This window comes from Streptomyces pinistramenti (assembly GCF_020564935.1).
Taxonomy (GTDB): Bacteria; Actinomycetota; Actinomycetes; order Streptomycetales; family Streptomycetaceae; genus Streptomyces; species Streptomyces pinistramenti.
Genome location: NZ_JAJCXB010000002.1, coordinates 286,267 through 343,662 on the forward strand (window position 1 = coordinate 286,267; position 57,396 = coordinate 343,662).

Annotated in this window: 48 protein-coding genes (2 of these 48 cut by a window edge); 20 read left to right on the forward strand and 28 right to left on the reverse strand. The window is 71.6% G+C overall.

Annotated features, from left to right (window positions below):
- Positions 1–1,960: the 3' portion of an ABC transporter transmembrane domain-containing protein gene (locus tag LIU39_RS02770; protein ID WP_227044123.1), read on the forward strand. Its footprint begins 179 nt before the window's first position; only the last 1,960 of its 2,139 coding nucleotides appear in the window; the start codon falls outside the window, past its left edge; it ends in the stop codon at positions 1,958–1,960.
- Positions 1,957–3,738, forward strand: a complete 1,782-nt coding sequence (locus tag LIU39_RS02775; RefSeq protein ID WP_227044126.1) for an ABC transporter ATP-binding protein — start codon at positions 1,957–1,959, stop codon at positions 3,736–3,738. Before LIU39_RS02770 ends, LIU39_RS02775 begins: the two co-directional genes overlap by 4 nt.
- A 428-nt stretch (positions 3,739–4,166) precedes the next feature.
- Here LIU39_RS02775 and LIU39_RS02780 read toward each other — a convergent pair whose 3' ends face one another.
- Entirely contained in the window at positions 4,167–4,958 is a 792-nt protein-coding gene (locus LIU39_RS02780; RefSeq protein ID WP_227044128.1) for a metal-dependent hydrolase, read from the reverse strand.
- A 133-nt stretch (positions 4,959–5,091) separates the two neighbouring features.
- Between LIU39_RS02780 and LIU39_RS02785 the strand changes: the two genes are divergently transcribed.
- Positions 5,092–7,605, forward strand: coding sequence for a DEAD/DEAH box helicase (locus tag LIU39_RS02785; RefSeq protein WP_227044130.1), 2,514 nt, complete (start codon positions 5,092–5,094; stop codon positions 7,603–7,605).
- 49 nt (positions 7,606–7,654) lie between these two features.
- Positions 7,655–8,521 carry an acyl-CoA thioesterase gene (locus tag LIU39_RS02790; RefSeq protein ID WP_227044132.1) on the forward strand — a complete coding sequence of 289 codons (867 nt, stop codon included), beginning with the start codon at positions 7,655–7,657 and terminating at the stop codon, positions 8,519–8,521.
- Here LIU39_RS02790 and LIU39_RS02795 read toward each other — a convergent pair.
- Positions 8,452–9,345 (reverse strand): DUF6397 family protein, encoded by an 894-nt coding sequence (locus tag LIU39_RS02795; RefSeq protein WP_227044133.1) that lies wholly within the window; start codon positions 9,343–9,345, stop codon positions 8,452–8,454. The genes LIU39_RS02790 and LIU39_RS02795 overlap by 70 nt on opposite strands.
- Before the next feature lie 79 nt (positions 9,346–9,424).
- Positions 9,425–9,832 carry a roadblock/LC7 domain-containing protein gene (locus tag LIU39_RS02800; RefSeq protein WP_227044135.1) on the reverse strand — a complete coding sequence of 136 codons (408 nt, stop codon included), beginning with the start codon at positions 9,830–9,832 and terminating at the stop codon, positions 9,425–9,427.
- Positions 9,833–10,005: 173 nt separating this feature from the next.
- On the opposite strand from LIU39_RS02800, the gene LIU39_RS02805 reads away from it, so the two are divergent.
- Entirely contained in the window at positions 10,006–10,434 is a 429-nt protein-coding gene (locus LIU39_RS02805) for a PPOX class F420-dependent oxidoreductase (protein ID WP_227044138.1), read from the forward strand.
- 125 nt (positions 10,435–10,559) lie between these two features.
- Here the strand turns inward: LIU39_RS02805 and LIU39_RS02810 are convergent, their stop codons facing one another.
- Positions 10,560–11,174 (reverse strand): GTP-binding protein, encoded by a 615-nt coding sequence (locus LIU39_RS02810; protein ID WP_227044139.1) that lies wholly within the window; start codon positions 11,172–11,174, stop codon positions 10,560–10,562.
- 429 nt (positions 11,175–11,603) lie between these two features.
- Here LIU39_RS02810 and LIU39_RS02815 point away from each other — a divergent pair, with 429 nt between their 5' ends.
- Entirely contained in the window at positions 11,604–12,950 is a 1,347-nt protein-coding gene (locus LIU39_RS02815; protein ID WP_227044141.1) for a cytosine permease, read from the forward strand.
- On the forward strand, positions 12,947–13,558 hold the full coding sequence (locus LIU39_RS02820; protein WP_227044142.1) for a class I SAM-dependent methyltransferase: 612 nt from the start codon (positions 12,947–12,949) through the stop codon (positions 13,556–13,558). The genes LIU39_RS02815 and LIU39_RS02820 overlap by 4 nt, the downstream gene beginning before the upstream one ends.
- 4 nt (positions 13,559–13,562) lie before the next feature.
- Here the strand turns inward: LIU39_RS02820 and LIU39_RS02825 are convergent, their stop codons facing one another.
- Complete coding sequence (locus LIU39_RS02825) at positions 13,563–14,480, reverse strand: oxygenase MpaB family protein (protein WP_227044146.1); 918 nt, start codon at positions 14,478–14,480, stop codon at positions 13,563–13,565.
- A 284-nt stretch (positions 14,481–14,764) separates the two neighbouring features.
- On the opposite strand from LIU39_RS02825, the gene LIU39_RS02830 reads away from it, so the two are divergent.
- Complete coding sequence (locus LIU39_RS02830) at positions 14,765–15,547, forward strand: hypothetical protein (RefSeq protein WP_227044147.1); 783 nt, start codon at positions 14,765–14,767, stop codon at positions 15,545–15,547.
- Between the two features lie 1,600 nt (positions 15,548–17,147).
- Here LIU39_RS02830 and LIU39_RS02835 read toward each other — a convergent pair.
- On the reverse strand, positions 17,148–17,330 hold the full coding sequence (locus LIU39_RS02835; protein WP_227044149.1) for a tail-anchor membrane protein: 183 nt from the start codon (positions 17,328–17,330) through the stop codon (positions 17,148–17,150).
- A 148-nt stretch (positions 17,331–17,478) separates the two neighbouring features.
- Between LIU39_RS02835 and LIU39_RS02840 the strand changes: the two genes are divergently transcribed.
- Both LIU39_RS02840 and LIU39_RS02845 read left to right on the forward strand, forming a co-directional pair.
- A complete protein-coding gene (locus tag LIU39_RS02840) occupies positions 17,479–20,949 on the forward strand; it encodes an SCO1167/SCO6262 family helicase (RefSeq protein WP_227044151.1) in 3,471 nt (1,156 codons plus the stop codon).
- Entirely contained in the window at positions 20,946–22,277 is a 1,332-nt protein-coding gene (locus LIU39_RS02845; protein WP_227044152.1) for an SWF or SNF family helicase, read from the forward strand. Before LIU39_RS02840 ends, LIU39_RS02845 begins: the two co-directional genes overlap by 4 nt.
- A gap of 55 nt (positions 22,278–22,332) precedes the next feature.
- On the opposite strand, the gene LIU39_RS02850 is transcribed toward LIU39_RS02845, so the two are convergent.
- The gene (locus tag LIU39_RS02850; RefSeq protein WP_227044154.1) at positions 22,333–23,244 is read right to left on the reverse strand and encodes a LysR family transcriptional regulator; all 912 of its coding nucleotides are present in this window, start codon (positions 23,242–23,244) and stop codon (positions 22,333–22,335) included.
- 492 nt (positions 23,245–23,736) lie between these two features.
- Here LIU39_RS02850 and mmuM point away from each other — a divergent pair, with 492 nt between their 5' ends.
- The gene (gene mmuM, locus LIU39_RS02855; protein WP_227044156.1) at positions 23,737–24,657 is read left to right on the forward strand and encodes a homocysteine S-methyltransferase; all 921 of its coding nucleotides are present in this window, start codon (positions 23,737–23,739) and stop codon (positions 24,655–24,657) included.
- Between the two features lie 79 nt (positions 24,658–24,736).
- Here mmuM and LIU39_RS02860 read toward each other — a convergent pair whose 3' ends face one another.
- Complete coding sequence (locus LIU39_RS02860) at positions 24,737–25,570, reverse strand: hypothetical protein (protein ID WP_227044158.1); 834 nt, start codon at positions 25,568–25,570, stop codon at positions 24,737–24,739.
- 137 nt (positions 25,571–25,707) lie between these two features.
- On the opposite strand from LIU39_RS02860, the gene LIU39_RS02865 reads away from it, so the two are divergent.
- The 4 genes from LIU39_RS02865 to LIU39_RS02880 all read left to right on the forward strand — a co-directional run bounded on the left by LIU39_RS02865 (position 25,708) and on the right by LIU39_RS02880 (position 30,625).
- Entirely contained in the window at positions 25,708–26,703 is a 996-nt protein-coding gene (locus tag LIU39_RS02865) for an acetylxylan esterase (protein WP_227044160.1), read from the forward strand.
- A 187-nt stretch (positions 26,704–26,890) separates the two neighbouring features.
- Positions 26,891–28,321: a xylulokinase gene (gene xylB / locus LIU39_RS02870; protein ID WP_227044162.1), complete on the forward strand. Its 1,431-nt coding sequence runs from the start codon at positions 26,891–26,893 to the stop codon at positions 28,319–28,321.
- Between the two features lie 288 nt (positions 28,322–28,609).
- Complete coding sequence (locus LIU39_RS02875; protein WP_227044165.1) at positions 28,610–29,233, forward strand: N-acetylmuramoyl-L-alanine amidase; 624 nt, start codon at positions 28,610–28,612, stop codon at positions 29,231–29,233.
- A gap of 132 nt (positions 29,234–29,365) precedes the next feature.
- Positions 29,366–30,625: a phosphodiester glycosidase family protein gene (locus LIU39_RS02880; protein ID WP_372463785.1), complete on the forward strand. Its 1,260-nt coding sequence runs from the start codon at positions 29,366–29,368 to the stop codon at positions 30,623–30,625.
- A 55-nt stretch (positions 30,626–30,680) separates the two neighbouring features.
- Here the strand turns inward: LIU39_RS02880 and LIU39_RS02885 are convergent, their stop codons facing one another.
- Positions 30,681–30,875 (reverse strand): hypothetical protein, encoded by a 195-nt coding sequence (locus LIU39_RS02885; RefSeq protein WP_227044168.1) that lies wholly within the window; start codon positions 30,873–30,875, stop codon positions 30,681–30,683.
- 276 nt (positions 30,876–31,151) lie between these two features.
- On the opposite strand from LIU39_RS02885, the gene LIU39_RS02890 reads away from it, so the two are divergent.
- Positions 31,152–32,354, forward strand: a complete 1,203-nt coding sequence (locus LIU39_RS02890) for a L,D-transpeptidase family protein (protein WP_227044170.1) — start codon at positions 31,152–31,154, stop codon at positions 32,352–32,354.
- Positions 32,355–32,379: 25 nt separating this feature from the next.
- Positions 32,380–35,694 carry a bifunctional lysylphosphatidylglycerol synthetase/lysine--tRNA ligase LysX gene (gene lysX / locus LIU39_RS02895; RefSeq protein ID WP_227044172.1) on the forward strand — a complete coding sequence of 1,105 codons (3,315 nt, stop codon included), beginning with the start codon at positions 32,380–32,382 and terminating at the stop codon, positions 35,692–35,694.
- Positions 35,695–35,752: 58 nt separating this feature from the next.
- Here the strand turns inward: lysX and LIU39_RS02900 are convergent, their stop codons facing one another.
- The 6 genes from LIU39_RS02900 to LIU39_RS02925 form a co-directional block, all read right to left on the reverse strand.
- Positions 35,753–36,202, reverse strand: a complete 450-nt coding sequence (locus LIU39_RS02900; RefSeq protein ID WP_372463792.1) for an acyl-CoA thioesterase — start codon at positions 36,200–36,202, stop codon at positions 35,753–35,755.
- An 86-nt stretch (positions 36,203–36,288) separates the two neighbouring features.
- Positions 36,289–36,981, reverse strand: coding sequence for an ABC transporter ATP-binding protein (locus LIU39_RS02905; RefSeq protein WP_227044176.1), 693 nt, complete (start codon positions 36,979–36,981; stop codon positions 36,289–36,291).
- On the reverse strand, positions 36,965–37,933 hold the full coding sequence (locus tag LIU39_RS02910) for an ABC transporter ATP-binding protein (RefSeq protein ID WP_227044240.1): 969 nt from the start codon (positions 37,931–37,933) through the stop codon (positions 36,965–36,967). The genes LIU39_RS02905 and LIU39_RS02910 overlap by 17 nt, the downstream gene beginning before the upstream one ends.
- A gap of 59 nt (positions 37,934–37,992) precedes the next feature.
- Positions 37,993–38,892, reverse strand: a complete 900-nt coding sequence (locus LIU39_RS02915) for an ABC transporter permease (protein WP_227044177.1) — start codon at positions 38,890–38,892, stop codon at positions 37,993–37,995.
- Positions 38,885–39,841, reverse strand: coding sequence for an ABC transporter permease (locus LIU39_RS02920; RefSeq protein ID WP_227044242.1), 957 nt, complete (start codon positions 39,839–39,841; stop codon positions 38,885–38,887). Before LIU39_RS02920 ends, LIU39_RS02915 begins: the two co-directional genes overlap by 8 nt.
- A 35-nt stretch (positions 39,842–39,876) precedes the next feature.
- Entirely contained in the window at positions 39,877–41,475 is a 1,599-nt protein-coding gene (locus LIU39_RS02925; RefSeq protein ID WP_227044179.1) for an ABC transporter substrate-binding protein, read from the reverse strand.
- 792 nt (positions 41,476–42,267) lie between these two features.
- Here LIU39_RS02925 and LIU39_RS02930 point away from each other — a divergent pair.
- The 3 genes from LIU39_RS02930 to LIU39_RS02940 all read left to right on the forward strand — a co-directional run bounded on the left by LIU39_RS02930 (position 42,268) and on the right by LIU39_RS02940 (position 43,718).
- Positions 42,268–42,675, forward strand: a complete 408-nt coding sequence (locus LIU39_RS02930) for a hypothetical protein (RefSeq protein WP_227044181.1) — start codon at positions 42,268–42,270, stop codon at positions 42,673–42,675.
- A 273-nt stretch (positions 42,676–42,948) separates the two neighbouring features.
- Positions 42,949–43,149 carry a hypothetical protein gene (locus LIU39_RS02935; protein ID WP_227044184.1) on the forward strand — a complete coding sequence of 67 codons (201 nt, stop codon included), beginning with the start codon at positions 42,949–42,951 and terminating at the stop codon, positions 43,147–43,149.
- The gene (locus LIU39_RS02940) at positions 43,146–43,718 is read left to right on the forward strand and encodes a phosphatase PAP2 family protein (RefSeq protein WP_227044186.1); all 573 of its coding nucleotides are present in this window, start codon (positions 43,146–43,148) and stop codon (positions 43,716–43,718) included. The genes LIU39_RS02935 and LIU39_RS02940 overlap by 4 nt, the downstream gene beginning before the upstream one ends.
- A gap of 79 nt (positions 43,719–43,797) precedes the next feature.
- On the opposite strand, the gene LIU39_RS02945 is transcribed toward LIU39_RS02940, so the two are convergent.
- The 13 genes from LIU39_RS02945 to LIU39_RS03005 form a co-directional block, all read right to left on the reverse strand.
- Complete coding sequence (locus tag LIU39_RS02945) at positions 43,798–44,421, reverse strand: group II intron maturase-specific domain-containing protein (protein WP_227044188.1); 624 nt, start codon at positions 44,419–44,421, stop codon at positions 43,798–43,800.
- A gap of 251 nt (positions 44,422–44,672) precedes the next feature.
- On the reverse strand, positions 44,673–45,446 hold the full coding sequence (locus LIU39_RS02950; RefSeq protein ID WP_227044190.1) for a TetR/AcrR family transcriptional regulator: 774 nt from the start codon (positions 45,444–45,446) through the stop codon (positions 44,673–44,675).
- Positions 45,447–45,591: 145 nt separating this feature from the next.
- Positions 45,592–46,779: a cytochrome P450 gene (locus LIU39_RS02955; protein ID WP_227044192.1), complete on the reverse strand. Its 1,188-nt coding sequence runs from the start codon at positions 46,777–46,779 to the stop codon at positions 45,592–45,594.
- A 17-nt stretch (positions 46,780–46,796) separates the two neighbouring features.
- Positions 46,797–48,077 carry an NAD(P)-binding domain-containing protein gene (locus LIU39_RS02960; protein ID WP_227044193.1) on the reverse strand — a complete coding sequence of 427 codons (1,281 nt, stop codon included), beginning with the start codon at positions 48,075–48,077 and terminating at the stop codon, positions 46,797–46,799.
- Positions 48,078–48,198: 121 nt separating this feature from the next.
- Positions 48,199–48,393: a ferredoxin gene (locus LIU39_RS02965; protein WP_227044195.1), complete on the reverse strand. Its 195-nt coding sequence runs from the start codon at positions 48,391–48,393 to the stop codon at positions 48,199–48,201.
- 1,133 nt (positions 48,394–49,526) lie between these two features.
- A complete protein-coding gene (locus tag LIU39_RS02970; protein ID WP_227044197.1) occupies positions 49,527–49,760 on the reverse strand; it encodes a hypothetical protein in 234 nt (77 codons plus the stop codon).
- Positions 49,761–49,875: 115 nt separating this feature from the next.
- On the reverse strand, positions 49,876–50,082 hold the full coding sequence (locus LIU39_RS02975; protein ID WP_227044199.1) for a DUF2180 family protein: 207 nt from the start codon (positions 50,080–50,082) through the stop codon (positions 49,876–49,878).
- A gap of 277 nt (positions 50,083–50,359) precedes the next feature.
- Positions 50,360–50,665, reverse strand: a complete 306-nt coding sequence (locus tag LIU39_RS02980) for a heme-binding protein (RefSeq protein WP_227044201.1) — start codon at positions 50,663–50,665, stop codon at positions 50,360–50,362.
- A gap of 186 nt (positions 50,666–50,851) precedes the next feature.
- The gene (locus LIU39_RS02985) at positions 50,852–51,706 is read right to left on the reverse strand and encodes a helix-turn-helix transcriptional regulator (protein ID WP_227044203.1); all 855 of its coding nucleotides are present in this window, start codon (positions 51,704–51,706) and stop codon (positions 50,852–50,854) included.
- A 647-nt stretch (positions 51,707–52,353) separates the two neighbouring features.
- The gene (locus LIU39_RS02990) at positions 52,354–53,580 is read right to left on the reverse strand and encodes a S1 family peptidase (protein WP_227044204.1); all 1,227 of its coding nucleotides are present in this window, start codon (positions 53,578–53,580) and stop codon (positions 52,354–52,356) included.
- 444 nt (positions 53,581–54,024) lie between these two features.
- Complete coding sequence (locus LIU39_RS02995) at positions 54,025–55,398, reverse strand: hypothetical protein (protein ID WP_227044205.1); 1,374 nt, start codon at positions 55,396–55,398, stop codon at positions 54,025–54,027.
- Between the two features lie 77 nt (positions 55,399–55,475).
- Positions 55,476–56,615 (reverse strand): acyl-CoA dehydrogenase family protein, encoded by a 1,140-nt coding sequence (locus LIU39_RS03000; protein ID WP_227044206.1) that lies wholly within the window; start codon positions 56,613–56,615, stop codon positions 55,476–55,478.
- A protein-coding gene (locus LIU39_RS03005; protein ID WP_227044209.1) for an acyl-CoA dehydrogenase family protein crosses the window boundary here: on the reverse strand, positions 56,612–57,396 show its 3' portion. Its footprint extends 418 nt past the window's final position; 785 of the gene's 1,203 nt are visible here — the last part of the coding sequence; its start codon lies off the right edge, out of view; the stop codon is at positions 56,612–56,614. The genes LIU39_RS03000 and LIU39_RS03005 overlap by 4 nt, the downstream gene beginning before the upstream one ends.

Consider the following 57,396-nt stretch of genomic DNA (forward strand, 5'->3'; position numbering starts at 1 on the left):
AGCCGTCGTGGACCGCTCCGGTGGCCAACTGGCCCTGGCAGGCGGCATCCTCGCCCTCCTCGGCGCACTGGTCGCACTCGGCGACACCATGCTGCACCGCTCTTCCGTGAGCAACTGGATCATCTCCGTCGCCCGCATACAGCAACTGCTCGCCCGCAAGACGACCGAACTGGGTTCCGCCATGACCAGGCGGGTGGCCGCCGGAGAAATCGTGGCCGTCAGCACCGGCGACCTGGAGAAAATTGGATGGTTCGTCGAGGCGATCTCCCGCTTCGGCGCGGCCGCCGTGACGTCGGTCGGCGTCTGCGTCTGGCTGGTGCTCTACCAGCCGGCCCTCGGGATCGTGGTGGCGATCGGCACGCCGGTTCTGGCACTCGCCGTGCTCCCGCTGCTGCCGCACGCCACCCGTCGCGCCGACGCCCAGCGCGAAATGGCCGGCCGGGCGACCGAACTGGCCTCCGACACCGTCGCCGGACTGCGCGTACTGCGCGGCATCGGCGGCGAAGAGCTGTTCCTCGGCCGCTACCGCAGCGCCTCCCAGGAAGTCCGCAAGGCCGCCGTCCACAGCGCCCGGATGTGGTCCCTGATCTCGGCCGTCCAGGTAGTCCTGCCAGGGCTGTTGCTGATCGCGGTGGTCTGGTACGGAGCCCGGCTGGCGCTGGACGGCCGCATCGCGGTCGGCGAGCTCGTCACGATCTACAGCGCGGTCACCTTCCTGCTCTTCCCGCTCCGGCACTTCGAGGAGATCGCCATGGCGTACTCCTTCTCCCGCCCGTCAGCGAACCGCGCCGCCCGGGTACTGGCCCTGACTCGCCCGGCCGGCGGCCGGACCACCGAGCACGGGCGGCTGACCGGAGACCTCCACGACCCGGTCACCGGCCTCACGGCCGCATCAGGCCGGCTCACCGCAATCGTCTGCGGCGACCCCGACGCCGCAGGCCACCTCGCCGACCGCCTGGGCGGGCACCCACCGGACCCCAACCCCGACGCCGAGGACCAACACGCCACCGACACCGATGGTGTTGACAACGGACCTCCGAAAAGGCCCGAGTCCGAGATCCTGGGCACTGGCGTTGGCTCCGGTTCTGGCACTGACGTTGGCTCCGGTTCTGGCGTCGAGGCCGATATCGCTGTCGCTGTCGACGCCGACCTTCACATGGCCGCAGTCGTAGCGAAGGACGCGGGCCCAGGCACAGCCGAAACCGGTCCCGGTCCCGGTCCCGGTCCCGGTACAACTACCGGGCAGGTCACCACCGTTACACCTGCCACCACCGTCACAAAGACCCTCCCCACCCCCACCTACCGAACATCCACCTCCGTACTCCTCGGAGGCACCGCACTCGACGACGTACCGCGCTCCGCCGCCCGCGCCGCCGCCCTCGTCCAGGACAAGGACCCCACGCTCCTCTCCGGCACCCTCGGCGAACTTCTCGACGTGCCCTCGTCGGGAAACATCGGCACCGACGAAGCACTGTCGGCCGCGCAATGCGGCGATGTCCTGACGGCGTTGGCCCAGGCATCCGTCGACGACTCCGGCGACCCGATGCTCACCCGCATCACGGAACGCGGCCGGTCGCTCTCGGGTGGCCAGCGCCAGCGGCTGGCCCTGGCCAGGTCCCTGGTCACCGACCCCGAGGTGCTGGTGCTCGACGAACCGACCAGCGCCGTCGACTCACATACCGAGGCCCGCATCGCCGACGGCCTCCGCGACATCCGAACCGGGCGCACGACGATCATCCTCACCTCCAGCCCCCTCCTCCTGGACAGGGCGGACCACGTGGTCTTCCTCCATGAGGGCAAGGTCCTGGCCGAGGCCACCCACCGCGAATTGCTGCACACCACTCCCGCCTACCGCGCCGTCGTCACACGCGAGGCCAACCCCCGCCACCCTGCCGGACCCACCGCCCCCACCGAGCCGGCCGATGAGGCTGGGGCCACCCACACCGAGGAGACCGCATGATCGGCCTGGCGCCGCCGGAGCACGATCCGGATGCCCCGCAGACCGCCACGACCCTGCCCGTCGGCTCCCCCGCGACCGTACGGGCCTACGTGGGCGGCCTCATCCGCCGCCATCGCCGCGCCTTCACCGTGCTGATCAGCGTGAACGCGGCAGCCGTGGCGGCATCCATGGTCGGCCCGTATCTGCTCGGCGGGCTGGTCGAGGACCTGTCCACCGGAGCACGGCAGCTCGAACTCGCCCCGACCATCACGGTGTTCGCCGTCGCACTGACCCTGCAGACCGTCTTCGTCCGCCTCGTGCGCCTGCGCGGGGCGATGCTCGGCGAACGGATGCTGGCAGACCTGCGCGAGGACTTCCTCGTACGGTCGGTGGCGCTCCCACCGAGCGTCCTCGAACGCGCCGGCACCGGCGACCTGTTGTCGCGGATCACCACCGACATCGACCGGCTCGCCAACGCGATGCGCGAGGCCGTGCCGGAGCTGGCGATCGGAGTGGTGTGGATCATCCTTCTGCTCGGTGGGCTCACCCTGACCGCGCCACCGCTCGCCCTTTCCGTCCTTGTCGCCCTCCCTCTGCTCATCGTCGGCTGCCGCTGGTACTTCAAACGCGCCCCGAGCGCCTACCGTTCCGAAGCCGCCGGCTATGCCGCGGTCTCCGCCGCACTCACCGAGACCGTGGACGCCGGGCGCACCATCGAGGCGCATCGGCTGGGCGCCCGGCGGGTGGCGCTCTCCGAACGCCGAGTACGCGAGTGGACACAGTGGGAGCGGTACACGCTGTTCCTCCGCTCGGTGCTGTTTCCCGTCATCAACGTGACGCACGTACTGCTCCACGGGTCGGTGCTGATGCTCGGCGGGGTGTTCGTTCTGCAGGGCTGGATCACCCCCGGCCAGCTGACGACAGGTGCGCTGCTCGCCCAGATGATGGCCGAGCCCGTCGCCATCATCCTGCGCTGGTACGACGAGTTGCAGGTGGCGCAGGTATCCATCGCCCGGCTCGTCGGTGTACGGGAAATCGAACCGGAGGCTGCCGACGGGACGACGGCCCCCGACGGCCGGGACGTGCACGCAGACGAGGTGCACTTCGGCTATCGGGCGGGAGTGGACGTGCTGCACGAGGTGTCGCTGCGGGTCCGCCCCGGGACCAGGCTGGCGCTGGTAGGGCCGTCCGGCGCGGGGAAGTCGACGCTGGGGCGGCTGCTGGCGGGAATCTACGGGCCACGCGCCGGCACGGTCACCCTGGGCGGCGCCGCGCTCTCCGAGATGCCGGCGGAACGGGTCCGTGAGCATGTGGCGTTGGTCAATCAGGAGCATCACGTGTTCGTGGGATCGCTCCGTGACAATCTGCTGCTGGCCCGCACACGGGCGACCGAGGGCGAACTGTGGGCAGCGCTCGCTGCGGTGGACGCCGACGCTTGGGCCAAGGCGCTCGACAAGGGACTGGACACCGAGGTCGGTTCGGGCGGCCACGCGCTGACCCCGGCCCAGGCTCAGCAGGTCGCGCTGGCCCGCCTCGTGCTGGCCGATCCGCACACGCTGGTGCTGGACGAGGCGACCTCCTTGCTGGATCCGCGGGCGGCCCGGCATCTTGAACGGTCCCTGGCCAAGGTCCTGGACGGGCGGACGGTCGTGGCCATCGCCCATCGCCTGCACACCGCACACGACGCGGATGTGATCGCCGTCGTCGAGCAGGGACGGATCAGCGAACTGGGCAGCCATCAGGAACTGGTGTCCGCGGACGGCGCCTACGCGGCCCTCTGGCGCTCCTGGCACAGCTGACGGCGACGGACCGCTCCGGTCCCGAGCCGCCCTCCGGCTCGGGACCGTGGCGCCGTGGTGCTTCCGGCGCGCGCCGGTCGGCGGTCCTCCGGCCATCGGGCGGGTACGGGCTTCGGCCTTACGGACTCCCCGTCGCCGGGAGACTTCCCGGAGCACCGTCTCCGCCGCACCGGACGGGCCGAGGCGGCTGTGCGGGCCTCCCTGCTCCCGAGTGCCTCGGGGTGGCGCACCCCGGCCGGCGCCGTTACGCACCCGCCGGACTTCTCGCGCAAGCACGCTCCGGCCGTCGCGCGGACGCATCCGCCGGCCGCCCCGGCTGAGCCATCGCAGACCGCCCCCGTCCCGGCCTGGAGCGGATGTCGGGCAGGGCACGGCGAACCGGAGCCGTCCCAGGACGGCCGCGCGGCCCGTCGGACGGTGCGGAGCGGTCAGAGATAGCCGAGGGCTCCCAGGGCTCCTATGCCGCCGAGCAGCATGAAGGCGGGCATCAGGACCTTCAGCTCGATCCAGCTGCCGGCCCGGAAGCGCATGGCGTGCGGCGGACCCACCGGGTACCAGCGCTTGCGGCCTATCGGGATGGGCCACAGCACGGGGCAGCCCGAGACGGTCAGGGCGTCGCCGATGTCGTGGACCAGCGCGCCCAGGACGATCGGCAGGCCCAGCCAGAGGTACTCCTGGCCCGGTTCGGTGAACAGCCAGCCCGCGCCGTTGCCCGGCTGGTCGAGGATGCCGGCCAGGATCCAGGCCGTGGCCGCGCCCAGCAGCCACACCAGGACATCGCTGGAGACACGTGCCGCGCGCCACAGCAGACCTTCGATGGCGAGCACCATGTGGACGAAAAGGATGCCGAGGACCGCCCAGCGGCCGCCCTGGGTGGCGAGAACGGACATTCCGCCACCGACCAGGACCGCCCACAGCCAGGTGTGGGTCAGCGTGCGGTGCCCTCCGGCGCGGTGTGAGTCGCCGCGCATCTTGGTGGCCTTGTACACGGCGTGCGAGAGAGTGTCGACGACGTCGCAGAGCATCCGTGAGAGCGGTCCGAAGGCTCGCGAGATGGTGGCTGACTTGTGGTCGAGGTCGGGGGCGAGCGCCGCCCCGGCGCAGATCAGAGCGCCGCAGACGAGCACGGGCCAGGGCATCGGATGCCCGGCGGTCGCGGCCGCCGCTCCCACCCCCAGCCAGGCCGCGGCCCCGGACAGCGAGTGCGCCGGTCCCATCATGGTCGTTCCCCACCCCTTGATTTCTTGGATCTCGTGTTTCTGACGCCTGGTCGGCGACACAGCGTAACGTCAGATGATCTCCATATGAGCGGCCGGTTCCCGGATACGGGCCGAAGGCAGGCAGTATGGGGGCGTGACCCTTATCGATCATTTGCCGAAAGACGCCGGCCCCGATGCCCTCTTCGAAGCTTTTTCGACCTGGGCCGAGCAGCAGGGCATCACGCTCTACCCTGCCCAGGAGGAGGCGCTGATCGAGGTGGTCTCCGGGGCGAATCTCATCCTGTCCACGCCCACAGGCTCCGGCAAGAGCCTGGTGGCGGCGGGTGCCCATTTCACCGCGCTCGCCCATGACCAGGTCACCTTCTACACGGCGCCGATCAAGGCGCTGGTGTCGGAGAAGTTCTTCGACCTGTGCAAGCTGTTCGGCACCGAGAACGTCGGCATGCTGACCGGTGACGCCTCCGTCAACGCGGACGCTCCGGTGATCTGCTGCACAGCTGAGGTGCTGGCCTCGATCGCGCTGCGGGACGGCAAGGACGCCGACATCGGCCAGGTCGTGATGGACGAGTTCCATTTCTACGCGGAGCAGGACCGCGGCTGGGCGTGGCAGATTCCGCTGCTGGAACTGCCGCAGGCACAGTTCATCCTGATGTCGGCGACGCTCGGCGACATGTCGCGGTTCGAAGAGGATCTGACCCGGCGTACCGGGAAGCCCACGTCGGTCGTGCGGTCGGCCACGCGGCCGGTTCCGCTGTCGTACGAGTACCGTGCGACGCCGATGACGGAGACGCTCACGGAGCTGTTGGAGACGCATCAGTCGCCGGTCTACATCGTGCATTTCACGCAGGCCGCAGCGGTCGAGCGGGCGCAGGCGTTGATGAGCATCAATATGTGTACGCGTGCGGAGAAAGATGAGATCGCACAGCTCATCGGGAATTTCCGGTTCACGACCAAGTTCGGTCGGAATCTGTCGCGTTACGTCCGGCATGGCATCGGTGTGCATCACGCCGGCATGCTGCCCAAGTACCGTCGGCTGGTCGAGAAACTGGCGCAGGCGGGCCTGCTGAAGGTGATCTGCGGTACGGACACGCTGGGCGTCGGCGTCAACGTGCCCATCCGTACGGTGCTGTTCACGGCGCTGACGAAGTACGACGGCACCCGGGTGCGGACGCTGCGGGCGCGGGAGTTCCACCAGATCGCAGGGCGTGCGGGGCGGGCCGGTTTCGACACGGCGGGGTTTGTCGTGGCGCAGGCCCCCGATCATGTCGTCGAGAACGAGAAGGCGCTGGCGAAGGCCGGCGACGATCCGAAGAAGCGCCGCAAGGTGGTGCGGAAGAAGGCGCCGGAGGGCTTCGTCAACTGGGGCGAGAACACCTTCGAGAAGCTGATCGCTTCCGATCCCGAGCAGCTGACCTCGCGCTTCCGGGTGACGCACACGATGCTGTTGTCCGTGATCGCCCGGCCGGGCAATGCCTTCAAAGCGATGCGTCATCTGCTGGAGGACAATCACGAGCCGCGCCGGAACCAGCTCAAGCACATTCGGCGGGCCATCGCGATCTACCGGTCGCTGCTGGACGGCGGCATCGTGGAGCAGCTGGACGAGCCGGACGCGGAGGGCCGGATCGTGCGGCTGACCGTGGACCTGCAGCAGGACTTCGCGTTGAACCAGCCGTTGTCGACGTTCGCGCTCGCGGCGTTCGACCTGCTGGATCCGGAGTCGCCGTCGTACGCCCTGGACATGGTCTCGGTCGTGGAGTCCACGCTGGACGATCCGCGGCAGATCCTGGCGGCGCAGCAGAACAAGGCGCGCGGCGAAGCGGTCGCCCAGATGAAGGCCGATGGGGTCGAGTACGAGGACCGCATGGAACGCCTCATGGACGTCGAATACCCCAAGCCGCTGGAGGAGTTGCTGTTCCACGCCTACGGGCTGTACCGCAAGAGCCACCCGTGGGTCGGTGACCATCCGCTGTCGCCGAAGTCGGTGATCCGCGACATGTACGAACGCGCGATGACCTTCACGGAGTTCACGTCGTTCTACGAACTGGCGCGCACCGAGGGGATCGTGCTGCGTTACCTCGCGAGCGCGTTCAAGGCGCTGGATCACACCGTGCCGGACGATCTGAAGTCCGAGGATTTCCAGGACATCATCGCCTGGCTGGGCGAGATGGTGCGCCAGGTGGACTCCAGCCTGCTGGACGAGTGGGAACAGCTGGCCAATCCGGAGGTGGAGACGGCGGAGCAGGCCGCGGAGCGGGCCGATCAGGTCCGGCCGGTCACGTCGAATGCGCGGGCGTTCCGGGTTCTGGTCCGCAATGCGATGTTCCGCAGGGTGGAGCTGGCTGCGCTGGACAAGGTGGAGGAACTCGGCGAGATGGACGCCGACTCCGGCTGGGACGTCGATGCCTGGGGCGATGCGATGGACGCCTACTGGGACGAGTACGAGGAGCTGGGCACCGGTCCGGATGCGCGCGGCCCGAAGTTGCTGCAGATCGAGGAGGACGCCGAGCACGGGCTGTGGAAGGTGCGGCAGACTTTCGCCGACCCGAACGGCGACCACGACTGGGGCATCTCCGCGGAGGTGGATCTGTCCGCATCGGACGAGGAGGGGCGCGCGGTGGTGCGGGTCACGGATGTGGGTCAGCTGTGAACGGGAGTCGGCGGAGGCCGGCGTCGGAGGCGATGGAGGGGCACCGGGCATGACGGGTTCGGACGAGAAGCTGGTCGACCTGCTGGATCTGGAGCAGATCGAGGTCAACATTTTCCGCGGCCGCAGCCCGCAGGAGTCTCTGCAGCGGGTGTTCGGCGGGCAGGTCGCGGGACAGGCGCTGGTGGCGGCAGGTCGGACCACGGAAGGGGACCGGCCGGTCCATTCGCTGCACGCGTATTTTCTGCGGCCGGGCCGCCCCGGGGTGCCGATCGTGTACCAGGTGGAGCGGGTACGCGACGGGCGGTCCTTCACCACTCGCCGGGTCGTCGCCGTCCAGCAGGGACGCACGATCTTCAATTTGACCGCCTCCTTTCACAAGCCGGAACCCGGCTTCGATCATCAGTTGCCGATGCGCCGGGTGCCCGGACCTGAGGGCTTGCCGACGATCTCGGAAGAGGTTCGCGAGCGTCTGGGCGCGCTGCCCGAGGCGCTGCAGCGGATGGCCCGCCGGCAACCGTTCGACGTGCGGTATGTCGACCGGCTGCGGTGGACCGCGGATGAGGTCGAGGGTGCCGAGCCGCGCAGCACGGTGTGGATGCGCGCCGTGGATCCGTTGGGTGACGATCCGCTGGTGCACACCTGCGCGCTGACCTACGCCAGCGACATGACCCTGCTTGACGCGGTGCGTGTCCCGATCGAGCCGCTGTGGGGCCCGCGCGGATTCGACATGGCCTCCCTCGACCACGCGATGTGGTTCCACCGGCCGTTCCGTGCGGACGAGTGGTTTCTCTACGACCAGGAGTCGCCGATCGCCACCGGCGGCCGTGGGCTGGCCCGGGGCGCGATCTACGACCGGGAGGGCAGGCTGCTGGTGTCCGTCGTCCAGGAAGGGCTGTTCAGGAAGCTGGGCGGCTGACGTCGGCGTGCTGGGGACGGTCCGGAGGCGGCCCGGAGGCGATCGGGGGCTTCCCTGCGGGCCTCCTCCAGGGCCCGGGAGAGGTTGACGCGGTACCACAGCACTTCGTCGAACTCCTCGGCCGTCAGGACGCGTTCGAAGGATTCCCGTGCGGCGGCGGTGGCCGTGATCACGGAGGCGAAGTGTGGCTTGAGGCGGCGGAGCAGGGACCGCTCCAGCGGGTCGCCGACGACGGAGGCGCATTCCTCCGGGGGCAGTACGGCGGCGATGACCGCGGCTGATTCCCAGGGGTCCGCCGTCTGTCCCATGAGCTGGGCGACGCGGCGGCCGCGCCATTGGCGTGCCCGCCAGTCCTGTCCGTCGTCGAGCATGACGCGCATCGCCGCGGGGGTGTTGCCCCGCAGGAGTTCGGGTTCGCGGTCGGCGAAGTCGGCCACCTCCGCGGCGAGATAGAGCCAGACGAGGGCGCCGTAGCGGTTGACGTAGAACCTGACGGGGCCGAAGCAGCCGGCCCTCGTCAGGCGCAGGAAGCGGCTGGGCGCGATGCCCATCAGTTCGGCAGCCTCCGTCGTCCCGACAGTGCGGATCCGTTCCCGGAGAGTGTCCGGGAAGCCCGGCTCGGCCTGCAGCCTGGCGATCTCTTCCGCCGGGACGCGGCGGCGGTTCAGCGGGGCACCACCCCCGGGCCGGTTATCGGTCCCGGCGGGTACGGTGCGCACTTCTCCCAGCTGGGTGGCGAGTTCGAACTCACCGGTCCTCAGCTCCAGTTCGCGGGCGGCTCGCCCCGTGGCGAGCGTCTGCTGCCCGTCGCACATCACAGTCATGTCTGTTCCCCCACAGCTCGGTCGATCACTGACAGTCACGACTGTAGCGAGGGGGGATGACAGTGGGTCAACCCACGTCTCAAGCCTGTGGATAACTTTGCGGCTGCCGTGCCGCGACGGCGAGGTGTTCGCCGACGCGGTTGACGAGCAGGGTCATTTCGTAGGCGATCTGTCCCATGTCGGCGTCCGAGCCCGCCAGTACGCCCAGGCAACTGCCGTCGCCGGCCGCGGTCACGAACAGCACGGCCTCATCGAATTCGACCATCGTCTGCCGGACCCGTCCGGCCCGGAAATGGAGCCCCGTCCCTTTCGCGAGACTGTGCAGCCCCGAAGCGACCGCGGCCAGATGTTCCGCGTCCTCCTGCGTCAACTCCTGGCTGGTGCCCGTGACCAGCCCGTCGTTGGAAAGCACCAGTGCGTGCCGCACGTTCTCCACGCGGTTGGTCAGATCGTCCAGCAGCCAGTCGAGTCCGCTGGTCAGTGCCATGCCGGTTCCTCCCCGTGTCCCCGTCCACGCCCGCGACGCGGTCGGCAGCCCGTCCACAACTGCCGTGCCAGCCTGGCTCACCTCCGGCATCTCGGCAAGCGGCCCTGCAGCGCAGTTCTGCCGCCCGGCGTGCCCTGCCCCGCGCCGTCGTTCCGGGTGGGGAGTATGTGCGCATGGCACGAAAAATGACCAAGGATGAGTGGCAGAAGTTCCTTTCCGAGGGAACCCGTACCGGCAAGCTGTCGACCGTACGGGCCGACGGCAGCCCGCACGTCGCCCCGGTGTGGTTCCTCGTGGACGGCGACGAGGTGGTGTTCAACACGGGAAAGGACACGGTCAAGGGCCGCAATCTGCTGCGCGACGGCAGGGTGGCGCTGTGCGTCGACGACGAACGGCCGCCTTTCGCGTTCGTCGTCCTCCAGGGGACGGCGGAGATCAATGACGAGGTGGCGGAAGTGCGCCACTGGGCCACGCGTATCGCGGCGCGCTACATGGGTGAGGAGCGTGCAGAGGAGTACGGCGCACGGAACGGGGTGCCCGGAGAACTGGTGGTGCGGGTCACGATCGACAACGCCGTAGCCGTGGCGGAACTCGCCTCCTGACGGGCGGGACGGGCCGCATACGGGGCGGCGCACTCACGATGCGCCGCAGGCGGCCCGTCCACCCGAGCGGGACGCCGGCCCGTGAGCCCCGTCGGCCGTGATGGGGGCCGGTCCCGGCCCCCGGCTCATCCGACCGAATCGAGTACGGGAGAGGTGTACCGCCGCCCGGCATGCTCGACCAGCCGGATGAGCACCTCCTTGCCCGAGTCGCGGTCGCGTGCGTCGCAGAGCACCACCGGGGTGCCGCGGTCCAGATCGAGTGCGTGGGCCACCTCGTCAGCGGCATAAGAGCGGGAATCCGCAAAGCAGTTGACGGCCACCAGGAACGGGACGGCGCGCCGTTCGAAGTAGTCGACCGCCGGGAAACAGTCCTCCAGGCGCCGGGTGTCCGCCAGTACCACGGCGCCCAGGGCGCCGTCCGAGAGGTCGTCCCACAGGAACCAGAAGCGGTCCTGACCCGGCGTCCCGAAGAGGTAGAGCGACAGGCCCGACCTGATGGTGATGCGGCCGAAGTCCATGGCCACCGTGGTGGTGGTCTTGCGGTGCACCTTCCCGGTGTCGTCCACCGATTCGCTCGCGGAGGTGAGCTCTTCCTCCGTGCGCAGCGGGCGGATCTCGCTGACGGACCCCACCAGCGTCGTCTTGCCCACCCCGAAGCCGCCGGCCACCAGGATCTTCAGCGCCAGGTCGGGGCCGGGGTCCAGGGCAGTGCCGTTCGGATCCCCTTGTGCGGCTGTCATCGGCCGTTTCCTCCAGGATGCAGGTCCCCGTGCGGCACGGGGCGATCGGATGCACGGCTCGGTGACAGGAGCCGCGGGCGGCTGAGCGCCGTCCGAAACCATGGCGAGGACCGTACCCCCGCGCCATCAGGAATTCCTTGATTTTCGGGAAAGCTTTCCAGGTGCATACGTTCAGATCCCCTACTGGACCGCGTAGTTGAGCTGTAACGGCACCGACTGCCCCCTCACTGACCGGAATTGAACGGTCTGGGAACGTTCCCTTTCGCCAGGGATCACGGGGGATCGTGGGCGCATGACGCAGCAGGAGTCGCCGGAACGCCTGGAATGTGATGCCGCAGCGAACACGTCGGCCGGCGTGGTCGAACGCCACGGCATCAACCCCGTGCCGGAGTCCGAACGCCACGGCACGCCCCGGGCCCCGTTCTGGCCGTGGGCCGCCTCGGGCTGTCCCTCCTGTCCATCGTCTACGGCGTGCACATGGTGGCACTCGGGCTGAGCCCTTGGCAGGCCCTCGTCACCGGGACCGCCGGGTACGTGCTGTCGTTCCTCCTGGTCAGCCTGGTGTCGGTCGCCGGCGCCCGGACCGGCGCGCCCACCATGGCCATCGGCCGGGCCTCCTTCGGCCGGCAGGGCAACAAGCTGCCCACGCTGTTCAGTTACCTCTCCACCATCGGCTGGGAAACGGTGCTGGTCGCCCTGTCCTCCCTCGGCGGGTCCGCCATCCTGGCGCGGCTGTCGCCGACGGTGTTCGCGCAAGCGGACGGGACGACTCCGACGACCGCTGCGCAGGCGCTGTGCTTCGCCACGACTGCCGTATCGGTCGTGGTGGTGGGGATCTTCGGGCACGCGCTGATCATGAAGGTGCAGAAGTATCTGACCGCGGCCATCACCGCCATGACGGCGGCCTCCGTGGTGCTGTTGGCCGACCGCATCGATCCGGCGGCCCTCCGGCACGGCACACCGGGAGACGCGGGAACCTTCATCGGCGGCATCGTGTTCGCGATGACGCTGCTCGGCCCGGGCTGGGTGAACTGCGGCGCCGACTACAGCCGGTACCTGCCGCGCGGACAGCAGCGGCCGGGCGATCACCGGCTGGACGACCCTGGGCGGCGTCCTGTCGCCACTGGTACTCCTGGTCTTCGGCGTCCTGCTCGACGCGAACGACCCGAAGCTCGCCGCGGCCGCGGCCGCCGACCCCGTGGGCGCGCTCGCCGCCGAGCTGCGCACCTGGTTCCTGGTGCCGTATCTGCCGGCCGCCATCGGGGGCTTCACCTCCGGGGCGATCATGGACATCTACAGCTCCGGCATGTCGCTGCTGACCCTGGGCATCCCCGTCCGCCGCCATCTGGCGGTGCTGGTGGACGGCGCCCTGATGGCGGTGGCGGCTGGTACGTCCTGTTCGTCTCCCCCAGCTTCTTCGCCACCTTCCAGGCGTTCCTGTCCGTCATCGGTGTGGCGATGGCAGCGTGGACGGCCGTCTTCCTGGTGGAGCAGTGGCATCGGCGCCACACCGGGTTCGACCTGGCGGCGACGCGCACCCTGGGGTGGCCCGCCGTGCTGTCGCTTGCCGCCGCCACGGCCGTCGGCCTCGGTCTGATCACCTCCGCCGATCCCAACATCGCCCGTGCGGTGGGCTTCCTGCTCACCGAATCCGCTGCTCACGGCAGACTGGGCGCCATGAACCTCGGCGTCGTGGTGGCTCTGGTCGCCGCGGCCGTCCTCTACGCCGCCACCGCCCCTCTGGCAGACCGTGCCGCCACCGAAGGAGTCCGATGACCGACGACCACACCGACCGGACGGAGCACGTCCGGGCGTTCTTCGCACCGCGCGCAGCCGGCTGGGACAGCCGCTTCCCCGACGACGGCCCCGCCTACGCCGCAGGCGTCGCCGAGCTGGGCCTGCGGGAAGGCGACCGGGTCCTGGACGCCGGCTGCGGCACGGGACGCGCCCTGCCCGCGCTACGCGCCGCCGTGGGCCCGCGCGGAACCGTCCTGGGCGCGGACCTCACCCCCGAGATGCTGCACGCCGCCGTACGAGCCGGACGGGACACCGCCGCCTGCCTGCTGCTGGCGGATGCGGGACGACTGCCGCTCGGCGGCGGAACGCTGGACGCCGTCTTCGCCGCCGGGCTCATCTCCCACCTGCCGGACCCGGCAGGCAATCTCACCGAACTCGCCAGAACCGTGCGCCCCGGAGGCCGGCTGGCACTGTTCCACCCCATCGGGCGGGCCGCCCTCGCCGCGCGCAAGGGCCGCCCGCTCACCCCCGACGACCTACGGGCCAAGCCGAACCTGCGGCCCCTCCTTGCCGGCAGCGGCTGGGACCTCATCCGTTATGCCGACGCGGACACCCACTTTCTGGCACTGGCGGTCCGCAGGGGCTGAGCGGTCACGCCGGGCGGCCGGACTCCGGCTGCGCATCGGGGCGTTCGGTGTGCGGCACCGGGCAGGCGCCGGCCCGCCGCGGGGCGGGGAACGTGCCGAGGTCGGCGACCCGGAAGCCGTCGGGGTAGCCCTTGATCTCGGGATTCTGCCGGGCGTAGTGGGGCGTGCGGCGCGGCGGGAGCAGGCGGACGGTCCTGGCGCGCAGCCGCAGGGCGGAGCGGACGGCCGTACGGACCGCGGGCCTGGGCCGCTCGTACCGGAAGGCCGCCAGCAGGGAGTCGTCCAGGAGGGCCATGCTGGCTCCGCGCACCACCGGGGCGAGCGGGCCGTACCAGCCCGCCATCAGGTCCAAGGTGGCGTCCGAGACCTTGCGGGCGCCCTCGTCCCAACCGAAGTGCGCCTCTTCGTAGTCGTCCAGGCAGCGTTCGAAGTCCTGGTAGGTGTGCGGGAGTTCGGTGATGCCCATGTGGCGGCCGAGGGTGCGGTAGTACGCGGCAATCGCCTGCTTCTCGTGCGTGCTCAGGCGCCGCCATCCGTACGCGTCGATCCAGCGCTTGGGCACCACCACGAAGGTGCAGAGGACGTACCGCATGTCGTCGTTGCTGATGTCGTAACCGCGGTGCATCTGGTTGATGCGCCGGATCGCCGCGCGGCCGTCCTCGCCGTCGAAACCGTGCTCGACAACGGCGTCCAGGAGGAGCGCCGTGTCGTCGTAGCGCTTCTGAGTGCGGTCCGTCAGCTCCGCGGTACGGGCAAGGAGCCGGCCGATGCTCGGCACCGCGTACGTCCGGTAGAGGGCGAGTTCCAGGGCCCGGGTCATGTCCCAGGGGAATTCGTATGTCGCGGTGATGCGGTAGATCCGCAGGAAATCGCGCTCCGGGTCGAGCCTCCGGATCTCCTTCAGCCAGTCATAGCGCCGCACGTGATACCCCGCTCCTTCGATCGCCGAAACCTCAATTCTAGGCGTTTCGGGGGCGCTTCACGGGTGGCGGAGGGAAGTACGGCGGGTCCGGAGAGCGACGTGGCCGGATCCGCCCGCGGCACAGGGCAGGCGGGGCTTCTCGTAGGAGACCCGGCATTACCGGCGCACACGGTGCAGGCAACGGCTGGGGAAACCCAACGGGGAGACCGCGGCTGGTGACAAGGCCGTACCAAGCCAATTAGGGTGCGCCGAAAAACATCGGACGGAACGGATGGGAGGCTCGCGTGTCCACGACCGAGAGCGCCGACAACGACCAGTTGTTCGTGCTGACGGCGGTACTGCTGACACCCGCCCAGTTCCCGAGCGTCCTCGGCGACGACTACCCCGAAGTGTGCGCCGGGCTCGGCCTCGAACCGTACGCGGAAGGCTACGGGCTGGTCCTCGGGCAGGACGGGCAGGGGGCCCGCTGGACGGTGGCCACCGAGGACGTGTCTCTGGTCGCCTGCGCGGTCGCCGCCTGGGACTGCGGGATGGAATACGACCTCTCACCCGGGGAGGACAGCATCGTCGCCGCCCTGCCCGGCTGGCCGCTGGCGCTGGCCGTGTCGGCTCCCGGCATCCCCGAGCCGCACGATCCCGAACCCGAAGACGGAGCCCCGGCACCGCTGGCCCCTCCGGACGCCGCGGAATGGGGACCTGCCCAACGGCGCCTGGGGGCGGACGAGATCGCGCTCCAGTGGGCGGCGTGGCGTGAGCAGGTGGACGGTGACGTCACTTTCGTGGGCGCCGGTGAGCAGCCCCATCGGGGAGTGCGGCGGGTCATGGCGGAGGCGCACGGGTACGTGACCGAACCGCCGCCGCCCGGCCGGGTCCGGTCCTCGTTCGCCGCGGGCGAGGCGCGCACCCTGCGCGTGGACGGCCCCGGCTGGAGCATGGTGGCGCGCACCGACGACATCGCGTTCGTGCTCCTGGACGAGGAGCCTGGCGAGGTCCACCCGGTGGGCCGCGGCCCCGAACTCCCGGCCTTGCTGACGTCGTTGGACGAGCTGGCGGCCCGCCCCGTCTGACCTCCGGGCTGCCCTGCCGCGCTCGCCGACGTCGATTGTCAGACCCCTGTGATGGACTTGTCCTGCATCGATCGAGCAGGACAGACGGGGAGGCATTGATGCAGGTGAACAGTGGTGCGCGCGATCAAATGACCACTTCGACGCAGGGGCGGATTCAGGGGCGTCTCCAGGGACTGTTCCAGGAGCAGGACCGGAAGGAGCCGGCAGTCGGAGCGGTACGCACTTCGGTGCACACGTCGGTGCGCCGAAGGGCACAGGGTGCCATGGGTCGGGGGGCGGCCGGGGTATGGCAGGGGACGGCGTTCCGCTCGGCGTCCCATCGGGCGGAGCGACGTGGGCCGAACCCGATAGCGGGAGTCCGTACGGCGGCTGCGCGGCGGCACAACTCGGACAGTAACCGGCCGTTCGCACCGCGACCGGAGTGCCGTATAGCAGGTGCCGACAGGGCGGCGGCCTGCACGGCCTGACCATCGAGGCATAGCGGCAGCCGGTACAGCGGCTCTCTCTTGAGCACCCGAGCTGGGCGGCGACCGCACTACCACGCACACAGTCCGTGACCCGGGGTGAGAGCCGGAGTGCTGGAACGGCGGAGCTGTCGCCGTCGTTCCAGCACTCCGGCAAACGCCGGCAGACACAGGCAACTGCCGACTGTCACTGGCAGTACGCCACACGACGGTGGGGAGGAAGGTACGGCGGGAAGAGGGAGGAGGGAGCGGCGCGTGGTCGCTGAGGGCCGCGGCTGACTGCGTCTCGTTGCAGGGCGAGGCCCGTCGAACGACCCTGCGTTGGAGCTGCATGTGGCGTGGGGGGGCGTCCTCGGCCTCGAATTGCGGCTTCAGTCTCGGGACACCATCACGGTGGGAGCCGGAGAGCCCGCGGAAGTCCGTTGCGGACAGGCTGACTTGGGAACATTGCGCCAATGCCGCTCCAGGTGGCGGCGAGGCGCTCGCTTCGGCCGGCCGTGACCCAGCGCTTCACGGGCTGGGCAGAGATTGAGTCGACGGACGGCGGGACGGGCCAGCGTCCTTTCGTTCTCTGCCGGCCAGGCCATGCGTCGAGGGGCGCTGCGCTGCAGGCTCGCCATGCACACCGGCACCACCGACACGGATGCCGGAAACAGCAACCCATCAGCAATCGGAACGGCATCGAGGTGAGGGGCCGAAAGACGCTCGGGCGGTTCCAGAGGAAGGAGGAAGGGAAAAGGGGCCGTGCAGGGGAAGGCCCCATGGAGAGAGTGGGGCCTCGCGCTACGGTCGCGGCTCGACGGCGGATGCGCCTTCCTTGGTGATGTCGACGATGGCGCTGTCGGGAGCGACGGGCGCCGCGGGTGACGTTCAGTGCGCGGTGGCGCGGCAGCGGCAGCACGGCAGTGGCAGCGACCATCCCCGCGCCGAGCGCTTTCGGGGGGGGGCAGCGGGGCGTTCGGACCCGATCTGCGAGTTCGCCCGAGACCGCGCGGCAGCCCACAACCGAAGGCTGAAGTGGGCAACCCATCCGCCAGCCCGTCAGCGCTGCCCGGCCTCAGAGCTCCCGCCCCGGCACCTCCGCTCCAAGACCTCCCACCGAGGGGCTTCCCGTCCTGGGCCGCCGCCCCGGGAGGTCAGCGCCCCAGTTGCTTGCGGCCGGCTCGGCGGAGCCTGCTTCGCTGCGAGGGGTCCAGCGTCAGGTAGGCGACCGCCGGCACCCCGACCATGACCAGAAGAGCCGCCCAAAGGGGCAGCAGCCACAGCAGGATCACTCCCACCGCGACGCCGCCGACTGCGACCTTCGCCCGTGTGGACATCCTTCACACCCCTTCCGCGGCGCGTGCCGCGCTCCATGTATCCCATTGAACGCCGTTTCGGCTCCGGAGGTTCCCTGAACGGTCAGGGCTTCCTGTACTCTCGGGCGCCACAGCCGCCAGTAGTCAAATTTGAGGAGCCATCGGCGCAGTGCCTCACCTCCCCTCGGCGACAGCCGTATCTTCGCCCTCCTCCCTCACCGACCTCGCCCGCTGTGCGGCGACGTTCCTGCCGTCGGACCCGCCGCGGACCGGCCGGATCGCGTTCTGGCGCCCCGACGGCGCACCCCTCGGCGACCTCCCGACCGGCCGCCTCCCGAGCGACGACAACCGGAGCGAGAACGACCCGGGTGACGACCGCCGGAGCGACAACGAACGAAGCGACGGCGAACCGGCGCGCCACGGCCGGGTGGCAGTGACAGCAGACCAGGACCGGGCGGCGGGCGGTGCGGGCCCCGCGGACGGCGGACGGCTGACGGTCGTCCTGCCGGACGGGGAGGGTGGCGTCGTAGCGGACGAAGTACCGGCCGTCGTCCTGCCTGTTGCCGAGGCGCTGCCATTTCTGACGCGCGCGCGTGCGGCGCGGTCCGCCGATCCGGCCACCGTTTTCTGGGGCGCGGCCGCCCTGCTCGCGCTGCAGCTCGCCGCCCGGGGGCGGCTGCTCCCGGGGCTGAGCCCCGGCGATCACGACGCCTGGCGACTGGGCCCGCTCGACACCGCCGACATCGAGCGGCTGCGTGAACTGGCCGCGGCCATGCCGCCGTACGCGCACGCCACGCCGCTGCCCGGTGACGGGCCCGTGCGACTACCCGAACCGGAACGCCATCTGCGCGCCTTTCTCGACGCGGTCGCCGACGGGCTGCCGCGCTCCCCCGCCGCCGCGCTCGCCACCGGCGGACCGGCCTTCGCGGCGTCCGCCCCGCAGCACATTCCGGAACAGCACGCCTGGGCGGCGGACGTCGCCGCCGGCCACGACGCGGGCGTGCGGATCTCGCTTCGTGTGGAGGTGCGCGGGGCGGGGGCGGGTGGTCCGGCGGGCAATCCCGGAGCGTCGGGCGAGACGGCGGACACCGGGGAGCCGCACGGACAGCGACCGGCGGGGGAAGGGACACGGGAACGGCCGCAGGAGCGGGAGGGCGGGGATACCGCGGACCCGCGGACGGACGCATCCCGCCCCGTGGATGCCCTCCCGGCGAACCCCGTCCCCCGCCTCGCGGGCGACCTCCCGGCGCCCCCTCCCCCTCGGCCTTCGGACGGTCCTCCATCCACCCCCACGCCACCTTCCGAAGCCATCAGAGCAACCAGAGCAACCAGAGCAACCGAAACCACCGGAGCCACCAGAACAACCGAACCCGCCGCAGCCCCCAATACCTCCGCCCCTCCCCCAGCCGCCACCGGGAGCGCTTCTCCCGACGTCTCCTTCGTCGCCGTCCTTCAGGTGCACAGCCGTACCGATCCCGCGCTGGTGGCGGATGCGGCAGAGGTGTGGGCCGGGGTGTCGCCGGCCGGTGGGGCGTTCGGGGCGCGGGCGCGGATGGACAGTCTGCTCGCCCTGCGGCGGGCCGCCGCTACGTGGGCGCCGCTCGCGCCGCTGCTCTCCGCGGCCGTGCCGGACATGATCGAGCTGGCCGACGAGGAGATCGGCGAGCTGCTGGGGACGGCCGGGCGCGCACTGGCCGCCGCCGGTGTGCAGGTCCACTGGCCGAAGGAACTGGCCCGCGGCCTCACCACCCGCGCCGTGGTGGGCCCGGCCGATTCCGGTAGCGCTCCCCCGTATGGCACTGGGAGCGATACCGGTGACTGGGGCGGTGCCAGGTCCGGTCCGCCGTCGCTGCTCTCGGCCGATGCGCTGCTCTCGTTCAGCTGGCGGTTCGCCGTGGGTGGTCAGGAGATCGAAAGGGCGGAGCTGGAGCGGCTCGCCGAGGCGGGGCGGCCGCTGGTACGGCTGCGCGACCAGTGGGTGCTCGTCGATCCCGAGGCGCTACGGGCGGCACGGGGTCGCAGGGACCGTAAGATCACGCCGCTCGATGCGCTGGGCGCCGCCCTGACCGGGTCCGTCGAGACCGGCGACGGCGGCCGGGTCGCGGTCGAGGCTGCCGGGTGGCCGGCCGCGCTCCGGGACCGGCTGACGGATCCCGAACGCGCCGGTGCCGCGCCCGTCGCACAACCCCCGGCGCTCGCCGCGACGTTGCGCGACTACCAGGTGCGCGGCCTCGGCTGGTTGCACCGGATGACCTCGCTCGGACTCGGCTGCTGCCTCGCCGACGACATGGGTCTCGGCAAGACGGTCACGCTGATCGCACTGCACCTGCACCGCACGAGCACGCCGGAGACCGCAGGACCCACCCTCGTCGTCTGTCCCACCTCTCTCATGGGCAACTGGCAGCGGGAGATCGAGAAGTTCGCGCCCGGTACTCCCGTCCGCAGGTTCCATGCCGGACAGCGCGACCTGACGGGTCTGGCGGACGGCGCATTCGTCCTCACCACGTACGGCACCATGCGGCTGGATACCGCCCGGCTGGCCGGCGTGGAGTGGGGGCTGGTCGTCGCCGACGAGGCGCAGCACGTGAAGAATCCGTTTTCGGCGACCGCGCGGGCGCTGCGGGCGATCCCGGCGCGGGCGCGGGTCGCGCTGACCGGTACCCCGGTGGAGAACAACCTGTCCGAACTGTGGGCGATCCTGGACTGGGCCACCCCGGGGCTGCTCGGGCCGCTCGGCCGCTTCCGTTCGCGTTACGCCCAGGTCATCGAGGGCGGATCGGCGGCGTCGGCCGATGCGGCTGCCGCGGCGGAGCGGCTGTCCCGGCTGGTCGGGCCGTTCCTGCTGCGGCGCCGTAAGTCCGACCCGGGCATCGCCCCTGAGCTGCCGCCGAAGACGGAGACCGACCGTGCGGTGGCGCTGACGGGCGAACAGGCCGGTCTGTACGAAGCGGTGGTGCGCGAGGGGCTCGGCGATATCGCGGGGGCGGACGGTTTCGCCCGGCGTGGGCTGGTCGTCAAACTGCTCACCTCGCTCAAGCAGATCTGCAACCACCCCGCGCAGTACCTCAAGGAGTCCGGTACCGGGCGCAACGCGCCGCGGATCGGCGGGCGTTCGGGGAAGACCGAGTTGCTGGACGAGCTGCTGGACACGCTGCTCGCCGAGGAGGCGAGCGTGTTGGTGTTCACGCAGTACGTGCAGATGGCGCGGCTGCTGGAGCAGCATCTGGCGGCGCGTGGCGTGCCCACGCAGCTGTTGCACGGCGGTACTCCGGTCGCCCGGCGCGAGGAGATGGTGCGACGGTTCCAGGACGGCGAAGTGCCGGTCTTCCTACTGTCGTTGAAGGCCGCGGGCACGGGGCTCAATCTCACCCGGGCCTCACATGTGGTGCATTTCGACCGCTGGTGGAATCCGGCCGTCGAGGCTCAGGCCACCGACCGTGCCTACCGGATCGGGCAGACGCAGCCGGTGCAGGTGCACCGGCTGATCACCGAGGGCACGATCGAGGACCGGATCGCCGGCCTGCTCGCCCGTAAGCAGCGGCTGGCCGACGCGGTGCTCGGCTCCGGCGAGGCCGCGCTGACCGAACTCACCGACGCCGAACTGGCGGACCTGGTCGCACTGCGAGGGAGCGAGCGATGACCGAGGCGGATGACCGCGGGGACGAGACCGCGAGGGGCGACGGCGGCACGCGGGCGCCGGAGCGTACCTTCGCCGCGCTGCCTGTGGAACACGGTGGCGCCTTCGCGCGCACCTGGTGGGGCCGGGCCTGGCTGAAGGCCCTGGAGGACACCGCTCTGGACAATGCGCAGGTCAAGCTCGGCAGGCGGCATGCGCGGGCGGGTGCCGTCGGTGCGGTGTCGGTGCGCCCCGGCCGGATCACGGCCGTCGTACAGGACCGCGATCACACCCACCACCGGTCCGATGTCCTGCTGCAGCAGCTCGACGACGCCGACTGGGACCGCCTCCTGGACGTGATGGCGGACCGCGCCGGGCATATAGCCGCCCTCCTGGACCGCGACATACCGCCGGTACTCGTCGAGGACGCGGGGGCGGCCGGCATCGAACTCCTGCCGGGAATCGGCGACTTGGAGTCGGAGTGCAGCTGTGACGCCTGGGATCACTGCGCACACTCGGCCGCGCTCTGCTATCAGCTGGCCCGCCTCCTGGACGAGGATCCGTTCCTCCTGCTGCTGATGCGGGGCCGCGGCGAACGGGAACTGCTGGACGAGTTGCAGGCGCGCAGCGCGGCCCGCGCCGAGCCTGCACCGGGCGGCGCCGCCGGGGCGCGGGCGACGGAACCGGCCGGAATACCGGCCGCCGAGGTGTTCGCCGCGCGCGACATCCTGCCGCCGCTGCCCGACCCGCCGCCGCCCGTCGACGTTCCGGGCACCGCGCCCTCGCTGAGCGGCGGCGCCCCGCCCGCACCCGGGGTGGACGTGCCGTCCCTGGAGTTCCTGACGGCCGACACCGCAGCACGTGCCCGGCATCTGCTCGCCGAAGCGCTCTCCGCCCGGCACCCGGACACCCCGCCCGCGCCCGCGCTGACCCCGGCCCAGGACGCCGTCCGGCTGGCGGCGGCCGGCCCGGACGCGGCCGTCACGGCGCGGCTCGCGGCGGGTTCGGGGCGCGACGCGAGGGCGCTGTCGCTGGCCGTACGGGCCTGGCGGCTGGGCGCAGCCGCCGCGTTGGAGGCGCTGGAGGAGGACCACGCTCCGGGCCCCGACGCGCTGGCACGTGCCGAGGACCGGCTCGCTGCGGCCTGGGAGGAGGGCGAGCCGCGGCCTCGGCTGCGGGCGGCGCGCGGCCGTTGGACGGTGGTCGGCGAGGACACCCAGGTGCGGTACGGGCGGGACGGACGCTGGTGGCCGTACCGCAAGGAACACGGCCGGTGGGCGCCGGCCGGCCCGGCATCCGACGATCCGGCTGCGGCGCTGGCCTCCCTGTCGGCGGCGGAAGACACGCCTTAGCGGGAGGTGCGTGCGCGTCCCGCACGGGCCCGGCGTGCTCGGGCCCTCCCGGGGGTCAGCCGCGGGCCTCGCGGTGCGCGGCCGCGCGGCGTACGAAGATCTCGTGGAGGTCCCGGGCGGCCCTCGGCACGGAGGCGGAGCGCGGGCGCTGGAGCACCATCACGACCTCGGTCCCGTCGCCCGCCAATGGGCGGCAGGTGAGCGCGCCGCTGCGCTCCAACGGGTCGCCCATCACGCTGTAGTCCGGCAGCACGGTGGCCCCCAGCCCCTCGGCCACCATCAGCTTGCCCATTTCCGCGCCGTCGGTGGAGTACGAGAAGGACGGCTCGCGGCCCTTGAGCAGGCGGTGCACGAAGCGGTGCATGACGTAGCCGGAGCGCATCACGATCAGCGGCTGGGACAGCAGGTCGCCCACCCCCACCTCGTTCAGCTCGGCCAGGGGATTGTCCGGCCGGATGCACACCACCGGCCGGCCGCGCAGGAGTTCGGTGGTGTGTACGTCCGGCGGCAGGTCGTCGCCGCGGAGGTAGTTGACGAGGCCGAGGTCGAGGCTGCCCTCCAGCAGTGAGCGGTGGATCTCGGCCTGCTGCGCGCCGATCACCTCGGCCTGCGTCGCCGGATGACCGGCCCGGAACTCGCGGATGGTCGGCACCAGCAGCGGGACGGTGGCCGCGTTGACCGTTCCCAGCCGCACCATGCGGCTGATGTGCAGCTGGTCGTCGGCCGCCCGGCGCAGCTTGTCGACCGAGTCGAGCACGCCGATGATGTGCGGCAGCAGCTCCCTGCCGTCGTCACTGATCTTCGCGCCGGAACGCTTGCGCTCAAGAATGTCGACGCCGAGTTCGCGCTCCAGATTCCGAACGGTTTCGCTCAGCGCGGGCTGCGAAAGATGCAGTTCCTCCGCGGCTTTGCGCAGCGAACCGAGCCGGGTCACGGCGGCAATGTATTCCAACTGCTCGATCCGCACGAGAACGCACCCCCGGCACCGATAACGACCCCGGCCGGACCGCCGGGCAACAATTCAAGGAAAACCCTATCACCACCTCGTCGATCCATATCGGCTGCTCAACTCCGCAAACGCGCCGTCGCATAGGCGCGAATCTCGGCGGCCGCGACCTTTCCATTGCCGGAATGTATTGCCGGAATGTGACGCACCATTGCGCGGAGATGACGCTTTCATAAGCAGGCAATATCGGCTCCACCTCAGTCCCTCCTCAACCCTCCCTGCGCGATACTCAAGAATGTGGCACGGGTCCGCCATTCCCCTGGAATTCCCGGCTCGTCCCTCCATCCGGGCAGATCCCCTGCTCCCCCCGCACCGGCGGAGTACGGACCACGGACGCCGCGGGTCACCGAGCCGCAGCCGCAGCCGCATGGCCGGACCGCGCCGGCCTGGCGGACGTACGATCCGGACCGGGCCGGAAACCGCGGCCGCACCGCAGCAGGAAAGGTTGGTCCCATGGTCAGCGCGCTCCCGTCGTTCGCCGATGCCCTCGCCGCGGGCCCGGTGGTCCTGGACGGCGGCCTGTCCCAGCAGTTGGATTCGGCGGGGCACGATCTGAGCGATGCGCTGTGGTCGGCCCGGCTGCTCGCCGAGGATCCGGAGGCAGTGGTCCGCGCGCATCTCGCGTTCTACGAGGCGGGGGCGCAGGTCGCGATCACCTCCAGCTACCAGGCGACGTTCGAGGGCTTCGCCCGGCGCGGCATCGGCCACGACGAGGCGGCCGCGCTGCTGGCCCGGAGCGTGGAGCTGGCGCGCGAGGCGGCGCGGCGCGCCACGGCGGGCGGGGTGGCGGGGCCGCTGTTCGTCGCCGCGTCGGCAGGTCCCTACGGGGCGATGCTGGCGGACGGTTCGGAGTACCGCGGCCGCTACGGCCTGTCCGTCGCGGAGCTGGAGCGCTTCCACCGCCCGCGCCTTGAGGTGCTGGCGGCGGCGCGGCCCGATGTGCTGGCACTGGAGACGGTGCCGGACGTGGACGAGGCCCGTGCGCTGCTGCGGGCGGTCCGAGGGCTCGGCACACCGGCCTGGCTGTCGTACAGCATCGAGGGCGGCCGTACCCGCGCCGGGCAGCCGCTGGACGAGGCGTTCGCGGTGGCCGCCGACGCGGACGAGGTGATCGCGGTGGGTGTCAACTGCTGCGCCCCGCAGGACGTGGACCGTGCGGTGGAGGTGGCCGTGCGGGTCGCCGGCAAGCCGGTGGTGGTCTATCCCAACAGCGGGGAACACTGGGACGCGGCGGCGCGGGTGTGGTGCGGGACCGCGGCATTCCGCGCGGGGCGGGTCGCCGGGTGGGCGGCGGCGGGGGCCCGGCTGATCGGCGGCTGCTGCCGGGTCGGCCCGGACGCGATCGTCGGACTGGCGGCGCAGCTGCGGCGTTGAGATCCGAGGGGGCAAACACGGGCCTTGACGGCGGTGGTTGCGGGCCGCGCCCGGACGCAGCCACCGCCGGGCGGTCCACTCAGCTCAGGGGCTTGCTGAGCTTCTTGGTGCCGGTCCTGTTGCCCATCAGGCTGCAGCTGACGGTCTTGATGCCGATCTTGTAGCCACTGACGTTGGGGAACTGGACGTAGGTGCCCTCGGCCGTGCCCGCCGGCTGCTCCGCCGCCTTGCTCTCCAGCTCGCTCTTGCAGAGGGACGCCGCCTTCTGCTTGATGGCGGAGCTGGTGGTGTAGCCGGAGTCGAGCTGGTGGGTGGAGACGACCTCGGCGTCGTGCGGACCGTTGCAGGAGGCGGAGTTGTTGTTGCCGCCGCCGTCGGCGGCCAGGTCGTAGCAGTCGCCGACCTTGAGCCGGAAGAACGGGATGGTGCCGTCGCTCGGCGAGGGCAGCGCGCCGGCCGGGTTCGTGGGCGAGGGCTCGTCGCTGGGTGCCGCGTCCTCGGTGGGGGCGGCGTCGGTCGTGGAACTCGACGCGGGCTGGGCCCGGTTGTCGTGGTCGTCGCCCCCACTGTTGGCCATCACCACGGCCACGATCACCGCGGCCACCACGACGACCCCGCCGCCGATGATCGCCGCGATGGTCTTGCCGTTGCCGTTGCCGCCGGGCGGGCCGGGCGGCTGCTGCCAGCCACCGGGTCCGCCGGGGCCGTAGCCCGCGCCACCGGCGGGCGGGCCGAAGCCACCGGGCGGCGGGCCCCCGGCCTGCGGGTAGCCGCCCGGCCCGTAACCGCCCTGTCCGTAACCGCCCTGGGCCGGTCCGCCGGTGCCGTAGCCGCCGGCGGGCGGGCCGAAGCCGCCGGAGCCGTCGTTCGGGGGCTGGTTCGGCGGCGGGGGCGGAGGAGGCGGGTAGCTCATGGCAGAAATGATCGCTTCTTTGCGGGGTCTTGGGAAAGTCCGTGACCGAGCTGGTACATACAACGGCTGAAATGTCCGGCGATTGGGCACGGTTGGCCACAGCCGTCCGTTCCCACCCTACGGCCCGGAGGTTTCCCGTGTTCATCGACCTGCCCCTGGACGAACTGCGCGGCTACCGCCCGCCGCTGCCCGAACCCGCCGGATTCGACGCGTTCTGGCAGCGCACCCTGGAAGAGGCACGCGCGCACGCCCTCGACCCCCGCTTCGCCGCGGCGGATGCCGGGCTGCCCGTGCTGCACGCCTGTGACGTGGAGTTCTCCGGCTTCGGCGGCCACCGGATCCGCGGCTGGTTCCTGGCACCGCGGCAGGCGGACGGGCCGCTTCCGTGCGTGGTGCAGTACCTCGGCTACGGCGGCGGCCGGCAGCAGCTGCACGACTGGCTGCTGTGGCCGTGCGCCGGATACGCGACGCTGGTGATGGACACCCGGGGGCAGAGCGGCCCCAACCGCCCCGGGGACACCCCCGATCCGGTCGCCTCCCCGAATCCGGGTGTGCCCGGCAAGATGACCCAGGGGCTGCTGGATCCCGACGCCTATTACTTCCGCCGGCTGTTCACCGACGCGGTCCGCGCGGTGGAGGCGGCGCGCGCCCATGACGCGGTGGACGCGGGCCGGATCGTGGTCGCGGGCGGCAGCCAGGGCGGCGCGTGTGCGCTGGCGGTGGCGGGACTGGTGCCGGATCTCGCCGCCGCCCTGATCGATGTGCCGTTCCTGTCCGACATCCGGCGCGCACTCGACCTCACCGACGCCGGCCCGTACGGCGAACTGGTCCACTACTTCGCGGGCGAGCGCGGCCGCATCGACCACGCCCTGGCGACGCTCGACCATTTCGACGGGCTGAACTTCGCCGCCCGCGCGCAGGCCCCCGCGCTCTTCGGCACCGCGCTGCGGGACGCCATCACCCCGCCGTCCACCGGCTTCGCCGCGTACCACCACTACGCGGGCGAGAAGGAGCAGCGGGTGTGGCGGTTCAACGGGCACGAGGGCGGCGGCGGGCACCAGCGGGAGGAGCAGATCGGCTTCCTGCGCCGCCTGTTCGGCCGGGCCGCCGCCGGGGAAGCCGCCGACGGCTGACCCCGTCGGACCCCGCGCGCCGGGCCTTCCGCATTTTCCGCAGGGCCGAACTACTATGCGGCAGCGCACCGTGGAGCCTCCCGGGAGCGCCGTCGGCATCCGGTCGCCGGCCCGAGCCGGGCCCGGCTCCGACACCACCCCAGGAACGAAGGCCCGGGGCACCGGCCGGGCAGAGGGAGAGAGCGCGATGGGCGCACAGTCGGCGGGACCGCTCGTCGTCGGCGTGGACAGCTCGACCCAGTCCACCAAGACACTGGTCGTGGACGCGGCGACCGGCGTGGTCGTCGCCCGCGGGCAGGCGCCGCACACGGTCAGCGGCGGTGACGGCAAGGAGAGCGACCCCGCGCAGTGGTGGCGGGCGCTGGGCGAGGCGCTGCGGCAGTGCGGCGCCGCGGCACGGCAGGCCACCGCGCTGTCCGTCGCCGGGCAGCAGCACGGCCTGGTCACGCTGGATGCCGCGGGCGCTCCGGTGCGTCCCGCCCTGCTCTGGAACGACGTCCGGCCGGCGCCGCAGAGCGCGCGGCTGATCGAAGAGCTGGGCGGCGCGAAGGCGTGGGCCGAGCGGGTCGGGAGCGTGCCTGCGCCCGCGTTCACGGTGGCCAAGTGGGCCTGGCTGCGGGCCAACGAGCCGGCCGCTGCCGCCGCGACGAGGGCGGTGCGGCTGCCGCACGACTACCTCACCGAGCGGCTCACCGGCGAGGCCGTCACGGACCGCGGCGACGCGTCCGGCACCGGCTGGTGGGCGTCGTCGACCGAGTCCTACGACACCGCGATCCTCGACCACGTCGGTCTTGACCCCGCGGCGCTGGCGCGCGTGGCCCTCCCTGGCGAGGCGGCGGGCACCGTCCGTGCCGATGATCTGCCGCTGCCCCGCGGCGCGTTGGTGGCGGCCGGCACCGGCGACAACATGGCGGCCGCCCTCGGCCTCGGGCTGCGCCCGGGTCAGCCGGTGCTGAGCCTGGGCACCTCGGGGACGGTGTACGCGGTTTCCGGGCGCCGCCCCGTGGATCCGTCCGGTACGGTCGCCGGTTTCGCCGATGCCCGTGGCGACTGGCTGCCGCTCGCCTGCACCCTCAACTGCACTCTCGCCGTGGACCGGATCGCCGCGCTCCTGGGCCGGGACCGCGAGGCCGTCGAGCCCGGTGGCGAGGCGGTGGTCCTGCCGTTCCTCGACGGTGAGCGCACCCCGAACCTGCCAGGCGCCTCGGGCCTGGTGCACGGTCTGCGGCACGACACCACGGCCGGGCAGCTGCTTCAAGCGGCGTACGACGGCGCGGTGTTCGCGCTGCTGAAGGCGCTGGACCAGGTGCTGGACGGGGACGCGGCGGACGACACGCCGCTGCTGCTGATCGGCGGCGGCGCGCAGGGCAGGGCCTGGCGGGAGACCGTGCGGCGGCTGTCCGGCCGGCCGGTCGCGGTGCCCGACGCACAGGAGCTGGTCGCTCTCGGCGCCGCGGCACAGGCGGCGGGGCTGCTGCTGGGCGAGGATCCGGCGGCGGTGGCGCGCCGTTGGGAGACGGCCCGCGGCGCACGGTACGCGGCGCGGGAGCGGGACGCGGCCGCCTGGGAACGGCTGGCCGGCACGCTGGCGGACGGGGACGCACTGCTGCGCAGGTGAGGGGCCGCCGCACCCGGCGCCCCGGGGTACATGCCCCTCATCTGCCGCCTGGGGCGGGCGCTGACGCCCCGTACGGGGGCGCCTGCCCGCCCCGCGACCCACCCGCCCCGCTACGGCATCCGAGTGATCTCATGTCACTTTTCTGACGCTTCTGACCTGCGAAATTCCTTCTTTGGTCGGGCCATTGACGGATCGGCCACACCCTTGGCAGGGGACGCGCCGTTGCGCATCATGAACACAGGCCGCACATGTCATGTACGCGCCCCCTCGGCCCTGTCAGGAGTCCGCATGGAACCCGACCGCCAGCACCCGGCCCGCCGGCGACTGCTCACCGGCGCCGCCGCACTCGCCGCTGCCGCCGCACTCACCCCGCTCGCCGCCACCTCCGCCCGCGCCACGTCCGGCACCCGCACCCCGCGCGCCACGGCATATCCCCCCACTCACTGGAACCCCGCCAACGCCGCCAACTACACGGCCGCCGACCGCCCGACGGAGTACCCGGTCGACATGGTCGTGGTGCACGTGACGCAGGAGACGTACGCCGACACCATCAAGCTCTTCCAGGATCCGACCCACAAGGCGACCGCCCACTACGTCGTCCGGTCGTCCGACGGCTACCTCGCCTCGTGCGTACGCGAACACGACGTCGCCTGGCACGCCGGCAACTGGGACTACAACACCCGCAGCATCGGCATCGAGCACGAAGGCTGGGTGGACGATCCCGCCTGGTTCACCGACGCGCTGTACCAGCATTCCGCCCGGCTGACCGCGGCCGTCTGCGACCGCTACGGCATCCCCAAGGACCGCACCCACATCATCGGCCACGTCGAAGTGCCCGGCACCGACCACACCGACCCGGGCCAGTACTGGGACTGGGCGCGCTACATGCAACTGGTCACCGGCGCATCCTGACGCACCACCCGTACCACCGCACCCGGCCGCCGGCGCGCGGCGGCCGGGTGACGCGGCGGCCGTTCACCACTTCTACGGATTCACGACATCCCCGGTCCATAGTGAACTTCCATGACACATGGGACAGTTGGCATGACCTCAGGGGGCATCGTGAGACGGCGATACGGACAGATCCGGGCGGCGCTGACGGTAGTGGTGGCATGGGGCGTGCTGGCCGGGGCCGGAGCAGCCGAGGGCGCGCGGGCCACCGCCGCACCCGGCGCGCTCCACCGGTCACCGGCCGTCCGGCTGGCACCCGGCGTGCAGTACACCGCATTCCGCACGACGACACCCCGCGGGGTCGCGCACGGCCATCTGCTGACGGTGGACCTGGGCGCGCCGCAGGTATCGGTGGACCTGCTGTACCCGGGGGCGGTCGGCGCACGGGCCGCGGTGTCCCGGCTGGCCGCCGGGCGCCGGGCGGTCGGCGCCGTCAACGGCGACTTCTTCCACATCACCGAGACCCAGCACCCCGGCGTCGAGCCCACCGGCGCCCCGGACGGCCCGGCGGTCTCCTCCGGACGGCCCCTGAAGGCCGCGGTGCCCGACGGGCAGCGCTTCGGCCCCGCGCTGCCGCCCGGCACGACCACCGAGGACGTGCTCGGCGTCGGCCGCGACCGGCGGGCGCGCCTCGACCGGCTCTCCCTGCGCGGCGCCGTACTGACCGGCCGCCGCACGCTGCCGCTGCGCGGGCTCAACCAGTACGCGCTGCCGGTCAACGGCATCGGCGCGTACACCTCCCGCTGGGGCACGACCTCCCGGGTGCGCGCCACCTGCGGCACCGACACCGACCGCGCCGCGCCGTGCAGCGCCTCGACGTACGAGGTCACGGTCCGCCGCGGCCGGGTGCGCACGGCGGCACGACTGCCGGGCAGTGGCGCCATCGCGCCGGGGAGCATGGTGCTGGTCGGCCGGGAAGAGGGGGCGCGCCGGCTGCGCGCGCTGCGGCCGGGCGATCCGGTGCGCGTCCGCCACCGCCTCGTCGGCCGGGGCGGCTCGCCGCTGCGGTTCGCGGTCGGCGGCTTCCCCGTGCTGCGGGACACCCGCCCGGTGCCGGGCCTGGACACGACTACCCGTGCGGTGCGGACGGGCGCGGGCATCGGGCACGGCGGCCGCCGGCTCTACCTGCTGTCCCTGGACGGCGCTCCGGGCGAACCGGGGCTGACGGTCGCCGAACTGGCCGATGTGCTGGGCAGGTTGGGGGCGCGGGACGGCGTGGATCTGGACGGCGGCGGCTCATCGACCCTGGTCACCCGCGCATCGGGCAGCGCGGACACCGTCGTCCGCAACCATCCGTCGGGTGGCGCCGAGCGGCCGGTGGCGAACGCGGTCGGGGTCTTCTCGGCCGGCTGAACGGCCGCGCCGCCCGGGAGGCCGCGGGCGGCGGTGCGGCGGCGCGCCGCCGTCGTCACGGACGCAGGCCGCTGACGACGTCCGCCGCTCCGGCCAGGCCGTGATGGATGTCCGGGGCGAGACTGCTGCCCGCCAGGTAGAAGCCGAGCAGGCCGCACACGATGGCGTGCGAAAGCTTGAGTTTTCCGCTGCGCAGAAAGATCGCCGTCAGGATCAGCAGCAGCAGGATGACCGAGATCGAAATAGCCATGGGACACCTCCTGGACCGCCGCCCGAACGGACGGCTACGAGTGGCCAGTTTGGCGCATTTCGGCATATATCAGCCTCGTCACCAGGTGCGCCGTTCAGGTGATCACTACGGGTCACGCCCCTCGACCCGCCCCCGGCGCCCCGACACCACGGGCAGCAGTGTGGCGTGGATCACGTCACCTTGGGCAACGAGTCTTCGCCATCCGTCGTCTTAGCGGCCGACGGCGCCGATACTCCCCCGCCTCGACGCACCGCTCCCGCTGACGAAAGCACCACCATGAGCCAGACCCCGTGCCCCAGCCGCCTCCGGCCCACCGGGCTCCGGCACGCCGTTCTCACGCTGCTTCCGGTGCTCGGCCTCGGCGCGCTGACCGCCTGCGGCTCCGCCGCCGCGTCCCCCGCCAAGGGCGACCCGGTACGCGTGACGCTGGGCGCGGCGAGCGGCACCCGTACCGTGCAGGCGGGCGACCGGCTCACGGTGACGGCGTCCGGCGGGGTGCTGACGAAGGTGACGGTCACCGATCCGGAGGGCCGGCAGCTGGCGGGCGGGCTCGGGGACGGCGGGACGGTCTGGACCTCGGGGGCCAAGGCGGCGCCCGACACCAAATACTCGGTCCTCGCGCGGACCAGGAATCCGCAGGGCGGCACCGGCGAGGCCAAGGAATCGGTGACCACGGGCAAGGCCGGCAAGTTCAACAAGCTGACGCTGCGACCCGGCTCGCAGGGCGCCGTCACCGGCGTCGCCCAGCCCGTCTCGGTCACCTTCGACTTCCCGGTGACCGACCGTGCGGAGGTGGAGAAGCACCTGAAGGTGACCACCGACAACCACACCACCGGGTCGTGGGGCTGGGTGCGCACCGCATCGGGCAAGGACCGGATCGACTGGCGCCCCAAGGACTACTGGAAGCCCGGCACCCGGGTCGGGCTGCAGACCGGCCTCGACGGGGTGGACTCCGGCGGCGGCCGCTACTTCGCCAAGGACCACGACCTGCACTTCACGATCGGCCGCAGCCGGGTCGTCAAGGTCGATCTCGACAGCGGGCGGCTGACGTTCGTCGAGGACGGCAAGGCCGTCAAGCGGTTCCCGGTCACCACCGGCGCGGACGGCACGAAGCAGCCGCGGACCGGCGTCTTCCCGCTGACCGGCCGCGACGTCTCGGCCGCCGGTCCTTCCGGGCCCGTACTGCCGGGCGCCGCCTGCCACCGCGCGCCGGACGGCGCGGCCCGGCCCGCGCCGTCCGGGAGACCCGCGTCCGCGGCACCCGGGGACGTACCGCACCGGGTCCGGGCCGGCGCAGGCTGCATCGGGGTCTCACAGGAGGCCGCCGACTGGCTGCGCGCCCGGCTGGCACCGGGTGACCCCTTCGAGATCTCCGGTTCATCCGCGGGAGGGAGTGCCGACACCGACCACCGGACCCCAGACTGGACGATCGACTGGTCGCGATGGCAGCGCCTGAGCGCCCTGGCGTCGACCAACTGACCTCTTCAGAGCCTAATGTGACGGAATGAGCACCGTGCAGGACCAGGATCAACTCACGGGGTGGCGGCGCTTCCGGCGCCGCGTCCCCAACGGCTTCGCCATCATCTTCAGTGTGCTGGGGCTGTTCTGCGCCATCACAGCGCTGTTCGGGCCGCTGCGGCGCGGACTCCATCCGGTGATCTACTGGCTGGACACTCTCACCATCCCGGTGGCGCCCAACTTCGCCTACGCCGTCTTCCTGTTCCTCCTGGGCGCGGCGATGACCGCGCGTAAACAGGTGGTGCTGTGGTTCGTGGTGGCGTACATGCTGCTGGTCGCCCTCGCGGACGCGCTGTTCCTCGCCGCGGGCTACTGGGAGTACGCGTTCTCGCTGGTGCTGTGCACCGGAGCCCTGCTCCTGCTGGTCGTCTCGCACCGCGAGTTCTACGCCATCACCCGGCGCGGTGCCTTCGCCCGTGCCGCGCTCGTCCTGGTCGGCGGGCTGGTCGCGGCGGTGCTGGTCGGCTGGGGCCTGGTCTCGCTGTTCCCCGGCTCGTTGGAAGCGGGCGGCGGCAACCGCCTGCTGTGGACGGCCAACCGCGTCTGCGGCGGTCTGGTCGGCGGCCGGCTCGTCGAGGGCTACCCGCCACACTGGCTCGGCACCCTGCTCGGCCTGTTCGGCGCGCTGGCGCTGCTGAACGCCGCCGCCACACTGTTCCGTTCGCAGCGCATGGAAGCGGCGCTGCACGGCGACGAAGAGGCCCGCATCCGCGCGCTGCTGGCGCGCTACGGCGGCGCGGACTCGCTCGGCTACTTCGCCACCCGCCGGGACAAGGCCGTGGTCTTCTCCCCCAGTGGCAAGGCCGCCGTCACCTACCGCGTCGAGGCCGGCGTCTGCCTGGCGAGCGGTGACCCGGTCGGCGACCGGGAGGCATGGACGCAGGCCATCGAGGCGTGGCTGGAGGTCGCCGGGCGCTACGGCTGGCAGCCGGCCGTCATGGGCGCGAGCGAGGACGGCGCGAAGGCGTTCGCCCGCTGCGGTCTCGGCGCGCTGCAACTCGGCGACGAGGCGATCCTGCACATCAAGGACTTCGAGCTGGACGGCCGCGACATGCGGGTGACCCGGCAGGCCGTCAACCGCGTGCAGCGGACCGGCGCCACCTTCCGGATAAGGCGCCACGCGGCGCTGTCCGACGAGGAGATGCGCGCGGTCATCGACCGGGCGGACGCCTGGCGCGACACCGAGACCGAGCGCGGCTTCTCGATGGCGCTGGACCGGCTCGGCGACCCGGAGGACGGCGACTGCCTGCTGGCCGAGGCATTCGACGGCGACGGCAAGATGATCGCGCTGCTGTCGTTCGTGCCCTGGGGCGACGACGGCATCTCGCTGGACGTGATGCGCCGCGACCGCAGCGCGCCCAACGGCGTCATGGAGTTCATGGTCGCGCAGCTGTGCGCGCAGGCCGGGCAGTTCGGCGTGCACCGGGTCTCGCTGAACTTCGCGGTGTTCCGGTCGGCGTTCGAGGAGGGCGCGCGGATCGGCGCGGGCCCGGTGCTGAAGTTCTGGCGCAAGCTGCTGCTGTTCTTCTCCAAGTGGTGGCAGCTGGAGGCCCTCTACCGCTCGAACGCCAAGTACAGCCCCGAGTGGTACCCGCGGTTCCTGTGCTACGCAGACGCCGGCGCGCTGGCCAGGATCGGCCTCGCCTCCGGCATCGCCGAAGGCTTCGTCGCCGTACCGAGCCTGGGCACGCTGTGGGGCAAGGGCCGCAAGAAGAAGCTGCTGGCCCCGGCCAGCACCGTGGGCCTGCCTTCGCTGCACGAACTGGGCCTGGTCAACGAGCCTGCCACCGCGGAGGAACAGCGCGAGCGGGAACTGGCCGCGCTGCCCGACCAGGTGCGCACCCGGCACCGCAAGCTGGAGCGGCTGCGCGCCGAGGGCGTCGACCCGTACCCGGTGGGCGTGCAGCGCACCCACACGCTCGCCGAGGTCCGCGACGAGCACCCGGGGCTCAAGGCCGGCGAGCACACCGGCAAGACGGTCAGCGTGGCCGGACGGGTGCTGCTCACCCGTGACCACGGCGGGGTGTTCTTCGCGGTACTGCGGGACTGGTCGGGCGACCTCCAGATCGCGCTGACCCGGGACGTCAGCGGCGATGAACTGCTGGACCGCTTCGGCTCCGACATCGACCTCGGCGACCACGTCGAGGCCGAGGGCGAGGTCGGCACCAGCGACCGCGGCGAGCTGACCGTGTTCGTCACGAAGTGGCGGCTGACGGCGAAGTGCCTGCGGCCGCTGCCGGACAAGCGGCGCGGTCTGTCCGACCCGGAGGCCAAGGTCCGCAGGCGCTATGTCGACCTGGTCGTCTCGCCGGACGCACGGGACACCGTACGGGCCCGCAGCACGGCCGTGCAGGCGCTGCGGCAGGGGCTGATCGACCGGGGATACCTGGAGGTCGAGACGCCGATGCTCCAGCAGATCCACGGCGGCGCCAACGCCCGCCCCTTCCACACCCACATCAACGCCTACGACCTCGACCTCTACCTGCGGATCGCGCCGGAGCTGTACCTCAAGCGGCTGTGCGTCGGCGGTATGGAGAAGGTCTTCGAGATGGGCCGGACCTTCCGCAACGAAGGCATCTCCTACAAGCACAACCCCGAGTTCACGATGCTGGAGGCGTACCAGGCGTTCGCCGACTACGACGTGATGCTCGACCTGACCCGGGAGCTGATCCAGGGCGCGGCCGTCGCCGCCTTCGGCAGTGCGACCGCGCGCAAGGCGGATGAGAACGGCCGGCTGGTCGAGCACGACATCTCCGGTATCTGGCCGGTCAAGACCGTCTACGGCGCGATCTCGGAGGCGCTGGGCGAGGCGGTCGACGCGGACACGAACCCGGATGTGCTGCGGCGGCTGTGCAACTCCGCCGCGGTGCCGGTGAAGCCGGAGATGGGCCGCGGGGACATCGTGCTGGAGATGTACGAGCGGCTGGTGGAGGAGCGCACGACGCTGCCGACCTTCTACAAGGACTTCCCCACCGACGTCTCGCCGCTGACCCGCCAGCACCGGGTGGACCCCCGGCTCGCCGAACGCTGGGACCTGGTCGCCTTCGGCACCGAACTGGGCACCGCCTACTCGGAGTTGACCGACCCGGTGGAGCAGCGCCGACGGCTGACCGCGCAGTCCCTGCTGGCGGCCGGCGGCGATGTGGAGGCGATGGAGCTGGACGAGGACTTCCTCCAGGCCCTCGAATACGCGATGCCGCCCACCGGCGGCCTCGGCATCGGCGTGGACCGGCTGGTCATGTTCCTCACCGGCCTGTCGATCCGCGAGACGCTCCCGTTCCCGCTGGTGCGGCGCCGCTGAGCGCCTGAACCGCACCCCACGGCCGCGCGTCCTTCCTCCGGGAGGGCGCGCGGCCGTGTCAGGTCTCGATGCCGAGCAGCGCGGGATCGGTGGCCAGTGCGGTGAAGCGGCCGCGCGGGTCGGTGAGCATCGTGCGGGCGGTGAGGTCCAGGAGGCCGCAGACCGCGTGCACTTCGGCGGCCGGGGTGCCGTCGGTCCTGACGATCCGCTGCTCGATCCGGAACGACTTGCCCTCGCCCCAGACGAACGCGCAGCTGACCGTGACCTCGTCGCCGGCCCGCAGCTCCCGCAGGTAGCGGATGGTGGTCTCCACCGTCACCGGGCCCATGCCCTGTGCCACCAGGGCGCTCTGCGGGATGCCGGCGGCCTGCAGCACCGACCAGCGGGCGTGTTCGGCGTACTGGAGGTACACCGCCTGGTTGAGGTGGCCCTGGGTGTCGGTCTCGTAGCCGCGGACGGTGACGTTCACGGTGAAGGGCGCTGTCCCGGCTGCCGGGTCCGTCACGATCACTCCCGCTGCTCTTCGGTGCCGGTCCGGCGGTCCGCCGACGGCGTGTTCCGGCCGTGCGTTCCCATCGTAAGCGGCGTTGATCGTCAGCGGGCCGGATCCGGCAGGCCCGCCTGCCCGGTGGCCTCCCGCAGCTCCGACCAGCGGACGGTGCGGTCGCACCAGCGTTCCAGGAGCGTGCGGTCGTGGCCGACGGCGAGCAGTCCTGCGCCGGTCCGTGCGCGGTAGTCCTCGACGGCCTGCACCAGGGCCGCTGTGGTGGAAGCGTCGAGCATCGCGGTCATCTCGTCGCAGATCAGCCAGCGCGGGCTGAGCACCAACGCGCGGGCCAGGCAGGCGCGTTGCAGCTGGCCGTCGCTGACTTCGTGCGGGCGGCGGGCGAGCAGGTCGGCGGTGAGGCCGACGGCGGGCGCCCACTGGGCGACGGATGCGGCCGCTTCGGTGCGGCGGCCGGTGGCGCGCAGTGGCTCGGCGATCAGGTCGGCGAGCTTCAGCCGGGGGTCGGCGGAGAGCCGCGGCTGCTGGAAGATCACGCCGAACGCGGTGCGCAGTTCGCGCGGGGCGCGGTGCCGCCAGGCCCGTACCGTCTCGCCGTCCATGACGACCATGCCGCCTTCGGGCCGGTGCAGCAGCGCCGCGACCCGTGCCAGGGTCGACTTGCCACAGCCGCTGGGGCCCAGCAGACCCACCGATTCGCCCACGCCGACGGTCAGCGAGACGCCGCTGACGACCGGCTGCTTCCGCTCGTATCCGGCGGTGATGTCACGCAGTTCGAGCACGGCCGGGCTCCTTGACGAGGGCGCCGGCGGTGGCCGGCTCGCCTACGGGGTGGTGGCAGGCGACGCCGCCGGACAGTGCGGGCAGGGTCGTGCAACGGTCGGTGGCGCGGTCGCAGCGGGCGGCGAAGGCGCAGCCGGCCGGGAGGGCGCCGAGTTCCGGCGGCAGGCCCGGGATCGGGGTGAAGCCGCGGTCGGGCAGCGCGTCGAGCAGTCCGCGGGCGTACGGGTGGCGCGGGCCGCGGGCGCCGAAGAAGTCGGTGGCGTCGGCGAGTTCGACGAGGCGGCCTGCGTACATGACGGCGACCCGGTCGGCGATCCGCTCGGCGGCCGCCAGGTCGTGGGTGATCATCAGCAGCGCGCGGCCGTCGTCCGCGTGCCGGCGCAGCGCGTCGACGGTGCGCTCGACGAGGTCGCGGTCGAGTCCTGTGGTGGGCTCGTCGGCGAGCAGCAGCCGGGCATCGCCGACCAGGGCCAGCGCGCTCGCCGCGCGCTGGGCGAGGCCGCCGGAGAGCTGATGGGGGTAGCGGTCGAGGTGGTCGAGCGGGAAGGCGGCGCGTTCCGCGGCCGCCTCGGCCGCCGCCCGCAGCGCGGACCGCGTACCGCGCCGCCCGGTCAACTCGCGTACGGTTTCTTCCAGTTGGGCGCGGACCGTGCGGACCGGCGTGAGGTGGGCGGCGGGGCTCTGCGGGACGAGTCCGACGCGGCGTCCGCGGATCGTGCGGGCCAGTTGCTGTTCGGATGCGGTCAGCAGCTCGACGGCCGGCTCGTCCGGTGTCCGCCCTGCCAGGTGGGCCGTGCCCGCCGTCTCGGCGTTGCCCGGCAGCAGTCCGAGCAGGGCGGAGGCGAGGACGGATTTGCCGCAGCCACTCTCGCCGACCAGCGCGAGGCAGCTGCCGGGCGCGAGGTCGAAGGAGGCGCCGGATACGGCCTCGACCTGGCCGCCGCCTCGCATCCGAAAGCGGACCGACAGGCCGCGTACGGAGAGCAGGGGGGCGGTGGTGTCCTGGGCGTTCACAGCATCAGCTCCGATCGGCGGCGGGGGTTCAGCCGTTCGCGCCAGGCGCCGGCCAGGCCGGCGATGGCGAGGGTCGGCACGATGATGAACAGGCCGGGGAAGAGCGTCGGCCACCAGTCGCCTGCCAGCAGGGAGCTGCGGGCGGAGTTGACCATGATGCCCAGGCTCGCTTCGTGGGCGGGCAGGCCGAGCCCGAGGAACGACAGCGCGGACTCGTGCCAGATGGCGTGCGGGACCATCAGCACGGCGGCGAGACCGGCCTGCGGCAGCACTCCGGGCAGCAGGTGCCGCAGCGCCACCCGCCCTCGCGAGGCGCCTCCGGAGACCGCCGCGTCGATGTACGGGCGGGAGCGCAGCGAGAGGATTTCGGCGCGGACGATGCGGGCGGTGGACAGCCAGTGGGTCAGCGCCACCGAGATGATCACCGGCCAGACGCCGGGCCGGAACATCGCCACGATGAAGATGCCCAGCAGCAGGTGCGGCACCGACGAGCAGAGGTCGACCGCCCGCATCACCGCGCGGTCGGCCCAGCCGCCGAGCGCACCGGCCAGTGCGCCGACGGCGGTGCCGATGACCGCGGCGGCCAGCGCGGCGACCACGCCGACGAGCAGCGAGACGCGCAGCCCGTAGACGCAGCGCAGCAGGAGGTCGCGGCCGACCTCGTCGGTGCCGAACGGGTGGGCCCAGGACGGCGCCTGGAGCTTGAGCGTCAGGTCGACGGCCTGCCGGTCGAGCGGGACCAGCAGCGGGACGACGAGGACGGCGAGCACGATGGCGGCGACGAGGACGGCGGAGGTGCGCACGCGCAGGCTGCGGGTGCGGTGCCGGGCCGCGGTGTGGGTGCTGCGCCGGTGCCAGGTGACGGGGGCCGCGGCGGTCGGTGTGGGGTCAGCCATCGAAACCCACCCTCGGGTCGGCGAGTCCGTACAGGAGGTCGGAGAGGAGGTTGCCGGCGAGGACGGCGGCGGTGGCCAGGACGGTGAGCGCGGCCAGCAGCGGGAAGTCGACCGCGGTCGCGGCGTCGACGGTGGCCGCGGCGATGCCGGGCCAGCTGAAGACCGTCTCCACCAGCAGGGCGCCGGTGATCAGTTCGGGCACCCGGGAGCCGATGAGGGTGAGCACCGGCAGCAGTCCGGAGCGCAGCGCGTGCCGGAGCAGGACGGTCCGCTCGCGCAGGCCGCGGGCCCGTGCGCCGCGCACCGGGTCCTCCTCCAGCGCGTCGCCGACGCCCTGCCGTACGTAGAGCACGAACCACGGGAGCTGGGAGACGGCGAGTACGAGGGCGGGCAGGACGGCGTGGCGGGCGATCTGTCCGGCCGTGGCGACCTCGCTGCCGGTATCGGTGAGTCCACCGGCCGGCAGCACGCCCAGCTTGAGGGCGAACAGCCAGACGGCGAGCAGGCCGAGCCAGAACGGCGGGGCGGCCTCCAGCGCGTAGGCGACGGAGGTGACGGCACGGTCGAGCAGGCCGCCGCGCCGCCGGGCGGCGAGCACTCCGAGCAGGGTGCCGAAGGCGACGGCGAGCACGAAGGCCAGCGCGCACAGCAGCACGGACCAGCCGATGCGTTCGCCGATGACCTGCGAGACCGGGGCGCGCAGGGTGGCGGAGTCGCCGAGGTTGCCGGTGAGGGCGCCGGTCAGCCAGTCCCACCAGCGGGCGAGCAGGGGCTGGTCGACGCCGAGGTTGTGCCGGATCTGGTCGAGGTTCTGCTGCGAGGCGGTGAGCCCGGCGTCGCCCGCGTAGGCCCGTACGGGGTCGAAGGGTGAGGCGGCGGCGATGGCGAACACCCCGAGGGTGACGGCGAGCAGGACGGGCACGGCGAGCAGGGCCCGCCGTGCCGTCATCCGCGCCATCGGCCCCCAGGGCACAGACGTCGGGGTCACGTGGCGGGCTGCCAGTCCTCTACGTTCCACCAGGGGCCCGAGGCCAGGCCGTGGTCGTGCGGCTCGGTCTGGGTGGTGAGGCCCTTCCAACGGTCGGCGAGCACGTAGACGTGGTCGACGTGGGTGAGGAAGGTGTAGGCGGGGTCGTCGACGAGCCGCTGCTGGATCGCGTCGTAGGCGGCCTTGCGGGCGTCCTTGTCGTCGGTGCGGCGGGCCTCGACGAGCTTGGCGTCGACGGTCTTGTCGGCGTAGCTTGACATGTTGTTGAAGCCGTCGCCGGCCAGCGAGGAGTGCAGCAGGAGGTACTGGTCGAAGTCCGGGTCGGCGGGGCTGCCGCCGCCGGCGAGCACCGCGTCCTTGGTCATGTTCGGCTCGATGGCCTCCCAGGTGCCGGACTCGACCTTGGCCTCGATGCCGGCCTTCTTGGCGTCGGAGGCGAAGGCGAGGGCGTGCTCCTGGCGGAGCTTGTCACCGGAGAGGTACCAGAGGGTGAAGGAGGCGCGCTTGCCGTCCTTCTTGCGGATGCCGTCCTCACCCTTCTTCCAGCCGGCGCCGTCCAGGATCCGCTCGGCCTTCTTCAGGTCGTGCGGCCGCTCGGTGCCCTTGGCGAACCAGGGGCTGTCGGTGGGCACCGGGCCGTAGGCGGGCTTGCCTGCACCGTTGAGGATGCCCTTGACCATGGCCTCGCGGTCCACGGCGAGGTCCAGGGCCCGGCGTACGGCACGGTCGCCGGTGACGGGGTTGGCGCTGGGCAGCGTGACGTTGCGGTAGTCGAAGGTCTTCGCCGTCAGCGTCGTGCGGGCCTTGTCGTTCTTGAAGGTGGCGGCGAGTTCGGGCGGCAGGATGGCGCCGTCGAGGTCACCGGAGCGCAGCCGGGTGGCGCGGATGTCGTCGTCCTTGATGATCGCCATGGTGAAGTTCTTCACCTTCGGCGCACCGCCCCAGTAGGAGGGGTTGGCCTTGAAGGTCAGCTTCTCGCCCTTGGACCAGCGGGTGAGGACGTACGGGCCGGTGCCGATCGGCTTGGTGGTGAAGCTGCCGTGGTTGACGTCCTGCTTGCCTGCGACGTGCTGCGGGGCGATGGGCAGCACGGTGCGCTCGGCGAACGGCGCATAGGGGTACTTGAGGTGGAAGACGACGGTGTGGTCGTCCTTCTTCTCGACGTTCTTGACGGCGTCCAGTTCGGCCTTGGAGGCGTTGTTGGTCTTCTCGTCGAGGATCGTGTCGTAGGTGAAGACGACGTCGTCGGCGGTGAAGGGCTTGCCGTCGCTGAACTTCACGCCCTTGCGGAGGGTGAAGGTGTAGGTCGTGCCGCCGTCGGTGACCTTGGGGAGCGCGGCCGCCAGGGCCGGCTTGAGCCGCATTTCGGCGTCGTGCGTGAGCAGCCCGTCGAAGATCTTGGAGTTTCCGTCCTTGCCGTAGCCGAGGAGCGGACTGAGCGTCTCCGGTTCGTACGCGATGCCGACCACGGCGGAATCCGTGCGCCCTGTCGCGGCACCCTTGCCGTCTTCCGGCGTCGAACAGGCCGTCGCTGTCAGTGCCATGGCGGCCGCCAGCATCACCGCGGCGGCTCCCCGTATGGACCGGGCCGTCATCGTCACTCTCCTCTGCGTACCGACTGCTCTTGCATATTCCTTGCAATTAAACAGTACGTAAAGCGCACGAAGAACAGCCGGGGCCCTGCCACCTGCGAAAACGCCCCACCGGTCCGGCCCACCCCCCTTTGAAGCCCTCCCTGACCCCCGGAGCCCCATCGCACCCCGAGGAGCCTGGGCGCAGCACCGAAAGCGTCGCCGCCCTTCAACAGGTGTGACCACAGAGCGTTGTTGACCTCCGCGCGGCGGGCCGAGCTGCCGATGTGTCACCCGTAGCCGGACCGTGGGCTCGGCATCCACCGAGCCCTCTTGGTATCAGGGTCCAGCCGACTGCCCGGATGAGTGGTTCGGTTCTCCGCGCCGAGAACCTGCGGCACGGCGGCGTTCCGCCTGGCCTCGGGGGACCGCAGGCCGGAGGCCAGAAGCAGAGGCACTGCGTCGGAGATCGTCACGGGTCGCCCATCGCTCCAATCGCGTCGGATAGGCGCACGGGACCGCCCGCTCCCCCGAGCCGGGCAGTCCCGTGCGCAGCTTCAGGGCACGGCGGAATCCGGCCGCACCCCCCTACAGGCGACCCCGTGTGTCATCGAGTTAACAGTGACGTAGAGTATTTATGCACGCCAGTTGGGGGTCGGGGGAATTTCGAGGTCGGGACGTAGATCGGAAGACGAACTCCACGCCTGGCGGCGTGGACTGAAGCGGCGAAGCCATCACAAGCAAACAACGCAAAATCGGATATGCGTAAGCCTGGGGGCGGAGATGAGCGCTGGCCGGAAGGATGAGCCGCGCACCTTGCAGGAGAAGATCAACTACCTGTTGAAGGAGTCGTTTCCCGACGGCGCCCCGAGCGACCGCGAGTTCTGCCGAATCGTGGAGGCCCGCGGCGGCGCCTTGTCCCACAGTTACTTCGGCAAGCTCCGCAAGGGCCAGCTCACCGAGGTCAGGGACGAGACTCTGCAAGCCCTGGGAATGGGCTTCGACTGCGACTGGCGCTTCTTCAAGCCGGAATCGCAGGTCGAGGCGGAAGTCGCTGCCGGGCTCCGCTTCCTGGCCGACAAGCGCGCCGGCGGTATCAGCGGAATCGCCGGGCGGGGCGTCGCCGAAGAGGGGCTCTCGCCCGACCTGCTCGACTTCGCACTCGATCTCGTGGAAAAGGCGCGCCAGGAGACGCAGGAACGTCCGGCGGAACCGCAGACATGACGGACGCACCTTCTTCCGAGCCATCTCTGAGCGAGGTGCAGGAGCGGTGCGAGACCGGCCTGGCGGACCTTCCGATCCCCGACCCGTTCTCAGTGGAGCAACTGCGGATCACCATGGAGAAGGCCCGTGGCCGCCGGATCAACATGCTGCGCACCCCCGACTCGATGCTCACCGCGAGCACGGCGTGCGGGTTGAGGATCAAGGACACCGACTTCGGCATCGTCCTCTACCGCAAGCGCCCGTCGGCCTGGTCATCACGTCCCCGACAACCTGATGGCGGCCCCCAAGAAGGAGGCCGCGCTCGCAGCCAAGGCGGGAGGGGCGCCCGCGGGCCCGGTCGCGGCGTTCGAGCAGCAGCAGGCCACTGACCAGGACGGCGAAGCCGCCTGGTTGCGGCACGTCGCCCACGCCTACCGGAAGACCGACCCATCGCAGGCGCAGCGCCTGCTCGCCACCGCAGGAGCAACCGCATGACCGTCACCACGGCGGCCAGGACCGTCACCGACATACTTCAGCCCCGCAACGTCCTGCTGACCGGCATGCTCGGCATCGGCGTCGCAGCCGCCGGCGACTGGACCGGCATCCCCTGGGGTCTGCTCGGCGCGCTGTGCGCCGGCATCATCCCCGCGGCCTACATCGAGTGGGAGCGCAGGAGGGGCACCTGGGGCGACCGTCACGTGGTGGACCGCACGAAACGGGCCCCCATCTTCGTGGTCATCCTGGCGTCCATCGGCCTCGGTTCGCTCGCCATGGTCCTTGGACGAGCGCCGACCGGCATCCTCATCGCGATGCTCGCCCTGTGGGCCATGACCATCGGACTCCTGACCATCAACCTGGTCTGGAAGATCAGCGTGGACAGCGCGGTCGCCTCCGCCGTCGTCGCGATGCTCGCCGTCGTCCACTCCCCGTGGTGGCTGCTCGCCTACCTCCTCACCGCGGCCGTGTGCTGGTCCCGTGTGGCGCTGACGTACCACACCGTCGCCCAGACGGTGGCTGGCGCGTCCCTCGGCGGCGCCACCGCCGCGGCGTTCCTCCTGGCCTGACGCTCACAATCGAGCAGGAGGGCAGGGTCGCCCGGCCCTCCTCTCACACCACCGGACAGGCGGGCCCGCATCCGGCGGTTCACCGAGCTGATCTCAACCGTTGCCAGGTCGGCTTGAGCATGTGCAGGCTGAGGTCTTCCCAGTAGGAGTTGGGCAGCGCCCGTTGGAGGACGGGCGAGCCCGCGATCCACCGGTAGCCCTTGCCGCTGTATTCCCATTTGCTGGAGAAGTGCTCGTTGATCCCGAGCCTGAGCAGGTTGGCATGGCGGGTCTCAGGCCGTTTCCCTTCCTTCCGGCGGATCTGCCGCGTCCTGCGGCGGAGCCACTCATCCCGGTCCCGGAACGGCCTGGGGGCGTCCAAGAGCTGGAAGTAGCCCATCCATCCGGTCGTGAAGCGGTTGGCCTTCGCCATACGTTCATCCATCGCGATGCTCCACCTGCGCGAGGCCAGCTCCCGGATGCGGTCCTCCAGCGCGCCGGCGCCTTCGGGTCGATCCGGATGCGGACGCCGCTCCGGGTGAAGTGGAAGCCGAACCCGAGCAGCGCCGCGGGGCGGGCATGGACAGCGTTCGACCTCTCCCGGTTGGCTTTCCGTTTCAGCCGCTGCTCGACCACAGCCGTGACCGAGGCGAGCACCCTTCTGGCGGCCCGCTCGCTCCGCACGAAGACGAAGCGGACGTGCTGCGGTCCGTGTGACCAGCACGAGCAATCACCACATCACCCGTTCCACTCGATGTTCAGCCCTTCGCAGCCGCCGTACTCATCCCGGCCGGTACTACGGCCTCTGCCGGCTTCTGCCCGGTCGGGCACGTGCCCCGTGCGCGCCGGAGACGTGACGAACTCGACGTCAGGGGCGAGGGAGAGGCGGCGGTGCATCAGGCGGAGCGGTAGCCGGTGTTGTGGTGAATCTCGTTCTCTTGGCCACTTGTCCTCGTCGGCCGGGTGATCTGGACGTCACCGCCCGAGGGCATCGTCGTCGCTCTGTTCTGGGGCCTCGGCGGTGCCGAGTATGGTGCGGATTGCGGTTACCACCCTGGAGTTCTCGTCGCCCTGCGTCTTCCGGAGTGCCGCGTCCTGCGTGTGGATCATGGAGTCCAACAGGCCGTCGGCCAGGCCGAGTACGAGTTGTTCGGCGGAGGCGTCGGGGAAGAGGCTGTGAGTGAGGGCGACGTTGCCGTGCAGACCGGCCCACAGGGTCTGGGCGAGCTGCTCCACGGGGAGGGTGAGCCGGTATCCGTCGTTCTTACAGCGGGTGACGGCTTCGCGGAAGCGTTCCGAGACCAGCCTGGCGGGGTGACGTCCGATGCGGCCGGCGTCGACGGCCGGCTGACGCATCTCGTACATGAGCCGGTACTGGCCCGGGGCGCGGAGGGCGAAGCGGCAATAGGTGTGCACCTGGGCCCGCAGCCCGGCGAGGGTGTCCGCGCCGGGCTCGCGGGCGGTGTTCTCGTCGGCGGCGCGCATCTGGTCGGCGAGGTCGCGGTACTTGTCCGCGAGCGCCTCCCAGATCATCTCGGTCTTGTCGGAGAAGTGCAGGTACAGGCTGGGCGCGGAGACCCCAACCTCCTTGGCGACGGCCCGGATCGTCAGCTTCTCCGTGCTGCCCCACTCGACCAGGAGCCGGTTGACCGCGTCCAGGATCTCCCCGCGCAGCCGGTCGCCTTCGCCCTTGCGGCTGCGGGGCCGCTCGGCGGCCGGATTCCCGGTTGCGGTCGGCTGCGTGCACATGGTCGGTCCTTTCCCTCTACGTGCCCGAGCCTACGCCCGCCCGCCGGGCACGCCTGTGCCGCTGCCGCAGGTCAGCCCCGCGGCAGCGGCACGCGTGCCGGATGGCCGCGGCCGGGCGGCACGTACGGCACCGTGGGGGCTGGGGTCAGCGGGTCACCATGAGCTTCTTGACCGCGTAGTTGGTGCCGTACGTGTCCATGGGCACCTCCTCGGCGGGCAGCGCGAGTCGCAGGTGGGGGAAGCGGGCGAAGAGCCGCGGCAGGACGGTCTTCAGCTCGGCGCGGGCGATGTTCTGGCCCAGGCACTGGTGGACGCCGTAGCCGAAGGCGAGGTGGCGGGTCATCTTGCGGTCGAAGTCGGGGGTGTCCGGGTTGTCGAAGACACGCGGGTCTCGGTTGGCGGCGGGCATGGCGACCACGACGAGTTCGCCCTTGGCGATGTGCCGGCCGCCGATTTCCAGGTCTTCCTTGGCGACCCGGCCGAGGCCGAATTGCACGATGGTCAGGTAGCGCAGCAGCTCCTCGACGGCCGGGCCGATCTTGGCCGGGTTGTCGGCCAGGTCCTGGCGCTGTTCGGGGTGGGTGAGCAGGGTCAGGGCGGACAGGCCCATCATGGCGGCTGTGGTGTCGTGGCCGGCGAACAGCAGCAGGACGCCCATGCCGATCAGTTCGTCGTCGGTGAGGAAGGAGCCTTCCGCGTCGGCGACCCGGATCAGCTCGGCCAGCAGCCCCTCGCCGGCGCCGGTGGCGCGCTTCTTGGCGACCAGTTCGGTGATGTAGTCGATGAGCCACTTGGCGCCGCGATCACGCTCCTCGCGGCTGTTGGCCATGTCCATCATGATCTCGGTGGCGTGGTGGAAGCCGTCCCGGTCCTCGTAGGGGACGCCGAGCAGTTCACAGATCACCAGGCAGGGGATGGGCAGCGCGATGGCCTGGACGAAGTCGAAGGTTTCGGGTCCTGCCTCGATGGCGTCCAGGTGCTCGTCGACGATCCTGTCGATGTAGGGCTGGAGGTTCTTCTGCACGCTCTTGGGTGTGAAGCGTCCGGTCAGCAGCCTGCGGTACAGGCTGTGGTCGGGCTCGTCCATCATCACGAACGTCGGGTTGAACGGCGCTTCTTCGCCGGCCTCGGACACCTCCCCCTCGGGGGTGTCGTGCCGGGGGCGGCGGGCGCTCATCCGCGGGTCGGAGAAGACCTGGCTGCCTTCCTCGAACCGGGTCACCAGCCAGCCGGCGGAGCCGTTGGGGAAGCGAACCCGGGTGACGGGCTGCTCCTCGCGCAGCTGGTCGTACTCAAGCGGGGGGTCGAGCGGCCGGGTGCGCTGGACAGGCATGGGAGGGAGGGTCTCGGTCATCGTTGCTCCGTGGATTTCCGGTCGGGTGCGGTGTGGTCGGCCAGGGCTGCGGTGACGCCGTTGTAGGTGGCGGTGGCGTTGCACCAGCCGACGTAGAGCGCCAGGTGCAGCACGGCCTCGTGCAACTGCTGCGGGGTGAACTCCTCGTTGGCCAGGGCGCCGGCGGTCTGGATCTGGATCAGGTCGGCCCGGCCGGTGGACGCGGCGACGCCGAGGGTGAGCAGCCGCCGATCGCGGACGGACAGTTCCGAACGGCTCCAGACATCCGCGAAGAGGTGGTCGAGGGTGTCGGTCGTGAAGGGGTCGGCGGGCTCGCCGATGCTGTCCGCGAGTTCGGAGCCGTAGACCCGCTTCATCATCTCCACGCCCCGCTCGCGCCGGTCCCGCGGCAGTGGCGCGAGCGGCCGTACGGGAGCCTCGTCCAGTCCGAGGGTCTGCCGGGCGCGCTCGCGGGCGACGTCCACCAGAGGTGTCCGCACGCCGAACTCGGCGCCCAACTCCTGCGCCGCGGCCAGGTCCTTGACCATCAGATTCTCGACCTGCCGCAGCAGCGGCTCCGATACGCCGTCCTGCTTCATGTGCAGGAGCTGCAGCAGGGTGGCCCCCTTGGGGTCGGCGCTCTCGATGACGGTGGCGAGTGCGTCGACGTCCACGCCTGCCGCCTCCACCAGCGCGGAGGCTTCGGCGACGGTGCGCCAGCTGCCGTAGGTGATGACGTTGCGGGCGATCTTGGTGGCCATTCCGGCGCCGGAAGGGCCGCAGTGCACGACCTTCTTGGCCCAGTCCCGCAACACCGGCATCGCCCGCTCGACCACCACGTCGGCGCCGCCGAGGACGGCGACCATGCCGTGCTCGGCGGCCTTGTCGCCGGGGGTGACCCCACAGTCCAGGAAGCCGACACCCACCGCCTCGCAGGCGGCGGCCAACTCGTGGACGGTGGGCAGACCGACGGTGCTGAGCAGCACAACCGTCAGGTTCGGGTGTGCTGCGGCCAGCAGTCCGTTCTCGCCGCAGATGACCTCGCGGGCTTGTGCGGCGTTGACGACCGCCACCATCACCACGTCGCTGCGGCGCGCGACCTCGGCGGGCGAGGCCAGGGGCGCCGGTACGCCCGCCAGTGCGTCCGCGGCGTCCGGGCGGACGTCGTGCACCACCGCCGCCCGGCCGCTGCGGACCAGGCTGACGGCGACCCCGCCGCCGATCATTCCGAGCCCCACGACGCCGGCCCGCGGATGACCGCCCGTCGTCCCGTCCGGACTTCCGTTGTCGGCGGGCATCACCGGGCACCTCCGGCCCGTGCGGAAATGCCGCTGGGGGCAGGCGTGTTGCGCGGTGCCTTCGCCCCCGCGTCCGCGGCCTCAGCCGGGACGCCTGCGCGCGCGGGGTGGCGCGGCCCGGTCACTCGTGCACCTCGATAGCGGCGGCGGGGCAGACGGCCGCGGCTTCACGGACGGTCGCGTATTGCTCCTGCGGAGGGTTCGGCTCCAGCAGGACGACGATGCCGTCCTCGTCCCGTTGATCGAAAACCTCCGGCGACACCAGCACGCACTGGCCCGCACCGCAGCATTTGTCCTCTTCGATGGCGATCTTCATGGGGATACCTCCGGCGCGCTTCAGGAAGCGGGGCAGCGCAGTACACGGCGACCAACATCGCTGCACCGATCACCTAACTAAGTTCAGTTACGGACGCTACTGTCCGGCCCCCTTCGTGTCCAGCCCGGCTACGGGCCGGATCCTCTTACAGGGCAGCCGCGTTGAGGCGGACGGGTTCTCCGGCCCGGCCACGACCAGGAGCTTCGCCGAGGCACTGCGCAATAGCGTTCTGTTGAACAGCTCGCCCGCCCCCGGTACGGGCGTGCCGGGGCGGCGTGCCGTCCGGCCCGGGTCAGCTCGGGATACCCGCAAACAGAGCACGGGGGACGAGGTCGGCAGGGCACGGGAGGCCACCTCCGGCTGAGAGGGCACACCGTGTGGGACTGGAACGGCCGCGACTGCGCAATGAATACGTAGAGTTACACTGACCAGCGCGATTCCCCTGGTCAGCTGCGAGGCAATGGGCGAAGCGGCACACATCGCAGTCTGGATGGTTGTCGACGACATGCCGTTCCTGGTCGACTCCCTTCCCTGCCGCAGGGGCGGCCTCTTTGGCATACGTCCTGATCAGAGCCCCAGACACACAGAGGAGTTGACCGAAACGTCTGTAGCAGATGTGCGGTTTTGTACGTCTGCGGCGTGAGACGCATTTCCCGACCCCATGCTGAACTGTCGGGCATGACTCCCAGGACAGGCACACGAATACCGACCCCACAGTTCGAACTCCGGTGTGGTGGGCTGCACTTGACGATTCAGCGGATACCTCGGCGCATCCCCGCATGGCTCATCACCCTCACGGCAACAGCAGTCGGATCCGGGGCGGCCTGGTGGACGAACCGTTGAAGCGGGCGTCGGACCCAACCGCCCGAACATCTCTGACCCGCGCCGCGCCGCACCGGACCGCGGCCGACGCCGGTGCAGCTTCCGGGTTTCGGTGTCTCACGGCACCGCCGTGACCTGTCGGGCTTCGGCGTTCCGCGTTCACGGCCTCCGAAGGCGTTCCACAGAACCGTGTCCCCTCCTCGCCGACCTGTCGGCGACCACCTGGATTCCCCATGTACGTCCAGGCCAAGTGCCGTGCTCGGTGATGACGTCGGTGCTTCTCCCTGGCGATCGAGAGGGGGTGAGGGGTGTCATTCCTGCAGCGTCTGCCACACCCGGGCGAGGCGTTCCTCGCCCCATTCCGCTGCCGGGTCGGGTTCGAGGGAGGACGGGGCGGTCGCGGCGATGCCCAGGGCGGGCTGGGACCACTCGGCCTCGCGTGCTGTGCCGAAGGCGCCCGGCCTGAGCTGTCTCTCGGTGAGGTCCGGGCGAGCGTGCGCGGTGAGGACGAAGCCGCGCACGGTGACGCTGAGCTGGGTGGCCAACTCGTCGAAGGTGGTAAGGAGGTCGGGGCGCAGGCCGAGCAGGGCGGCCGGGCGCCGGTAGGAGCGTGCGATCTGGTCGTTCAGGCCGCGTTCGGCGGCGAGCGTGCTCTGGATCTCAGGCTGCCCCGTGGGTGCGGTGGCAGGTACGGCAGAGCAGGCGGCGCGTGGGGGCGGGCGAAGTGGCCCGGCCCATGCCGGCCAGGCGGTGTGGCAGGTGCGCGACGGTGGTCGTGTGCGAGGAGCACAGGGCCGCGCCGCACTCCATGCAGACCGCCACGGCTACGGTGTCGTGGCCGCGCTCGATGCAGTCGAAGCAACGCATCAGGCGACTCCGTCCTGGACGGGGGCATGGGAAGACTGCTGCATAGCGAGTGGATCTTTCGGTGGTGGTGGGGAGACGGGCCGTGGCCGCAGCCTTCAGGCTGTGAGCAGGCCGGCGTCAGAAGAGGCGGGGCGGGGCTGCACGCCCCGCGTCCGCCGCCCGGTGGGCCAGATGCGGCGCGGGAGGTGTGCCGGTGGCACCCTGCCGCGCCGCACCTGGAGCAGACCGCAACCGCGCCGGCCCGGTTGGCCGAGCCAGGGGCAGTCACCACAGCGCATCAGCCGGCCTTCGGCTCCGCGCGGTAGCCCTTGAACAGGAAGTTCGGTCCGTAGGCGTAGGAGTCGACCCTCTCGTAGAACTTCTTGATGGTCTCGTTGTTGCAGTGCTCCTCGAACGCCTCGCGGGAGGTGTAGACCTCGTCCAGGTAGATGCGGTTGGGGTTGTCCTCGTCGCGGATGACCTCGAAGCGCAGGGTGCCCGGCTCGTTGGCCAGGGAGCCCTCGGCGTCGAAGAGGCCGGCGGCGACGAAGGCGTCACGCTTGCTCGGCGGGACATCGAACTGGACGAGCACATGGTAGGTCATGGCGCTTTCCCCTCAGTGGTGGTGCGTCGTGCCGCTCTCGCGGCTCTTGCTGATTTCCCGCTGGTTTCCCCGGCGGTGAAAACCACCTTGCCGGGTCATTTCCCGGCCGCACAGGCCCACCTTTTCCCAGGAATCCCATTACCCGGGACAGAGCATCCTGGTAATGGCGCTACCCCCTTGTTCCTGTTATTCCGGGCCCGCAGATTTGGTAGCCAGGAGGGCCAGACCGGCGGCCGCCGAGGTGCCCGGCTCGGGCAGGTACGCCACCACCGCCTGGTCCGGGTCGTCGGGCAGGCGCAGCGTCTCGAACATCACCTTCAGGGTGCCCACCAGCGGGTGGTAGAGCGGCTTGGGACCGTAGGTGACATCCCGCACGTCGTGCTCGGACCACATCCTGCGGAAGTCCTCGCTGCCCGTCCGCAGCTCCTCGATGAGCGCGGCCAGCCGGGCGTCGTCCGGGTGCCGGCCCAGATCGAAGCGGAGAAAAGCCACCGTGTCCTGGGCCTTCTCCTGCCAGCGCAGATACCGCTGGCGCGCCGAGGTGTCCAGGAAGGTCAGCCGCCCCAGATTACGCTGCTCCTCGGGCAGCTCCGGAAAGTCCGCGATCAGCACACGGGCCAGCTCATTCCAGGCCAGCACCTCCAGGCGCCGCCCCACCACGTACGCCGGTACGTGCCCCAGAGCCTCCAGCAGCGCCCGTACCCCCGCCCGTACCTCCTGTAGGCCCGCACCGGCCGAAGCGCGAACATCTTCGCCTCTGACCAGGGCGTACAGGTGCGCCCGTTCGAACTCGTCGAGCTGCAGCGCGTGGGCGAGGGCGTCCAGGACCTCCGGCGATGCCTGTCCGCCGCGCCCCTGCTCCAGGCGCACGTAATAGTCGATGCTCATCCCGGCCAGCTGGGCCAGCTCCTCCCGGCGCAGCCCCGGCACCCGCCGCCGGCCGCTGAATCCCGCCCTCCGCGCCAGTCCTGCCTCCTCCGGGCTGATACGGGCCCGCCGCGAGCGCAGGAATTCCTTCAACTCGGCCCGTTGATCCGTCATTCCTGCTCCTCGCCGTCAATTCATGCCGCGACGCGTTCCGCAATTCGCGTTGAGAAAAGACTACGGCTGTCGGCTGGACCGGCGGCTTCCCGCCCGCCCGACGAACACCGGCCCACCAGTCTTTCGGTGGCCTGCCGGATCGCGCACCGAGCAACGGTGGTGCAGCCGTCGGCGCCCCGCCCCCTACCGCAGCATGCTCCTGGCAGTCCGAGAAGCCTTCGACGCCCACCTCCAGCCGCGAAATGCCGGCCGAGACAACGATGCCTGAGTCCGACATGCCACACGTGCCTCAAGACCCCGGATATGTGTATGGCATGTGGGCCCAGTGCCACCTTTTCCGACATACCTCACGGCCTCCGGGCATCCCTTGCCCCTCCCTACGGTTCGCCGAGGTCCGGTTTCAACCGGTACGTACCGGGCCGTAATGATGCCCCCCCAGATGCACAGCAGGGCCTCCGGCCAGGAAAATTGCTGGCCAGAGGCCCTCTGTGCGCCCTGTCGAAGGTGTGGGGGAAGACGCGTCCGCCTGAGCGGTGCGTAAAGGTGTGGTCAGCGGCGGGCCGGATGTTGTAGCGCTTCCGGCGCCCGCCGGCCGGTGTCCTGCGGGGAGCGGAGACCGGCGCGACGTCCCGGCGCTGCGCCGGCCGTCAGGCGCTGCCGGTCTTCAGCGTCAGCTGCCACTTCGCCAGGGCCTCGTCGACCGGCTGGAAGACGGTCAGGGTGTCGCCGCCGCTGTCACAGCCAGCGGTGCCGCCCCCGGAGTGCACGCCGATAGCCTTCGGGTCGCCGGGCTGGGTCACGTAGGCGCCGCCCGAATCCCCGGCCATGGAGCAGGCGTTGGTGAACGACAGGCCCTCGACGACGTCGGTGCCGTAGTCCACGGTCTGGTCGACGGCGGTGATCTCGCCGCAGTGCCAGCCGCTGGCTTCGCCGGAGCGGCAGACGGAGGTGCCCACCACCCCTTCCTGCGAGCCGGTGACCGTGACCGGCGTGCCGCCCTGCCCGGCCACCTGGGCGCTCAGCGTCCACTCCGGCCGATCCACCGTGACCAGACCGAAGTCGCCCTCCCGCCCGTTGACGCTGTGCGTGCCGCCCTTGTTGGACGTGCCCAGCCGGCTGCCGTCCTTGCCGTACGCCGGCTGGTCGGCCTCGGCGGTGCAGTGTCCTGCCGTCAGGAAGCCCTGGAGTCCGGAAGCCCCGGTCACCGAGAAGCCGATGGAGCAGATGCCGTCGTTGCCTGGCAGCCACTTCTCGCCGCCGACGACCTTGCCGCCCTGCTGCCGGGGCGACTGGTCGCTGCGGGCGACGCGCACCGGGATGCCCGCGGCGGCGCCGAGCTGCTGCACGGAGCCCGTGAACGTGTCGGTCACCGCGGTGCGGGCGGAGCGGTCGACGCGTACGACGACGCCGTTGGCGCGCTCGTCGATGCCCCAACCGGTCACCCCGGCCACGCCGTTGCCCGCTTTCACCGAGACCTGGCGCACCAGAGCGGCGAGGTCGGCGTGGCTGTGTCCGACCCGCCGGGCGACCGCACCCGCCGCCTGTACCTGCCGCACCTCGTCGTCTCCGGTGACCGCGACGACGAGCCTGCCGGTCGTCTTGTCGAACCACATCCCGGCGGCCGGGCCGGCCAGCGCGTGGCGTACCGCGGCCGCGGTGTGCTGGGCCTTGGCCTCCTGGGCGAGCCGGGCGCGCGCCTGCTCCGGTGTCAGGCCCAGGTCCCGGCGCATGGCGTCGAGCATCCCGCGCTGCGAGGGTGTCGGCGTCGGGTCGGGGGGCGGCGCTGCGTGCGCCGGGTTGATCGGGCCGACGGCTGCCATGACGGCGGCAGCGGTCGCGCCCCAGATGGCTGCCTGGCGGTAGCGGCGGTGCATGCGGATCTCTCCTCGCGGGGGTCGAGTACACGTCGGTTCCGGCTCGTTGAGCCTGCTCGACCTCGCCGCTCACGGCATGGGAGAGATCCCCCGGCAGCACGAGGGGATGCCGCCCGGCACCCGGCCTGCCGCCCCCGGGCCGTACGGCGCCGACCCGTTCGGCGGTCTCCCCGCCGCACTGCGCAACGTCCCCTGCTCAGCCGTCCGCCATCCGGGAGCCGGGTCACCTGATGAGGCGTCAACCGCAGTCGGGGGCGGCGCGGGGCCCGGCCCCTCCCCCGGCGCCGCGGGCTTCACCGGCGGGTGCTGCACCTGTGCAGGGAAGCTGGCAGGCCCGTGCTCCGGCGTCCCGCCTGCTTCGCGGCGCGGGCGCGCTGCGCCGGGCTGCTGGGCGCGCAGCGGGTGCGCGGGGCCGCTCGCCCGGCGGGCCGGTGCGGACAGCCGTCAGAAGCCGCCGCCGAACCCTCCGTCGCCGCCACCGCCGCCGCCGAATCCCCCGCCGTCACCGAAGCCACCGCCGTCTCCGAAGCCGCCGCCGAAGTCGTCGGGGTTGAAGTCGGAGCCGGAGAAGTCGCCGCCCTCCGCGCCGCCGGGACCGCCGAGGTTGGCGCCATAGGCGTGCGGGGCCATCATCATGTTGCCGAGCATGGTGCCCATCAGGAGGCCGGGGAGCATGCCGCCGCCGAAGTAGCCGCCGGCCCAGGGCCCGTAGGACGGTCCCGCGTCCCAGTAAGGCCGGTCGCCTTCCGCGGTCCTGACCGTACGGGCCATCGGCTCCCTGCCGTCGTCCAGCCGGGCCTTGTCGGCCGCACAGACCGGGACGGTGCGCTCGGCGCCGTCGGCCGGGGCCCATTGCACGTCGACGACGGACGGGCCGTGCCGCGGGTCGAAGAAGCACGGCACCCGGCGCTCGGGGAGCGGGGTTCCGGTGCGGCGCGCGGCGAGGGTGGCCAGCGAGAACCTGCCGTCCTCAAGCGCCGCGGTCACCGCCTGCACATCGCGCGGGTGCTCGGCCGCCGCCATCGCCGACTTGGCGCTCTCGTACGCGTCCAGTGCGTGGCTGTAGTCCGCGCGCATCGCGTCGTCGGCGCCGGACTCGCCCGGCTGGAAGTCGAGCCGGTCCAGCTCCTCGCCGAAGGCCGTGATGTCCTCGTCGACCACCACCCGCAGGTCTTCCAGGGCGGCACGCTCGGCCTCGGCGCGGCGGTTGCGATTGCGGCGGGCGATGGCGTACGCACCGCCGACGCCGACGACGGCCAGGGCGCCGATGCCGACGGCGGTGCCGGTGCCGAAGCCGCCGTTGCCGGAGCCGCCCCAGGACGCCGGGGCGTGCCCGTTGGCCTGCTGGTCCGCGGCGCCGACGAAGCTGTTCAGGCGCTCGTTGACGGTCGGGTACCCGGAGCGCTTGACCGCGCCGACGAGGTTTCGCACCGAGCCGGACGACATGACGCGCGCGTCGGCACCCGCGTTGAAGCCGTCGCCCAGCTCCACGGCGTAGACACCGCTGATGCCGACCTTGGTGCGCAGGTCGCGCAGCAGGGTGCTGGGCTGGTATTCGGCGGCCTTGGGCAGGACGGCGATGAAGACCGGCTTGCCGGATTCCTTGATCTTCTTGGCCAGCGCGTCCGCCTGGCCCGAGGGGAGCCGGTCGGACGCCCGCGGATCGACGTAGACCGGCCCCTTCTTGAGTGCCGCGGCGGCCTCGTCGAGCCCGCCGGCCGCGCGGGCCCCCGGCGCCAGGGCGGCGGAGGCCGCCAACAGGAGGGCCACCAGCGCGAGAACCGGCAGGAGCAGCGCGCGACGAGGTGCGGTCTTCATGGCTATGACGCTACCCGAAGGCCCCTGTCCGGACATTACGGCCCCAGGCCACTGGTTACGGACGCCGGGGGACATCTCTACGGGGCGGGCAGCGCCACCAGCTCCGCCAGGGTCTCGCGGTGCCGGCCCGGCGCCCCGAGTGCGATCTCGTCGCTCTTGGCGCGCTTGAGGAACAGGTGCGCCGGGTGTTCCCAGGTCATGCCGATCCCGCCGTGCAGCTGGATGCACTCCTCGGCGGCCCGGACCGCCACCGGCGCGCAGTACGCCTGGGCGACGGCCACCGCGACCGGTGCGTCGGGGCTGTCCGTGGCCAGCGCGTCGGCGGCGTTGCGGGCCGCCGCGCGGGCGGATGCGACGTCCAGCCAGAGCGCCGCCAGCCGGTGCTTGAGCGCCTGGAACGAGCCGACGGCGCGGCCGAATTGCTTGCGCTCGGTGGTGTGGCGCACGGTTTCGGCCAGGCACCATTCGGCGATGCCGAGCTGTTCGGACGCCAGCAGGCCCGCCCCGGTCAGCAGCGCCTGCCCGACCGCGGCGCGGGCCCGTTCGCCGGTGGCCAGCGGCCGGCCGGCGGCGCCTTCGAGGGTGAGGTGACCGAGTGGGCGGGTCAGGTCGAGCGGTGTGACCGGGTCGTACCGGACACCGGCGTCCGTGGTGTCGACCGCGTACAGCGCGGGGCCTTCGGGGCCGTCGGCGGGAACCAGCAGGATCTGGGCGGCAGCGGCGTCGGCGACCGAGGTGATCCGGCCGCTGAGCGCACCCCGCGCGTCGGCGTGCACCCGCGACGGGTACGTCCCGCCGGGCGCGGTGGGCAGCGGCAGCGCGAGCACCGCGACGGTGCGGCCCTCGGCGAGTCCGGTCAGCAGGCGGGCCACGTCCGGGAGTTCCCCGTCGCAGCCCAGCAGCGCGGTCACCGCGATGACGGCACTGGTCAGGTAGGGGACGGGCGCCACCGACCGGCCCAGTTCCTCCAGCACGACCGCGGCCTCGCGGGCACTCGCGCCCGCGCCCCCGAACGCTTCCGGTACCAGCAGGCCCGCGGTGCCGATGTCCGTGCCGAGCGCCCGCCACAGTCCGGCGTCGTACGCGGTGGCCGATTCCAGGCCGGCGAGGACCGTGGCCGGATCGCAGCGGTCGGTGAGCAGCGCGCGGACGGCGGTCCGCAGATCGTCCTCGGCCTCGGTGTAGAGGAGGTCGGGGTCGGGGGTCGGTGCGGTCATCGGGGGAGGTCCTTCCACGCGACGTCCTTGTCACTGCGCGGCTCGGGCGGCAGCCCCAGCACGCGCTCGGCGACGATGTTGAGCAGCACCTCGGATGTGCCTCCTTCGATGGAGTTCCCCTTGGCGCGCAGATAGCGGTAGCCGGCCTCGCGCCCGGTGAAGTCGACGCCGTCGGGGCGGCGCAGCGTCCAGTCGTCGTACGTCAGCCCCTCTTCGGCGAGGAATTCCACCTCCCAGCCGCTGATCTGCTGGGCGAGCCGGGCGAAGGCCAGCTTCATGCCGCTGCCTTCCGGGCCCGGCTGTCCCTTGGTGAGCTGCTGGCGCAGCCGTTCGCCGGTGAGCCGGGCGACCTCGGCGTCCACCCACAGGGTCAGCAGCCGCTGGTGGAGGTCGTGGGTCCGCAGTCCGGGCCGGGCGCGCCAGGCGCCGGCCGCGACGCCGATCATGCCGCCCTCGCGCGGTGTCCTGGCGCCGCCGATGGCGACCCGCTCGTTCATGAGGGTGGTCTGCGCGACCCGCCAGCCTTCGCCGACCTCGCCGAGCCGGTGCGCGTCGGGGATCGTCACGCCGGTCAGGAAGACCTCGTTGAACTCCGCCTCGCCGGTGATCTGCCGCAGCGGTCTGACGTCGACGCCGGGGTCGGTCATGTCGCAGACGAAGTACGTGATGCCCTGGTGTTTGGGCAGGCCGGGGTCGGTGCGGGCGATGAGGATGGCCCAGCGGGCGTGGTGGGCGCCGGACGTCCAGACCTTCTGCCCGTCGACCACCCAGTCCCCGGCGC

What these genes read in the sequence shown, in the direction of transcription:
- LIU39_RS02775 (WP_227044126.1), top strand. Translation starts at nt 1,957, where the DNA reads ATGATCGGCCTGGCGCCGCCGGAGCACGATCCGGATGCCCCGCAGACC.
- LIU39_RS02780 (WP_227044128.1), bottom strand. Translation starts at nt 4,958, where the DNA reads ATGATGGGACCGGCGCACTCGCTGTCCGGGGCCGCGGCCTGGCTGGGG.
- LIU39_RS02790 (WP_227044132.1), top strand. Translation starts at nt 7,655, where the DNA reads ATGACGGGTTCGGACGAGAAGCTGGTCGACCTGCTGGATCTGGAGCAG.
- LIU39_RS02795 (WP_227044133.1), bottom strand. Translation starts at nt 9,345, where the DNA reads ATGACTGTGATGTGCGACGGGCAGCAGACGCTCGCCACGGGGCGAGCC.
- LIU39_RS02800 (WP_227044135.1), bottom strand. Translation starts at nt 9,832, where the DNA reads ATGGCACTGACCAGCGGACTCGACTGGCTGCTGGACGATCTGACCAAC.
- LIU39_RS02805 (WP_227044138.1), top strand. Translation starts at nt 10,006, where the DNA reads ATGGCACGAAAAATGACCAAGGATGAGTGGCAGAAGTTCCTTTCCGAG.
- LIU39_RS02810 (WP_227044139.1), bottom strand. Translation starts at nt 11,174, where the DNA reads ATGACAGCCGCACAAGGGGATCCGAACGGCACTGCCCTGGACCCCGGC.
- LIU39_RS02820 (WP_227044142.1), top strand. Translation starts at nt 12,947, where the DNA reads ATGACCGACGACCACACCGACCGGACGGAGCACGTCCGGGCGTTCTTC.
- LIU39_RS02835 (WP_227044149.1), bottom strand. Translation starts at nt 17,330, where the DNA reads ATGTCCACACGGGCGAAGGTCGCAGTCGGCGGCGTCGCGGTGGGAGTG.
- LIU39_RS02845 (WP_227044152.1), top strand. Translation starts at nt 20,946, where the DNA reads ATGACCGAGGCGGATGACCGCGGGGACGAGACCGCGAGGGGCGACGGC.
- mmuM (WP_227044156.1), top strand. Translation starts at nt 23,737, where the DNA reads ATGGTCAGCGCGCTCCCGTCGTTCGCCGATGCCCTCGCCGCGGGCCCG.
- LIU39_RS02860 (WP_227044158.1), bottom strand. Translation starts at nt 25,570, where the DNA reads ATGAGCTACCCGCCTCCTCCGCCCCCGCCGCCGAACCAGCCCCCGAAC.
- xylB (WP_227044162.1), top strand. Translation starts at nt 26,891, where the DNA reads ATGGGCGCACAGTCGGCGGGACCGCTCGTCGTCGGCGTGGACAGCTCG.
- LIU39_RS02875 (WP_227044165.1), top strand. Translation starts at nt 28,610, where the DNA reads ATGGAACCCGACCGCCAGCACCCGGCCCGCCGGCGACTGCTCACCGGC.
- LIU39_RS02880 (WP_372463785.1), top strand. Translation starts at nt 29,366, where the DNA reads ATGACCTCAGGGGGCATCGTGAGACGGCGATACGGACAGATCCGGGCG.
- LIU39_RS02885 (WP_227044168.1), bottom strand. Translation starts at nt 30,875, where the DNA reads ATGGCTATTTCGATCTCGGTCATCCTGCTGCTGCTGATCCTGACGGCG.
- LIU39_RS02890 (WP_227044170.1), top strand. Translation starts at nt 31,152, where the DNA reads ATGAGCCAGACCCCGTGCCCCAGCCGCCTCCGGCCCACCGGGCTCCGG.
- lysX (WP_227044172.1), top strand. Translation starts at nt 32,380, where the DNA reads ATGAGCACCGTGCAGGACCAGGATCAACTCACGGGGTGGCGGCGCTTC.
- LIU39_RS02910 (WP_227044240.1), bottom strand. Translation starts at nt 37,933, where the DNA reads ATGCGAGGCGGCGGCCAGGTCGAGGCCGTATCCGGCGCCTCCTTCGAC.
- LIU39_RS02915 (WP_227044177.1), bottom strand. Translation starts at nt 38,892, where the DNA reads ATGGCTGACCCCACACCGACCGCCGCGGCCCCCGTCACCTGGCACCGG.
- LIU39_RS02920 (WP_227044242.1), bottom strand. Translation starts at nt 39,841, where the DNA reads ATGACGGCACGGCGGGCCCTGCTCGCCGTGCCCGTCCTGCTCGCCGTC.
- LIU39_RS02925 (WP_227044179.1), bottom strand. Translation starts at nt 41,475, where the DNA reads ATGACGGCCCGGTCCATACGGGGAGCCGCCGCGGTGATGCTGGCGGCC.
- LIU39_RS02935 (WP_227044184.1), top strand. Translation starts at nt 42,949, where the DNA reads ATGGCGGCCCCCAAGAAGGAGGCCGCGCTCGCAGCCAAGGCGGGAGGG.
- LIU39_RS02940 (WP_227044186.1), top strand. Translation starts at nt 43,146, where the DNA reads ATGACCGTCACCACGGCGGCCAGGACCGTCACCGACATACTTCAGCCC.
- LIU39_RS02950 (WP_227044190.1), bottom strand. Translation starts at nt 45,446, where the DNA reads ATGTGCACGCAGCCGACCGCAACCGGGAATCCGGCCGCCGAGCGGCCC.
- LIU39_RS02955 (WP_227044192.1), bottom strand. Translation starts at nt 46,779, where the DNA reads ATGCCTGTCCAGCGCACCCGGCCGCTCGACCCCCCGCTTGAGTACGAC.
- LIU39_RS02960 (WP_227044193.1), bottom strand. Translation starts at nt 48,077, where the DNA reads ATGCCCGCCGACAACGGAAGTCCGGACGGGACGACGGGCGGTCATCCG.
- LIU39_RS02965 (WP_227044195.1), bottom strand. Translation starts at nt 48,393, where the DNA reads ATGAAGATCGCCATCGAAGAGGACAAATGCTGCGGTGCGGGCCAGTGC.
- LIU39_RS02975 (WP_227044199.1), bottom strand. Translation starts at nt 50,082, where the DNA reads ATGCGTTGCTTCGACTGCATCGAGCGCGGCCACGACACCGTAGCCGTG.
- LIU39_RS02980 (WP_227044201.1), bottom strand. Translation starts at nt 50,665, where the DNA reads ATGACCTACCATGTGCTCGTCCAGTTCGATGTCCCGCCGAGCAAGCGT.
- LIU39_RS02985 (WP_227044203.1), bottom strand. Translation starts at nt 51,706, where the DNA reads ATGACGGATCAACGGGCCGAGTTGAAGGAATTCCTGCGCTCGCGGCGG.
- LIU39_RS02990 (WP_227044204.1), bottom strand. Translation starts at nt 53,580, where the DNA reads ATGCACCGCCGCTACCGCCAGGCAGCCATCTGGGGCGCGACCGCTGCC.
- LIU39_RS02995 (WP_227044205.1), bottom strand. Translation starts at nt 55,398, where the DNA reads ATGAAGACCGCACCTCGTCGCGCGCTGCTCCTGCCGGTTCTCGCGCTG.
- LIU39_RS03000 (WP_227044206.1), bottom strand. Translation starts at nt 56,615, where the DNA reads ATGACCGCACCGACCCCCGACCCCGACCTCCTCTACACCGAGGCCGAG.